We start from the raw sequence: 57,671 nt of genomic DNA on the forward strand, positions 1-57,671 counted from the left end.
CTTCATTATACATTGAAATCTATATTTGGACTTTAATGAATAGGAGATTTAGATAGCAATCGCTTGATAGAACGATCCGCTTCGCGCAAAATGATACCTCTGTCTATCGTTTTCATAATACCGTTCTCCATGACGATTCGACCGTCAACGATTGTTGTTTCTACATCTGCTCTTGTTGCAGAGTATACGATGCGGGAGATCGGATCAACATCGTAAGAAGGATACGTATGGAAGTTGTTGAGATTTAAAATAGCAATATCGGCTTTTTTACCCACCTCAATACTTCCGATTTCATCTGCCATACCAACAGCTTTCGCTCCACCTATCGTTGCCATTTTGAAGACAGTTCTAGCATTCATGGAAGTTGGGCCGTGAATTGGTTTTTGAATAAGTGCGGCAAGTCTCATCTCATTAAACATATCTAAATTGTTGTTGCATGGAGCACCATCAGCACCTAAGCTGACAGAAATACCTTGCTCAAGCAAATCAGGTGTTTCAGCGATTCCAGATGCGAGCTTTAAGTTGGAACCTGGACAATGACTGACGTGCACGCCTTTCTCACGAATGATACGCTTCTCTTCTGCATCAAGCCAAATACAATGAGCTAATATCAATCTGTTGTTTGCAAGTCCGAGGTGGTCCAGATAGACGACATTTCGCATGCCAGTCTCTGCTTGAACAATTTGAATTTCACCTTGATTTTCCGATGCATGGGTGTGAACTTTAACTTGATAGTGTTCGGATAGTTTCTGAACTTCACGAAGCAATGTTTCTGTACAGGAAATAACAAATCGAGGTGAAAATGCATACTGGATACGACCGTTGTCATGTCCGTGCCATTTCTCTAGCAGCTCGACGCTTTGTCTGATGGAGTCTGCTGTTTTTTCCTGCAATGCGAGCGGAACTTCTGAACCTTTATCCATCATTACTTTACCCGATAGCGCACGAATACCACTTTGTGCGATAGCTTGAAAGGCGAAATCTGTATGATGCACCGTCTCCATGTCGACTATCGTTGTTGTTCCGCTTTGAAGTAGCTCTCCAATTCCAAGCATAGCCGAGTAATAAATGGATTCCTCATCATGGGATGCTTCTAGCGGCCATATCCGTTTTTTCAACCAGTCAAGAAGCTCTAGGTCGTCACCTTTTCCCCGGAACAACGTTTGGCATAAGTGAATATGGGTTTGGACAAAGCCAGGTATGACTGTGCGATTTGTTGCATCAAGTACTTTCTCCCCAACTGTTGGCTCTAGGTCTGAACTAATTTCCGTTATTCGTCCGTTCACGACTCGAATATCACCCGTAATAATGTCCTCATTTGCATTCATTGTTACGATTTGCGCATTCTTGATAAGTAAATTTGACATTGTGCCTATCCCCTTTGTCTGATGAATATAAAAAAACTAGCTACGAAAAAAATATGCAGTGATAGCACATTTTTTTTCGTAGCTAGAAATTTACGGTTTCTAAGTAGAGACCTTTAACCCAATTGTTAAAGATATACGAAAGGCTGAATATTCAATTAATTGAATAATAACTTGTGTCAGTTAAGTTGTCAATAGATGTAACTCGGATCATAAAATTTAGCTAAAACAACGTTATTTATCTGCATTACATAAATGCGCGTTATATAAACTCACACAATATTTAGAGTGCTCTATATACTTTATGCTTTATCATATCAAAAGTTTCTTCTTAGACCTAAACAACCCGTATCAAAATGAATCGATACGGGTTGTTTAGATCGGTTAAATTGTTCTTTGATAAATACGCGTTAGCTAAAACGAAATGCTAGTGTAGGATCTATACCTCATCACGCAACGAATCAATGAGCTGCAATGCTTCTTCATGATGTGGTTCTAAAACGAGTACTTGCTTTAAATAATCGAGTAGCGCATCCTCAAGCTCAAGTTCATAGCAACAAATGGCCAGACTATATAGGATGTCGGATGTTTTCGCCCCCTCTTCTGTAGCGACAGATATCTCAAGAAACTGCTTAGCATCCACAAACAAATCTAACTCGAATAGCAGAAGACCAACTTGCTGTGCTAAAGTATGTTGCTGTTCTATTTGATAATACGAGTTCCACATCTTATGAATGCCAAGTTGAATATCCAACTTCTCTTCATCACTAACGTCTAGCGCATGACTAGAAATGGAGGTTATATTATGGATAAAAAATTCCGAGTCATACCCGCCTAATCGCCAGAATGCCAACAGTTGCCTAGGTTCCATCGTTTCGGAGTGTTGATCTACCCATTCTTTCAAACTAAAGAAATCATCTGGTCCAAAGCGATCGATAAACCGCTTATAAGCGAGTTTAGTATTTATGTAGCTAGAAGAGCTTTCCGACATAAACATACAGCCTACATTTAAGTTTTTATAATGATGTTGAGTGAAAAGTGCTTCTCCACCTTTTTGCTTGATCACAAACTCAATCGCATGATAATTTGCAGTTAATGAGATGCTACCATGATGTATAATCTCAGGCGGTTCAGCAAATTTCCAGTTATCCAGACGGTGATCGCCTTTATCAGCAGTAATTAATACGAAGCCTTCATGTGACAACTTGTTCAATCGCTCCAAACATGTAAGTCCTACCGATGGGAACAGAATATGAGAATCTTCAAGTTCTTGCACATATAAAGTTATCAATTCTGAATAAGGGTAGGTATCATCCTCATATTCGGGTGCTCTGCGGTATTCATAAGTTAAAGATAATTGCTTTAATGCTTCTGCCGGGTTTAGTAAACTCTGATTATTTGCATAGTCGATGACCACATCACATTCGAAAATATTACCGTCGCCAACATAGATCAAGTCTTGCGGAATGCTATCGAAAAAATAGTTAGCCACAATAAGTAACGGTTGCTTAAGATCGCCCTGCTGAATCGTTTCATTGGAAACGACCAATTTCAACTCAGAATCATTAACGGCATCAAATATTGCAAAATCAAGTATTCCTTGCTCGATAAATGGCTGTAAGCTAAGATGATTTTTCCATGCAACAATATTACTTTCAGCAAGATCGGTCATTACGTAACGGAAAGGTGGAAATGGAATCCCGGCATAATCTATGAGCTCGCATAACTTGTTCAATATATGAAAGGCAAGTCGTCCCGCTCCCGCTCCTAACTCTACGATTGTTACGGGTTCAGTATTTTGACCACTTCCTGATCGGTCTTGAAGAAATCCAAAAATCATTTCCGCATATGCTGTAGCGATCATCGGATTGCTCGTTATATATTGTGGTACTCCATCATTATTCCAGGCGTTCATGCCTTGTTCTTCATAATAAGCACGTTGTAAATCCCAAATTGGTGCTTCACTGAAGCGGAATCTCTGCTTACTCTGTTCTGACATATGTTCCAAACCTGCTTTCTAATAATCGGTAAGTGTAGGGTGGCCCTGTATTCGTTATGTAATTTTCATCACTTGAATCGTACCACATAAATGCGATGTACCCAAACATTGTTGCTTTTGCTTGCGGATAAAAAAGTTTCTCGTGGGCAACTTAATCATATAAGAATAAAGTTTAGCTTTTGGAGAGGAGGATTTTGATTGTTGCTTGTATACGCAATTGGTCTTTTACTTACAGGGCTGTTTATAATAAATGCAGTGTTTGCTTATCAAGGTAAACATATTGATCCTGCTTTCTGGTCAACTGTATGGTATCAATTTAAATTGCTCCCGCTCCTGTTTGCAGCCAATGTGATGATTGGATATGGGATTAAGTTCACTTACAAAACGATGGGATCACTAACATTTTCACTTGTGTTATCAAAAGGTATTGAATTGCTCGTTTGTGTACTTATCGGCTTCATTTTCCTTAAAGAAGTGCCAAACTGGAAGACAGCAGTTGGATTGATTATCGTTATGGCAGGGGTTTGGATCACAAAGTTAAAGTAGCAATAAAAAAACGCTTGATCTTTGAGTTATCAAAGTTCAAGCGCTTATTATCTTTGTAAATGCAAATTTGTTAAGTACGTACTGTTTTAAGTGCTCCACTCCATGCAAGTACTTGATCCAGTAATAAGTTTATATTATTGAGATGTAGTGCAGCAGGTTTGAATGTGCTGTAATTTTCGAAGTCTGTAAATAATGAAAACGTTGGATGTGTCTTCACATCAGCAACATGAAGCTCACCTAATATACCTCTCAAATGTTCAGCTGCTCGCGCCCCGCCAGTAGAGCCATAACTAATGATTCCTGCAGCTTTGTTATTCCACTCATCACGAGCTGAATCTAGTGCGTTCTTTAACACACCAGTAATACTGTGGTTGTACTCAGGTGTAACGAAAATAAAGCCATCAAGGGAGCTCAATGTCGACTTCCACTTGCCAATTTGATCATCGGTATCAGGGTCACCAAAGAAAGGTAGCTTGTAGTCTGCAATATCTACTATTTCGAAGCTAGCATTTTCACGTACATCAGCAATTTCTTTAAGCCAATCTCCCACCTGCGGACTTACGCGTCCCGGTCGTGTGCTTCCTAAAATAATACCAATCTTCAACATATAAATAGCCTCCTTAGTATAAACCCTAATTTAAGTTTATGATTACATTTTACAAGTATTCACATTTGGTGGCTAGTACCAATCTGTCTCCACATAGTCATCATATCAATCCAACCGCGATGCTCACTGATTTTACCGTCTTTAACACGATATTGACGATATAAAGTAACATCAATGGAATTTCCCGTGCCAGCTTTTCCAAAAAACATTCCTCTATGTGTTCCTTTCACTACCATTCGAACAATTACCTTTTCCTCTTGTGCTACCATTTCTTCAATCGTATAGCTTTTGTCAGGAAAAGCTTCTAAAATTTTTTCGGCAAAGTGTTTTAAGCCTTCTTTTGATTGATAAGAGTGTTCTTGATAATCAGACGAGAGGTAGTGGTCTGCACTGTCCAAGTTGTTTTGATTCCAAAATGCTTCGATAAACGCAGTCACTATTTCAATATTTTTCTGTTCAATCGTATTCATAGACACATCTCCTTATAATGTAGTTTTGCTAATTATTTTTTTGTTTGAAGTTGAGGCAAAAGAGTAGAAGTGTCAAACCAGCCCCGCTGTTCAACGATTGCACCTTCAACCAAATGAAATTCACGGAATTGAGTGATCACTACTGTATTACCTGTAGAAGGGTTTCCCGCAAATAAACCTTTATGAGTAGCTGTCGTTTGAATTATAGCTATTATTTTATTTCCCTGCGCTATCAATTCATCTACAATATGTTGATGATCAGGAAACGCCTCTTCGAACTGTTTGGAAAAGAACTGATCCGTTGTAATCAATTGATCCCGATTCGTTATAGCTTCGATAAATGTACTCACTGTTTCAGCATTATTCTGTACAACTGTTTTCATCTTTGAATTCTCCTTTGTTATATGGTTTTAAATAACCCTTCTTACTAGGATGACGGAGCGGGAACATGGAATGTGACCAATGAGCCAAAGTTATTTAATTAGAACGTATGTTCTGTGTCGGTAAAAACGGCATTTTTTCCTTCTCTAAATATGTAATGGAACGATTAATGTTCTATACTATTTTTCCAAAAACACATCAAAATGTGGAGTGTTTAACGTTCATTATCGGATTTCGCTACTGAAATTAGAAAATAGTTTGTAAATACGTTTACTGTGTCAATAAATGCCTTTTTGAACGACATGGAACATATGTTCTATTTTAGGCAAGAAAGAAGCAGAATCCACTTATTTAACGATTAAATAAATGGTTTCCGCTTCTCAGATGAACGTAATTTGATTCAATCATTTCCTAAAATGGCTATGTCAACTTGTTGTAAACGCGTTGGATCGGAGATCAGGTCGAACTCGGCGATTTTTCCGTTTGTTATGGTAAGAGCAAGTACAAATAATAAATGTCCTTGCGGGGCAACAATAATACCTACTGAACCATTGATTAACGCTGGACGTGCTAATTTTGCTCGACCGGCTACTTGCTTTGCGACAGCATTCGCACCTTGAATCAGTCCATTTGATCCCACAAGTGAGTCATTTCGATCATCTTTGAGCACAACATTAGGATCAAGTACAGCGAGTAAAGCATTGAAATCGCCAGCACGTGATGCAGCTAAAAAAGCATTAACAAGTTCTTGCTGACGAGCAAGCTCTACTTTTGGAACGCTATCTACTCCTTGCACCCGTTGACGAGCACGGCTCGCGAGTTTTCTAGTTGCGGCTTCGGAGCGGTCCACGATTGGAGCAATTTCTACAAAAGGGATCGCGAAAATGTCATGAAGCACAAACGCGATACGCTCTGCAGGGTTCAGATTGCCAAGCACAACAAGAAGTGCAAAACCGACAGAATCTGCGAGTAATGCTTCATGCTCGGGGTCTCCTCCATACTCGCTCTTCATAATCTGTTCAGGAACATGCTCTCCCATTTGCTCTTCACGCCGAGATTTGTGAGATCTTAGCATATCGAGACATATTCGAGCAGTAACAGTCGTCAGCCAACCTCCTATGTTTTCAACTTGACTTGTGTCGGAGCGATTGAAGCGAATCCAAGTTTCCTGTACAGCATCTTCCGCTTCTGTGAGTGATCCTAACATCCGATAGGCTACCCCTTGCAGATGATTCCGATAGGCTTCGAATTGTATGGTCACCTCTCTATGTTCAGTCATAAGTTAATTCCTTTCCTATATGCCTTTATTAATGATGACGTACGAAACGCCGGTGTTGTGACACAATTAAATTAATAAATACGACAGCCACTAAGTTAGGGGCTGTCGTATCGTTTCATAATAGAATTAATATTATTTCTTCGTTTTAGGACGTATTTCGTACACGGATAAAGAACCTGAAGTTTCATTTGCGACTAAGAGAAGTGGGGTTCCTGTTGGACTTTTGTCTGCCTCTACAATATGAAGGCCTTCCGGTCCAAGATCCTGTTCTGTATCGGCTACGGCAAAATTGCGATCATTTGTATAGGTTACATATTGTGCAGCTTTAGGATTCGTGACATTATAGGTCATTATCCCACCTACTCGCTCTAAGCTAACAAAGGCATATTGCTGACCGAACAACTTCGCAACTTTAACATCCTCCGGCTCAGGACCTTTACTTGTACTGCGCTTATCTTTGGAGTCTGACTTTTCATTATCTGAGTTGAAACCTGTAGGAAATTGTTTAGCAATAATTTGCTCAAAAGAATCTCCGCTATCAAAGACAGGACCATCATCGAAGTTTTCAACGTCCCAAATAGAGAACGATCGTGCCCCGAAAGTGTAAAGCGCATCATGTACTGCCGTTCCAGTTTCCCCGTTCAACACGTCAAATGGTGCAGTTGATACTTTTAATTTACCTAGTTTATCCTCGGTTAAACTTTCTTTGACGAGCAGATCTAATTGTTCTTGGGTATAGCCTTTATAATGATCGGCATTCAGTTTCAGCAGAGACATATCAAGTTTGCCGACTGTAGTCTCCTCGCTCCATTTGTTAGGAGTAGCATAATCTCTCGAGTCTCCTTCATTCGCTGAAACTAAGTACGTTTTACCGTTTGCGCTATAAAGTGTTATGCCATCAGGCATATAAGTGCCTAACAAAGGCCAATTTTTAATATTAACTCCGCCATCCTTGTCGGAGACATCTAATCCATTGCCAGGTAAAGAGTGATCTTTATAACCTAAACCATTCACATGTACAAATGATTTACGATTTAAATCTAATTTTGCAATCGCATTGTTTTCTTGGAGCACAACGTAAGCGAATTTACTACTTGCATCTACCGCTATATACTCAGGTTCGAAGTCTGTTGCCCAGTTGTTGCCGTTTGGCGTAGATGTACTCTTCTGATACTCGCCATTTTGGTGCGGGTATATACGAACGTTTTGATCGATTTGACTTTCTTTTACTGACTGGAATGTTACATCTGTTACGTGTTGTTGCTTAATTGTGCCTGCAGCACCAGATACTGTTATGATTGATACCGATCCGAGAGGATCTACTGCATAATCATCTGAAGGCTCTCCTTCATTTGCAACAACAAGCTTTTTCCCATCAGGTGTGAATGAAACCATATCAGGGTGGTATCCAACTTCAACTTTGTTAATATACTTGCCGTTTTTGTTAAAGAATGCGATATGTCCTTTTAACGGTTTTTTGTTAACGACAGCAACTGCCAGAAGGTCATGTTTTGGATGAATGGCAATAGAAGTAACGTCATCAAATGCGGGTTCACCTAACTGTTGGATGAGGATCTGCTGGTTTTTTGAAAGAGCGGTAACCTTTTTGGATGTATTTGTTAGTCGAGATAAATCTAATATATCAATTGACCGCTTGTCCCCATTTACGGCAAACACTCGTTTTGTTGCAGCATCGTAAACGGATATTTCCACACCATTTTTACCGATAGCCTCTTTTCCTGAGTTATAACGGGCAATCTTGTGTAAAGTTAATTCATTAGTAGCTGTGTAGCGGTTGTTCACAGAGACAGCATTAACGGATATCGTTCCTGCTAACATTGTTGTTGTAAGTAATAATACAATGAATGACTTCTTCCATTTTGACATAATCAATCTCCTCTTCATTATTATTAACCGACTTACATCTTCAGCTTAAAATACTTATGTAATGAGAGTATAAATGATAATTGAAAATATTGTAAACCAAAAATTAAAGCGCTTACACTCAAACGAAGTTTAAACTTCACATTTATATGAAAATAAGTGTTGTAAACCACAATAAACGCAAGCGATGTTTTCATAAAAAAACCTCCCAGCAAAAGTCTATCGTCCATGCTTTCATGAACAATGAACATTTACTACTGGAAGGAAAACGGCCACACTATTGTATATAATTGATGTCTGCTATTCCGCATAGAGGGTCAACAATTGTGCAGTCGTTAACTGCTCCTCTAAATCTTCTTTTTTAAGAAGACCCTTCTCTTCCCAACACGTTATACATTTTTCTTCTGTATCACATTTATGCGCCTCGGGACATGTATAACAATACTGAATCATATTTTTAGTAATGACATCAGGTCTAATAAGTTCTTTCATAGTAGATAACCTCCAACAACTTTTTTTGAAAAGCTATAATCTAATTTCAATCGATTTTATCTATGAAAATAAGTAATCTATATCCGTCAATATTTGATTGGCTAAAGGGAAAATAAGTTCTTCCTCCATTTGAAAATGCCCGCTTAGAATGAAGCAACCTTGAGTCAATTGATTGCAGCCCTCCTTCAGCTTTTCCTTAAGTCTGAGATCTGAACAATCCTTATCGATCTGCATAACAGCAATTAAAGTGCGACTCACTTGCAAAAAGGATTCAAAAAACTGTAGTGCCAGCTCGTGATCCTTTTCCAGAACCCAAAGTGATGGCAGAATAGTTGGTTCAGTTGACTTTCTAAAGTATCTTGAGAATACAGGAAACAATTCCTCATCTTCCCACTTCGAATGATGTTCCAGATCCAGGAGCATCGCTTCCGCATGTTGACGTAGATTTTTTAGCATTTGCAATGTACCATATCTGCCTGAACTGGAAGCAGTTCGTATACTGAGCTCGCACAAAATGCTGCATTTTGCTTTCAACTTTTCATGTTCTTCCTCAAGTCGTATAGCCAATTGCATAAAAGTGCTTGGCCTTGCAGCATTGATGGGGTCCAGTAGCGCTACTTTTGATTTGGTAACTAACATTACTTTCACCTCCACTAGTCATCGTCTATCTCTCTATAGTTAGAATTATAGAAGGTACTGGAGTGATACACTGTGAGAAAGGTCACTTTTAGATAACAAAAGAGATTCACGATCTAACGAGTGTCTAATAATAGTCACATTTGTTCTGGGACTGTACAAATGACAAAAGACCTGCCTATCCTTGGAGACAAGGAAAGCAAGCCTTTGATTAAAATGCTGGAAAAGGATCTCTTATGTCAGCGTATTTGCAAAACGAGAAATCGAAAAGGGAGATATATCAAAGTCTGTTTTCCCTTGAATAGTGAGGTCCGCTAATATCTCCCCTACGACGCTAGCAAACTTAAATCCATGTCCCGAGAAGCCCCCAGCAATTAGTACGTTGGAATAGTGCGGATGATGGTCAATGATGAAGTTTTCATCGGGTGTCATTTCGTATTTACATACAGCTCCTTTAAGAACTTTACCTGCTGCCCTTGGGAAAAATGATTCCATAGCCCCTCGAAGATCATCTTCGTCATGGGAAAAATAACCAAAAGGCTCAAATGGATGGTTCGGACTCCAAAGTTGTCCAGCATCATGTCTGCCAATTTTGACACCTGAGCCATTTAAACTAGGAAACCCATAGTAGCTCCTTTCTCCATCACCAATTGTAAATCCAGGGAACTGATTGTAATCAAATAGGGATTCATCCCCTTCGAACCAAGCTACAGCTTTGCGGAGTGGTCTAACTGGAAGGTTAATGAAATGTGAAACAGTACCAAACCAAGCACCCATACTCATGATGAGCTTTGCAGCTCTGAACGAACCTTTATTTGTAGTTACAGTCACAGATTCGTCAGCTGTTTCAATGTTCGTAATAGAAGTATTTGTAAGCAATTGAGCGCCACTAAGCAATGCTTGATCCCGATAGGCTTGGACAACCTTTTCGCTGAATAAAAAACCTGCGTTTGGTTCGTATAATCCAGTATAATGATCAGGGAGATGTATCCCTCTCCATCGATGTTTTATTTCATCAGCATTCAGTATTTCGACTTGTATTTGATGATTATTTGCATGAATGAGCTTTTTTTCAAGCACCTGTGAACCACTTTCCCCCATATTAAGTACTCCTGAGCGAATGAACAAAGATTGGTTGCTTAATTCCTCTAGCTCCTTCCATAAGTGGTCTGCTCGAATGGCCATTTTCGTGTAGGTTGGATGTCCAGCATACACATGTCGCATAAGACGAGTATCACCACTATGGCTCCCAGATGAATGAGGAGGATCAAAGGCATCGATCAGCAACGTTTTTACACCTTGTTTCGTTAAATAGTATCCAGCGCTTATTCCCATCGAACCTGCACCTGCAACAATAACGTCATAATTCACTTAATCTTCTCTCCCTCTTATCCGATTAGAACCTTTATTTACAATAGGAAATGTGAGATTTTTAGTAAGTTATTCTAGTTACATCACATATTAATTATGGACAACTTTAAAGTCAACCGTTTTGTAAGCTTTGTTATTTACGCAAAAAAAGAAGCTGATCACAGTCAGCTTCCCTTCTTAAATGTTATTTCAACGTACATGTAATTGAAATAGTAATTTTGTCTCTAGTTATTATCATACTTAGCCATATGGTCAATTCCGATTTTCACCAATATGCCTCCGCCAACCATAGTAATTGCCAAAATGATCATATAAACCATTGGATCATCACTCCTTTAAAGATTACGATATTGTCTTTCTTGTCTCAATTTTAAACAAATTCACTCAAGCTGGAACCATCCAATTCGAATTATATTTGACCATCCAATTTCACGGTCTCGACACATTTATTATGTATCATTGAAGGTGCTTCAATCTTTCATTTGTCCCTTCATTCCTCGAATATGGTTAGCAGCAACTCCAACAAGTAATGCCCAGACAGGAGCGGAGATGCCAAGCCATTGTATATTCATTACAGCAACGACGAATGTCAATATAGCAGGAACGTTCCAACTTTTGAGAGTAAAAGTGGATTTAACGCTGTTAATAAAAATACCGAGTAAAGAAAATGCTGTTATCAAGGCTACAAAATGTGAAGGCATCAATTTAATGAGGGCAATAACTTTCCACGCTAACAATCCAAAACAAATAACTAAGACGCTTGACACAATTGCAGCCCCATATCTATTTTCTTTGGGACCAGCCTCTTTGCTACTGCAAATTGCACTCATCATCCCTCCGACATTCGCCGCATGACCTCCAAAACATGCAACCATCATATTTGCCACACCAGAAGCAATCATCGTTTGGTTCACCGGAGGATCATATTCATTACTTTTAAGTGCAGCAAGTCCGACAGCCATATCATTGCTCATTACGAGTAGTGAAAGCGGGATTGCGATGGAGAAAAATGCTGACAACGAGAAATCAGGAATTATTGGTATTGGTAATATAACTGCTGAACTCACCATTTGTGGAAAGTCGTATTCAATAAATAAACCAGCGAGGCCCAGAATAAGTGCCCATATTGCGGGTGGCAAAATCTTAGTTATTTTTGGTACTAAGAAATACCCTGCTACTGCCATAAGTCCCGAAATTGGCATATTGACAATCGATGGTGCGATCTTAAGTACATAAGGAAGGAGTAATCCTGCCAGTAGGGCATCTATAATCGACTTTGGTACTACGTTTAAAGCTTTGGCAAATAATCCGGTATACCCCGCTATCAAGATAATAGCTCCAGACATTAAAAAGCCTCCAGCTAAATGGGCAAAAGAGAAGTTTGCTGCAATCGTTCCTATAAAAGCGACTCCAGTTACGGAGTGGGCTCCTGCGAATGGCATTTTATATCGAAGTGCCAAATATAAATTAAGTGCTCCTCCAATAATATAAATCGCTGCAAACCATGATATGAGCTGGACTTGGGATAACCCTGCCATTTCCGCTGCTTGTACAACTAATATTGCTCCACCTGTACAGGGGAGTAAGGCCGACATTAGCCCCGCTGTTATGTTTTTTATACTCATAGCTGTCCTTTCAGGGGTAAATCAACCCTAGTTTTCATATTATTATTCCTTTAATAGTATAGCAATTTTACAGTGAATAAACCCGCCAATTTTAAGGAATGAATGCCATCCAAAACTATGATATAATTGCATTAAATCTATATTTAATGCAACTTCAGTTGTAAGCGCAGAAATGGACGTGAGATGGTGACTAATGTGAAAGATCAATACGAAAAAGAGAAACAATTATTTACAATTTATATGAAAGATAGGGAATATTCCAAGGATACCCAAAATGCATATCTTCACGATCTCAAACATTTTTTGAACAATCTTTATGGCAAAGAAATTACTGAAGTAACAAATTTCGATGTGATGAATCATCTTACAAAAGTTCGTGAGTCAGGAGCGGGTGCAAGATACCGGAATCGATGCCAGTCCTCCATCCGACTGTTTTACAAAGTAATGATTAAATTTAATGTTGCTACTTCTAATCCAGCTATGGATATCGAAAAGGCGAAAGTAGATAAAAATAAAAAACCAACCTATTTGGAAAAAGATCTTTTAGATTCGTGTACTGCGCTTGTTACTGGGAAATATCAGATTCGTGATGTTACGATAGTTGCTTTGATGGCGTATGCTGGGCTTCGCGTAAGTGAAATTGTGAAGTTAAATGTGATGGATGTTACGGGAACGACGATTGGGGTTCGTGGAAAAGGTGATAAGTGGCGGTACATCCCTCTTCCTACTGAGATTATAGAGCTAATTGAGGTGTATCAAACGGAGAGGATTGAACCTCGTAATAAAAAGGATGAAAATGCGCTGTTCGTCTCGCAGTTTGGTCGTCGAATTAGTAAACGAATGGTTCAGAATGTAACAGAAACAACGTTTAAAGCACTCATCAAAGAGAACCCTCAACTTAAAGGGATGCAGCTTTCTTCCCATAAACTGCGCCATTCTTTTGCGACGGACCTTTTGCGAAATGGTGTAGATTTAAGGGCTGTGCAGGAGCTACTTGGTCATGAGGATATATCAACAACACAAATATATACGCATGTATTAGATGAAACGAAGCAACGTGCAATGAGCAAAGTACGGCCTTCATTGCCAAACTTACAGACGAGTCGAAAAGTACAATAGGTCTTTTGACCTCTTGTACTTTTTTTGTTTATAATTATGGGGGCTTGAGTTTGTTTCTATCAATTTATAGAAATTATTCATTTGTGTTTACATAATAAAAATTACGTATATAACAGCATGAGTTTGCGATAATTGTTTACATAACTATAATTACGTAACATTGACAATGAAGCATCCAATGTGACCTGAATTATTGTTTACATAATTTTAATTACGTAGTATTTAAAATAGAGGTAACTTATTTTGTAATTCTATTGCAGCTGACACCATCATTTAGTACTTAGTAGATTCCCTTTGCTATTGCATCTTTTCCTTAAAAAAACTGTAAATAACGCAGCAAGGCTGCCAAATTAAACTTGGCAGCCTTGTGATTTTACATAAAAACCTAAATATCTCGTTTCTCATATTCAAAAGGTTCTTCACACGAGTAAATATCATCGAAAAATCCCAAATATGGAAGATCATCTTCCAAGCATTTTATAGCATATAACAGCGCTTCTTCGGACATCAAATCTTCGCCGTTTCGAATATCCTGGATTTGACTTAAAACATATTCCATATGGATTGCTTTTATAAATAAAGGCAACATATTCAGCATTGAATCTTCGATCTTGGTTTCGGATCGATATCCCTCAAGGGCTGTTTTAAAATAATTATCCATAAACGCTTTTCGTTTACTGGCGTCTGGTTCAAATTGTATCCAGCCTACGCCATTCCACCAGAGCGTTGCTAGGTCAAACATATACCATCCGAAACATGAATTATCGAAATCATATACTGTTATTTGCCCGGTATCAAAGTTAATCATGTAATTTCCATCGTTGTAATCAGTATGAATCATACCAAATGATTCTAGGTCCCTATCTAATCCTTCTAAGGTTTCAAAGAGCTCGTGTAGCTTCTTCTTAAGAAGGGAGAAGGATTCAGGAATCAGATTATCAACAACATCAGCATTGAATTTATCAAAAACATTAAACCGACGCTGAACAGGCGTGTATTCTTTCGACAGTTGATGCAATTTCCCTAGAACTTTCCCACAATTATAATAATATTCGGTAATCGGTGCTCCGTCCCGGTACCTATAATTATTATCCACAAACATTTTTCCCACTGCCTTATTAAACAAGCATACAAAAAAGGAGTAATTATTATGAGTGATCTCTTCCAAAAGAGTCCCGTTCCTAGAAGCGACTACATCCGAGACACTTCCTCCGTGCTCGAATAAATATCTTACATACTCAACTTCTCCAAGAAAATCATCCCTAGTCCTGTCGGGTAAGAAAGCAATTCTAATTATTTTTGCACGAGCGCCATCTTTTTCACAGCTATAGATTAAATTCCGTCCTCCGATATGTGGATTTACTTGGCAGCCTCGTTGTTTTACATAATAAATTTAAATACTGCGTTCCTCATATTCAAAAGGTGCTTCACATGAATAAATGTCATGGAAAAAGCCCTTAAAGGGTATATCGTCTTCCAAACATTTTATGCAATAGGATATATATTCATCGCATTCTAGCTCTTCACCATTATCCTGCATCCACTTAAATTGATCTACGATATTTTCCATAAGAGTTGCTTTTATAAACAAGGGCAGCAATTCCAACGTCGAATCTTCGATCATAGTTTCAGATTTATAGCCTGATAGAACTGATTCAAAATACTGTTCCATAAACGTTTTCCGTTTATCGGCATCAGGTTCAAATCGAGTCCAGCCTACTCCATGTGTCCAAACATCTGCCAGATCATACATATACGATCCGAAACATGAATTATCGAAATCAAATACAGTAATTTGCCCAGTATCAAAATCTATCGAGTAATTCCCATCGTTGAAATCAAAATGGATCATACCGAAAGTGTCTTTATTCCTGTCTAAGCCTTCTAAGGATTTAATTAGCTCTACTAACTTCACCTTAAGCAATGATAAGGAGTCGGGAATCAGTTTATCGATATATTCAGCATTGAATTTATCAAAAAAACTATACCTAGGCTGGACCGGTTTATATTCTTTCGACAATTGATGCAATTTGCCTAGAACTTTCCCACAGTTGTAATAATACTCGGCAATTGGAGCTCCGTCCCGATACCGATAATTATTTTCTACAAACAATTTTCCTTTTGCCTTTTTAAACACGCAAACAAAAATGGTGTGATTATTATAAGTAATCTCTTCTAAAAGTTTCCCACTTTTGGAGTCAAGTACATTTGATACACTTCCACCGTGCTCGAATAAATACCTGACATACTCAACTTCTCCTAGAAAATCCTCTTTAGTCCTGTCAGGCATGAAAGAGATTCTAATTATTTTTGCATCGGCGCCATCTTTCTCACAGCTATAGACTAAATTTCGTCCTCCCTCATGTGGATTTACTTGAGAGATTTCATAGTCCTCTAATCCATACATTTCCGACACCAACGGTAGCAAATAAGTATCACTAATCGTTACAACCTCGTTATAATTAATACTATCAATCTCCTTTAGCTACTAAATTAGTAAAATATCTACTGACAACTTTACCAAAAAAGTCTAGCTTCATTCTAGGTAAACTTTAAATTTAATTAATAATTACCCGAAATACCCCTTGCTTTATCACTAGAGGAACAAATTGTCCAAACTAATGGTTTAAGTAAGGGGTAAAAAGATTAATATTTGATTAATTCCATTATGTGATTGGGCGAGATTTTTTTATTCTGTTTATTACATTTTGAATCATAAATGTGACTCCAAGTATGATGCCAATAAATAAGAACAAATAAGCAATTGGGATGAGGAAAAAGGGCTCTATGAGAGTACCATCGGGAGCAATTTCAGATCCAATGATACTAAAGGCGACAAAACAACCGATTCCAATCAAAAACGACAGAAGAACTACATATTTTTTCATAAAATCCTCCAAAATTAATTAGTTATTTTTGATGCTTCGCTTTTTTAGCTTACATCACCTCCTTTGATGGGTTTTATGATTGGCTTATCATATCATCATATTTATCGTTTTACAATAAATAATTATCGATTACCAGTAATTATATATTATAAATCATATAAAACTAATTTCTTTAATTGATTAGACATTGCTATTCATTTATGTTGAAAACGGGATTGGATTTAAAAGAAAATAGAAAATAGTTTACATAAACATATTTACGTATACCCTTCAGTTCTCTTCCTAAATATCCATCCTAGGTACAAAAAAATCCCCTTACATATGTAAGAGGACATTTGAATGATAAGTGATTATCTGCCTCGGCATCAAAACTATTAATTAGAGGGCACTGTAATCGTTAAAAAGGTGTACTCCATGGTTATTGGAATCTTCTTATCATCGACTATTCATGTACCACATTTCTTTTAAAATATTTTTTTAAAAGAAGGTTTCCATTCTGACAAATCCTCATAAACAAACGTTATATTTTCACATATTTTATCAGCAATTTCGTACATATGATTTATATCATTAGCTGTAAATAATATATATCCTTTGCGCCCAGTACCGTCTACAATCGTTGGTATAGTGTCGCCCTCTTTTACTAATAAATCAATTAATACGATCTCGGGTATGTTAGCTAACCCTTTGTACTTGATTTCTTTTAAGGAACCTGGTTTTGGAATCAAGCTTAAAGACATAGCCTGGCAATTCGAAGGTACGCTTCTAAATTCATCAATAGTCCCTGTTGCTAACGCATCATAATAGTATCCAAATTGAGATATCCCGGTAGTTAGTTCTACCATTTTCCAAATGTTACCGCCGCCTATTCTGACTTGGGACTCTATAATTATTGGCTTGTTTTGATTGTTTATCTTTACCTCTGTATGAGTAATTCCGTCTTCCAGTTGCATGTCTTCCAAAAATAACATGACTTTCTCAATAATTAATTGTTTCAGAGTTTCATCTAAAGGTGCCGGCATAATCGTATAGTTTATGATAAACGTATCTTCTTTAAATAGTTCAGCTGATAAAGCTAGTATAGAATGTTTTTTGTTATAAGAAACGGCTTCGACCGTATAAACGATGTCACCTTCAACGAATTCTTCCACTAAAATAGGTAGTTGAATTCCGTTATTATTTATAAATACCTCTATGTCATCTCCCCTGTCTAGCTTAGATACTCCTTTACCACCTGCGCCAATCTGGGGTTTTATTATAATACTATCTTTTTTGTTCAAAAATTGATCAATGTCGTTTATGTTTTTGCAAACAATTGAATCTATGGAATAGTCTTTGCCTGCTAGAATTTCACGCATCATGTCTTTATTGCGGGTTATCATATTAGCGTTGTAAGAAGATCCTTTTACATTAAAAATCTTTGCAATTATACAAGCCGTATCTAAGGCTACTTCGTTGAAAGATACAACCAAATCAAACGGTTTCTCTATGTACAGTTGTTCAGCATAGTGTACACACACGGGTATATTTGTTGTGTCTATTTCCTTTTTATAGAAACATTTTCCCAAAATAGATCCATCGAAATAGATGTGTTTAGCGTAAGACCCTATATACGAAACAGTATATCCCCTGTCTAAAGCATCTTGTATAGGTTTGGTCCATCCACCTATAAATAAAACGTGATCCATCTTAAACATCTCCTCTAATTTGAACGTACATATTCAATGTTGGTTCCTTTTAATACGCCTCGTCTTAACAACACGACTAAACACAATGTTGTACCGAAGCCCCCTATAAATAACGTCGTTTGAAGTCCAAATATCGAAACTAAAAATGCACTAGCAAAACTTCCTAATGCCCACGCTCCCCAGTTAAGCGTACGCTGTACAGCGTTTACTCTTCCTAGCATATGACTTGGTGAGACAAGTTGCCGTATCGTTGCAGCGTAAGGGGCAAATATACCTTCTCCCATACCATGTATGATACTTACAATCACAATACCGTAAACTGTTCCCAAATATCCCATTATGGGAATTAGGGACAGACCAATTACGGATACAGTAGCGCTATAGATGAGCATTTTTGTATGATTAATTTGCTGACTTCTTTTTAGAAGTATCGTATTGCCTATTAAAAACCCCAACGCTGCCGAACCAACAACAAAGCCTATTTTAAGCTCAGATAGCCCCATTACCTTATAAAGGAATATGACTAAAATGCTATACAGTATGTATTTAAAAAAGCCATAAACAGCTCCGCAGCTTACAATGGGTTCCAATACAGGGTGGTTTTTAAAATAGATCAATCCTTCATATATGTCTTTATAAATCGATTTTATATTTACGTTTTTTAAAGAACCCTCGGTATGCGGTTTGAACCTCGAAATAAGTACTATACACACAAAACAAGCAAAATACGTTACTGCGGCAATAGAGAAAGAGCCTGTTAAACCAACTATTGTAAAGACAATACCTGCTATCATAGGACCAATTATTGTAGCAAGAGATTCTGAAATAGCTAGCCCACTGTTTCCTTTTTTTAAGTTGTCTTTATCTGTTACAATTTCCGGTAAAAAAGATGGAATTGCAATGTTATAAAAAGTCGTAAATATTCCACTTAAAAACATGAGAAACACCAATAAAGGGAACGTTATATTGTTTGTTATAGCCAGTATAAATACCGATAAAAATAAAACACTTTGATAAATACTGCAAATTAGCAAAACCTTTTTCCTAAAAAGAATGTCTATCAAAGCTCCGGCTACTAATCCAAAAATTAGGTATGGTATGAATATAACCCCACGAAGTAAGGCAGCATTCGCCTCACTTGTTTTTAGCACCTCTAATGCAAAAAGAGGCAAAGCTACTACTAAAAACTGGGTACCTAACAAATTTATAGACTGTCCAAGCCAAAGTTTATAAAAATTATTGTAATTTTTATTTTTCACATTACACCTCTAAAAATTCATATTTATAAATTACCAATATTACAATTTAAGGAAGATCTGTAGCTCGCCATTTCTCATGTAATCACCTCCATGGAAAACTAGTATAAACCCAAAATTCATCATGTGTACGGATTTGGGAATATAAGAGCAAGATTACAAAGGTCAAATTTCTATAAATCGTAACTCATTATTTTTTTTTCTTTGTTGACGTGATTACTCTATTGAATTTTTAGTATTTATAGTATATTTTGAAATGGTTGAGCACGTAGCCTAAGCGAAGGCTCGAGAGAGTAAGGTCTATGTTCTAAAGTAACAAGGGAAACAATCCGGAAAGGAAGTTTTATCTATGAAACCTCAAATAACTGTAATTACGTTGTTAACGAATGACGTTCCTCGTATGACTCGATTTTATCGGGATGTGCTTGGATTCCCAACTATTGTCGACTCTGAAGAGTACGTAGAGTTTGAAAATAGTGGCGTTCGCCTATCTCTTTGCTCCAAACAATTAATGGCGGCCAATACGAATGACCATCCTTCTTATTCCGAAGCGCTTAAGGGACAAGCATTGGAATTATGCTTCCCGTGCGATTCGCCTGAAGAGGTCCAATTAGCTTATGAAAAAATCATTGCAAATGACGGGACTGCAATTAAAGAGCCTACGCTCATGCCATGGGGACATACAGCCGCTTTTTTTGCCGATCCCGAAGGGAACATCCACTCCATTTATGCAGAATAACAAGCGGTATTATTGAATCATTAAAAGATTATGACCCGTAATACAAGAAATTCGACTTTTAATAGGGTACAAATTGTCTAAGTTGCGTTGGTTTTACGTCAATTGGCAAGTTGTATTCTATATAAAGACAATGATGGAAATATCTATTTTAAAAATGAAGTAATCTAACAAAGCGTAATAAGTTTACATAATATAAACTACATAAACACTATTTTTAATACTCTTCTCTCATTAGTAAATCCCACGCTAAACACAAAAAAATCCCCCTACGTATGTAGGAGGATTTTTGGATCGTAAGTGCAGCCCTTATTTCATCTGCCGCGGCAAAACTCTAAGAGATATTTTACAATTTAGAGGGCGCTGTAGTCGTTGAAATAGTGTACGCCATCGTGAAGGGTATCTCCTGGTGCTGTTCTCCGGTTGGTATTGAACCAGAGCTTATCACCGTGGGCAATTCCTACTCCTTCTATTTCAAAAAGGTCAGGATATGCCGCGGATGTAATACGGAATGACAGATTACTGTCAGAAGTTATAGTACCCGAAGCTGTAGGGATATTACGATAAACTAGAACAATGCTGACGTTTTTATATGTCATGGGAACATATATTGTATTGTTATGATAACCAAAACCTTGGAACACATATGAAGTGATGTTAGGTATAGTACTGCCGTTAACCAGCGCATTAACAATATCTATGTTAAAGCTGTTCGTTACATTTATTGTACCGCTGTTTGCGGTAAGTGGCAGTGTTCCTCTAAAAAAGGTTCTTCCGGATTTGAAAAGAAAGTTAATGTTATTCGCGTCTTTACTCGTAATTTTTACACCAGACATTGCTTTGTCTACGCCATTGTATTTGATTGTATAATTACCAACTTTGTAATACGTATTGCTTACATACTTCAGTTTCACTAGACTCATACTGCCTGCGTTCATTGTAATGACGAACATATAAAGTTCACCGTTAATTGTGCTGAGCATCAAATCGTTAGCATGACCGAGGTATGTCGCGTATGTTGTTCCGTTATCACCATTTGTCATGAGTGAAGTTGTCCCATTGCTCATATTGGTACGGTAAATGACGGCTTTAGTATTATCATTGTTTACTTTTGCGGAATAAGTATAGGTAGATCCAACGGCAAATCCTTGTGCGGAGTAACCACTATTTGCATTATTTAGCGTTGCTACAGTAGTGTAGGTGTTATAATATGCTGCACTTGCTATACTAGGCAACATCATCGCTAGAGATAGGAAAAAGGCTGTAAATAAAGTTAAACGTTTTTTGGGAGTTAGAGTCGTCGTTTCGATCCTACTTGTAAACCTATTTTTCATACATAGATACCTCCATCATTTTATTATGCTACGTATGTAATTCTAGTTGTCAGGATAGACATTAGAGGATTGCTAAGTACACAAATTCACCTCAACTTTCGTCGTAAATTTTTTAATGCAGCATAAATCAGTGGCAAGAAAACGTTTCTTATTGCGAATAAGTTTGTGGCAACCCTTTAGTTAATTATCTTCAGGGGGCCATGTTTTCATGACATTAATATAACGTCACTCAATTTAAAAGTCCAGTAAAATTTGGGATTTACTAGGTGGCCATTTGTGCTAGTAAGTAGTTTCATAGTACCGATCTTTAAAGTTTGTTTACATAATAAAAATTATGAAATCTTAATTCCTCTATAATAAAGGTTGAATTGTCACTTATAAGTATCTTCATAATTCCAAAATAAAAAGAACCCTACTCCTGAAGGGTTCTTTTCTGGTGCTATAGTTGTTGACGCCATAGTTTTCTAATTTCTGATACAGTAGCCAAAGTCACTGCATCTTGCAAAATATCTCCCGGTTTATTGCCTTTTCCAAGAATATATCCCTCAAAAGTTGTTCCAGTATACTCAAAAATGTATTGGAATTGCTGAATAAGAGGAATCCCTTTTAAATGTGGTTTATCATCGCCAACACCGATCACCCAAGCTGATTTTGTGGCGAGTTTCGCAAGAAAATCAGTCTTATTCTCACGTAGCGATTGAGACCAACGGTCAATAAACGTCTTTGTTAAGCCAGATGCGCCATACCAATAGATTGGTGTAGTGAAAACAATAACATCCTGAGCTAATACACGTTCAATGACATGATGATAATCATCTTCTGGGTAAGGCTGTTTCTCAGAATGACGATAATCTTGGTGAGGTTCAATATTATAATCAGCCAGATGTATCTGATCAACTTCAAAGCCTTCTACCAATACATTCGCTAATTGTTCCGAATTACCATCTTTTCGTGAGCTTCCGTAGATTACCGCAATTCCCATTTTAAATGAACAACTCCTTGATTTCTAAAAATGTACATTGCATTCTCTAATAATATGCCGTTCAGATACATCCTATAGCAAGTACTTATCCTATTTCAATTTGTTGCTTCTTATATTTTACTTTTAAGCTGTTTAAGATTGTAATTGCTTTTTCCTTTGCTTCTTGTGGCGTATCGCCTGTCGTAATAATATACCCCAGTCGATCATCTGAGCTTTTTGCTACAGTAACTTTATCACCACTTGCTACGGTGAAATGTGATCGTACAACATTTGCATGCTCAGCAAGCACTTCTAGTCCTTCAATCTCTTCAAATATACCATCACGATCCGCTGTTACGTAAGCAATCGAAGCAGCGCGATGGTGTTTCTTTTCTATTCCTAAAGGATTATCTAAATAATAATTAACGGTAGCTTCGAAAATATCTACTCCAAATGCCTGCACTAATAAATCTGATGAAATGTTATCTCCACCCGGTCGTCCATTTACTTCAATGATACGTGCTCCCGTACTGGTGAGCTTAACTTCTACATGGCTCGGACCATTTGTAATGCCTATCGCCTTCAATGCTGCTACCGCGGTATTTATAATTTCGTCTTCACTATCTTTATGGGATGGTGTTGGCAATGTATGAACAATTTCTACGAAATAAGGCAGCGGCGACGTAATTTTTTCAGTCACTGTCGAAAATATCGGCTCTCCATCTTTCACAAACAGCTCTACACTAAATTCTGGTCCATCCAAATATTGTTCAATCAAATATTCATCACGTATTTTGAAGTCCATATAAGATACTTTGAACTCTACGATAATATCGATTGCTTTATGCAGCTCTGAAGCGTTGTTTATTAGATATACATTTTGGCTACTTGCCGCATTGGTCGGCTTTAAAACAACTGGATAGCCAATCTCATCGGCAGCTTCGAGCGCTTCATCAAACGTTTTAATTTTTTTGAACTTTGCACTAGGAACTCCATGTTCTGCATAAGCTTGACGAGCTAAATCTTTATTTCTAGATCTCAAAGCAGCTTCATAAGGTACCCCTCTTAGTCCAAGTCGCTCAGCTACCTTTGCGGTTAGATGTGAAGCGTAGTCTGTTGCAGGAATGAGTGCATCCAATTGATTTACATAAGGTGATTGAAGAATAGCTTGATAAATTGACTCTTCATCGCGTATATCAGCTACGATCAGATCATGATAGATGCCTTCGTAGCCGTACTTTTGTGGGTTATCTAGTGATGAAACGATAGAAATAACTTTATGTCCCTGCTCAAAAGCGACTCTAGCGAAGCTAACGCCGTAGAAACTTGGCTCTACAAAAGCGACTGTTTTGATCGTTGACATTGTTTAAACCTCCTTGATTGAGTTTTTAACCCGGCATTTATGCTTAAATAGGTATTGTTAGTAACACTATTTCGCCTAAAGTTGTGTCTATTTTCTTATGAGATGTCGCAAGCTCGCCCTTCGGGACGTGTACGTGTAACCCGAAAAATCGGGTTAATGCTCTCTTGACCCGCCATTCAGGGCATGTAACCCGAAAAAATCGGGTTAATGCTCTCTTGGTGGGCTTCCATATGGCTGCAAACTTACGCCTCCACTTCTACTCTCCTTTGCTGTGGAGCTCTACCGCTCATGACTAGAAAGAGAGCAAGCCCGACAAACATGAGTCCACTCATCCAGAGGAAGCCAACGCCTGGAGAGTAGCGATCGATGACTATACCTAGCCCCGTTGCGGAGAAAGTTTGTAAGAGTAAGGAGATTGCCATCCAGACCGAAGTTGCCCGTCCCATATACGATTTCGAGACTGTTTCCATAAGAGTAGTCGTCATTAAAATCCGAAGTGAAGAGTTTGTTAAACCAATCAAAACACTTCCGAAATACAATAAGAGAACCGCTGAGTTAAATGCAACCGCAAGTAAGTTCAATACGGCAATTACGAAAAACAACAGTATAGTCCCCTTCTGAGATAACTTCTTAGCTAATGGGGCTGCAATAAATCCAGATAACAGTCCACCAATTCCGTAGAACATATCAGATAGTCCGAAAACGACGGAATCTCCTTTTACCGTGTCACTAACATAACCAGGAAGAACAACGTTAAAAATCATCGTAGAAACAAGTGGAATGATCGAAACTACACCTAATAGAAATAAATAAGGCCGTTCCGCCAAATATTTGATACCATTTTTAAACGTTTCGACGAATTTTTCTCCTTGATTCTCTATAGGCAAAGGAGTGTGTTCCATTCGCTTTAAGAACAAACCGCCAGCAATGAAGGCCAAAGCATTCAGAAGCAATATAACTTCGAACCCAACAAATTTGTACAAAATGCCGGAGACTGCTCCAGCCATAAACATGCCGACTTGTAAGCTTATTTCGATGAGCGAGTTACCATGAATGAGATCCTTCTCTGGTAAAATCTCTTGAACTAAACTTCGTGAAGCTGCCATATACAACGTCCATCCCATACCGTTAAGGATTGCAAATGTATATAAATACTCAATCCGAAAGCCAGTCCATAAGAATGCAGCCATTATGAGAAGTAATGCTACTGCACGAACGCCATGGGCCCACAAAATAATCGTTTTGCGATTCCACTTATCAATGATTGTGCCCGCAAAAGCTGATATAAGAAATCCGGCAATTACATTTAATGAAAGCATGAGTCCAACTGCCGTTATCGATCCTTTCTGGTCCATAAGATACCAGTTGGCACCAATCGTACTCATCCCCACGCCAAAGCCAGACACAATATCGGATAAAAAGTAGTTACGAAAGTTTTTTGGCTTTAATACGCTAAACACCATGCACAGCACCTACAATATCTGTTATTTGATTTTTCAATGGATCTAAACCAAATCCTAAATAAGAAAGCACCTCTGCATGTGTTCCTCCAAAAATTGGCCATTGCTCACCACAATGATGAGCAAATATCTTTTTCTCAGGCAACAAGAGTGCTAGATAAGATGCTGTACTGCCGGTTGCTCGATGTTCTTCTACAACTAGAAATTGGTCTGACAAAGAGCTTAGTTGCTCAACATACGATTTCAAACTCCCAATATCAACATATACAAGGTGTACATGAACGATAGAATCATCCCATTGAATAATTTCCTTACATAACTCGGTCGCTTGCTCACCAACTGAAATGATACATAATCTAGCTCGATACTTCCGATTACCGCCTTCCAAAATAATGTCCCTACAACTGGAACTCTCATCTCGGTACATGCTTTCGAACGCATCATTTCGAGAAAGGCGAATATAGTAAGGTTCATCCGAAAGAGCTGCTTCTTGAATGACTCTCCTAGTTTCCTCTTCGCCATGTGGGCATGCGATCCTAATATTTTGAAACGATTGGATGATTGCAATATCTTCAAGAGCATGATGTGTAGTGCCGAACCAACCGCCAGAAACACCGCCGTAAGCTGCAACAACTTTCACATTTTTGCCCATGTAGCCCATTGTAAGCTTAATACTTTCGGCAGCTCGTAGCGCTGCAAAGGATGCAAACGTCGAGAAAAATGGAACGTATCCCGCTTCAGCAAGTCCCGCAGCAACATCAATACCAGCCAGTTCAGCAATACCTAAATTGAAAAATCGATCTGGATGCTGTAACTGAAAGGGATGATCTTTACCACCTAAATCTGCTTCGATACAAATGATTTGTTCATTTGTAGAAGCAAGCTTAGCTAACTCATCTTTGTACGAATCTCTTCCTGACTTTGTCATAGTAAGCTCACCTTCCATTTATGAGCAACCTTCGTTGGTATTTTCACATAATGTGCACCGGGATGGCCTTCAATTGCTGCTACACCCTTTCCTTTTACGGTAGATGCTAGAATAGCGAGTGGTGCGACCATATCAGGTTCGATTGCATCAACAATTTCTTCGAAGTTATGTCCATCAATTTCTCTCACTGAGAATCCAAACGATTCAAACCTTTGGCGTAGATTCCGGATCGGTGAGATGTCTTGAACATAACCATCATTTTGCCCGCCATTGATATCAATAATATAAATAAAGTTTGTAATGTTTTGTGCTTGAACAATTTGAGCTGTTTCCCAGCAGAGCCCCTCCTGTAATTCACCGTCACCGCCAATAACGACAGATACTCCTTTAGAACCCTTCAATTTTTGCGATAATGCCCAACCTGCGGCATACGGAATACCATGTCCTAAACTCCCCGTTGCAAAGGGTATCCCCGGTAACTTGTGATTGGGATGCCCTGTAAACAAAGAGCCAACTGCTCCATAGCTGTCAGCGGGGTTTTCCTCAATAATCCCATACACATGAAGTGCAGCGTATAAGCCAGCGGCGGCGTGTCCTTTACTAAGAATGACAACTGAGCTTGGGTCGTTACCATATTTCGCATAGGCACCAATAAGAAGATCAATAGCAGATAAGCTGCCACCAATATGACAACCTGTCGGAGTAGCTGCCATGTCGATGATTAACTTTCTCGCAGCTTTAGCTCTTTCAATTAGTACTGGGATGTTTGCGCTATCGTCATTTTGTTCTTGTCGCAACTGTTGTTGCAACTCTAGATGCATCTGTTGTGGTATCGTTTGTTCCATTTAATACCTCCGATCGTAACCGAAACCATTCAGTTACAGCTTCTTTCAAAATGGTTCTCGCAGATGCCACCTCATCATTATGCAAATACTCATCATTCGTATGATCCAAGCTTGCATCCCCAGGTCCATAGGCGACCATCGGTACATTAATCCAAGTTGTTGCGAGAGTGTTCATGTCGCTTGTGCCGCGTTTCTTAATATAGTGAATGGACTTTCCTTGTTTGGCGAAGCTCCGAACGAATGATTTGACGAGCTTGTCGGAACGTGAGTTAGCGTAACCTGCTGTTGTACGCAGTACTTCTATCGTTATACCTTCACCGAATGTTAGATCGATCCGATCTCTATAATCTCTGCCTGCTTCAGGTGAGACACGGAAATTCAACGTACCTACAACCGTTAATAATCCTCGTTCGTTGCGATGCTCAATATCAATTAGCGAAGATAGTGATTGAGGATCTATATCCCGTACTCGTGATCGAATATCTGCTACAACGTTATACAATTCATCAATCGCACTTATGCTGTCCTTAGCGGCGGTATGCTCCTGAGCACGATGAATCGTAATTTGAAGTTTAAATAATCCATAATAACCGAGTGTTAAACTCCCATCTCCGCTTGGTTCACCAATAATGACCGCCTCCGCGGAATAATGATCACGAATGAAAAAGGCACCTTTTGACGATGATATTTCCTCTTCGACTGCTCCAATGACAAGTAGCGATCCATTCTCTGGCACGTCAACTTCTTCTAACATGTGAATGAAATTAACGAAAGAACCTTTTGCGTCGACGACACCTCTACCTGTCACTCCTTCCGAATCGGTGCGAACTGGCCATACATGCGGCACAGTATCGATATGTCCGAGTAATAGCAACGTATTAGAGCCATTCCCTTTTCGGAATACAATATTGCCCGCTCCATCTATACTTCCAGAAACATCCGGATATTGAACCGATTCTAATAAATAATGTGCGAGCTCATGTTCATCTTGTGATACAGATGGGATACGAACCACTTTATTAAGCAGATCGACGGCGCCAAGATGCCCTTCTACATTCCAAAACCACGTCTTCCCACTCGTTTCGAGTGTGTGTGGACCAGAGATGTTCACATCACAGACGCCTTGCGTAATAGCAAGTTGTGCTGCCCGTACCTTTTGCTTCATGCGCCCCTTAACAGATCTTAGCTCATCTTTTGTGTACACATCTGGAATTGTAGAGGTTGGATCTTCGATATCTACTAATAAACCAGCAGTCCCAGTAACAAAGCGTAAATGATGCGCTTCAAGATCGATTGCAAGATGTGCTGCCAACACATCTGCATCGATATTAATATAATCATTTAGTTCAGGTTCCCATATTGGAGGTGTTAGGCACACAACGTCGAACGCTGACAACGCTTCTTTCAGAAAAGAGGTGTGGCTGCCTAAGAATTGCCCAAATAAGGAGTCCCTTACGATAATCATTTTACCATCTCTTATAGCCTTAATCGGCTTCGCTTTTTGACCATAGACGAGTCCTTGCTCACCACCAAGCTGTGCGAATACAGACAAACCATAATTTTTTAACTGGTCGCGAACGACCGAGAGAATGTTCTCATGATATGCCGCACGAATAATGGGCATCTCCTCTGGAGAGCAGTACCGAACATCATCACCAGACGGCAAAGTGAGGAATGGCATCGGGCGTGAGATCGCTTCATACTTCTGCTTAATCGCCTCTGCGCCACCAGCTACGAGCAATACTCTATTTCCTCGCTTAACGATTCGATCAATTTCCCCGAAAATATTAAGGTGATTAACTATCGTGCTACTCCCAAGTTTGATGACATACAAACTGCCTTTACTCATCAAGGCCACGCTCCTTCCCCGTCAAATTGTAATCCAGCATCCTCTGGGAAGTCGAAGTATAGATTGGCTGCTTGAAGGGCTTGACCAGCAGCCCCTTTTATTAAATTATCGATAGTCGCTATCGATACGACGTTACGTCCTTCTACATAAGCACCTATTTCAGCTACATTCGTCCCGACGACCGTTTTGATCATTGGTGAACTGTGTCCTGAACTGAAATAATGAAGAAACGGTTTGGAAGAGTAGCTACTAAAGAATGCTTTTTTCACATCGACGGCTGTTACCCCTTCTTTTAACAAGGAATAAGAAGTTGCCATAATGCCTCTTGGAAGATCGAGACTATATACCGAAAACTGTAAATCTACGGATCGATCCAAATGATAGTTAAGAGCATGCTCCACTTCTGGCTTATGTCGATGTCCATGAACTTTGTAGGCTCTAAAATTGTGGGATCGTTCTGCGTGATGTTCGGTCGTCGATTTCCCACCGCCGCTGGAACCTGTTTTCGCATCTGTAACAACCCGACCTTCAATAAGATCATGTGCAACTAACGGATAAAGGGTGTAGAGCGTCGCTACAGCCATACAGCCTGGCAGATTAACTACTTTCACAGCACGATTGATGCTGCTAAACTCAGGTATGAAATAATGCCATCCCCCTTCAAAGGGATGATGTAATGTCGCAGGATAATGTTGACTTAAGAGTTCAGGATCTGAGATACGATAATCTCCGCTTACATTGAAAATATAGTCCGTATGACTCGCTACTTGCTCGATGATTTTAGGAAGTGCACCCGTTGGTAAGCACGAAAATATAGCATCGTAATGCCCATCTAGATCGGCTATTTTCGTAAACTTCAAAGGGCTTGGCTTCTTTTTGTGAATGGAACCAACAAAATATTTATCTACAGGGTATCCAGCCTTCGATTCGGAGGACACAAAATCAACTTTAAACCCAGGATGTTTGCCAAGCAGCCGATACAATTCAGCGCCAGTGAACCCGCTGCCGCCTAATATCGCTACTCGTCTTTGGTTGCCAATCTCACTCATCCTAATCTAGCGTCTCTTTCATATGGTGCTTTTAAATCGCCGCCACGTTCTACGAGTTCACGAATAATATGCGGGTTCGCATCGATTTTTTTGAACGCTAATGCGTAGGCTTGTATACGCTCGAATTCTATAGGAGTTCTAAGTTCTCGGCATATCGTTAAGCTGTTCCGTAACATCTTAAGTGTTTCTGGAAATAAGGAAACATCGTAGCCGAAATCTGTACGGTCAGATAAAGTAAATGGATATCCGTTACCGAAGCCCTTCCGATTTTTGAATGGTAGATGGCCTGGAATCGGCACGTTTTGCCATTCTCTTGCGTACACACCTTCGGCATTAATAAGCTGTTGTACGGCATCTTTTATACGAAAGTCTTCTAAATCTTGTAGACCAAGTCGTTCGGGATGCAGCTTAACTCGGTACATATTGTAGCTGTGGTTATAGCCCTCCGGTACGAATGGCCCGCTGAACAACTTCGTTTCTGATAGAGCATTCGTTAAGTAGGCAGCATTGCGTGCACGAATTGCATCATAGTAAGGTAGACGATCTAGTTGGCTAAGCCCAAAGGCTGCTGCAATCCATGACATACGGTAATCAATACCGGATGATTCAAGGAATGAGATCGCACGATCATAGTCTTCCTTCTCTTTGAAGAAGGCGATACCGCCCTCTCCTCCAACTGGGAAGTTTTTGTCGGCCATTAAGCTTTGACCAGCTCCATCACCAATAGAACCAGCAAGCTTTCCATCAATAGAAGCAGAATGAGCGTGGGAAGCATCCTCAACAAGACGTAACGAATATTTGTCAGTTAAACGTCTAAGTGCGGCTAAATCAGCTGGCAAACCATGTACATGCACAGGCATAATTGCCTTTGTTTTGCTCGTTATCGCTTGTTCTGCTTTTACTGGATCTAAGCAATACGTAACCGGATCAATATCTACAAAGATCGGAATGGCTTTTGCAGCTACAACAGCTTGAGCTGTTGCAATAAACGTAAAGGCGGGAACGATAACTTCGTCCCCTGGCTGCACGCCTACACCTACTAATGCGAGATGTAGACTCGACGTACCGCTTGCAGTCGCAATCGCATAATTAGCTCCCACATACTTCCGATATGCTTCTTTAAATTCTTCTACAACGTCATTTCCATTCTGTTGAATAGAAACGAGCAATTGAATAACATCTTCTTTTGTTATAATAGGAAAATTAGTTCTTCTTACATCTTCGGGAATAACGGATGGGCCACCTATTAAAGCTAACGGATCTTGAATCCAGCTTTCTGATGGCAATCCAAGTGGTTTACGAATAAAGTCAGTTTTCATGCAGCAGAATTCCTCCTTAAAAGAGCAATCTTCACACATGCAGCAACGAGCGGGCTAAGTCTATAGTTAAATTGAACAGCTGGCTGCAGCTCAGGCTCACTTTCTTCCTGTGTCCACATCGTTTGTAAATCAAATGCTCCGAATATTTTTAGACGTTCAGCCTTTTTCCATATCGTTTCGTCGTTTGCTGCGATAGCAGCAACTGGTCCAAATCCTAGTCCCGAAAAGTCTAAGACGATTACAGAAGCGACACCTGTGTACTTCTGAATTAGCTGATCCAATTGACCAAGATTATCCCAGTCGATGCTAACTGAAACAAACGCTTGCTCGACTTTTGAGTCATTTACGAGAGAAATGCCAAGCCATTTAAGGAAGTTTCTTTGTTGCTCAGTAGAATTATCAAGGCGAGTCGTGGAAGAGTGTCCAATGTCTTGCCCCCAAAGCGCACCATGAATCGCTCCAGTGTAACTATTAAATAAAGAAACATAGTTTGTTTTCGTTAATTTGGCTATACTCTTTTCTAGCCCTTTTAGCTCGTGATCATTTTTTTCTATACTCATAATGACTCCTGAGTTCAATACTCTAGACAAAACAAATGATATAGAAAAATAGTGTTCCTTCTGAAGTACAACTTTGGGTAATGTTAATGTGTCACCCATATCATTAATTCCCTCCCTGTTTACTGTGAATTAACTACAACATTTACTCTATTTTTTTGATCTAATGTATCTTTTACATACACTGCAATATGTTCTGCTACATCGATACCATGGATTTTCCACGACTTCGCAAACTCTGGATTTTGATTGACTTCACAGACGACATATCGAAGCTGCTTATAATCAAAAAACAAGTCTGCACCATAAATTCCTTCGCCTAAAACATCTACCAAACTTCCACTTATCGTTTCGATCTCTTCATTAATTGGAATGGGTTCAATTTCGGCTCCCAGATGCGTATTCGTCTTCCAGTTATCTGCTGATACCCGGCGGAAAGCTACAATTGGTTTCTTACCAACAATGACGACACGGATGTCGTAATCGCCTTTTTCCACATATTCTTGTACGAGGACAGGAAACGATTGATGTGCAGGATCTACTGATTCTCTTGCCGCAATCCAGCCATCCAAACATTCCTTGCCTGTTATTCTGGCGATGCCTCTTCCCCATGAGGATGTGGCTGGTTTGATGACACAGATGTCACCGAATGCCCGCAAAGCTTCGAACAGCTTCGCGGGAGTAAAAGCAATTTTAAACTTAGGTTGAGGTACACCATTTTTTTCGAAAACGATAGCTTGATGAATTTTGTTTGTGCAAATGGCGATAGCTTTTGTACTATTCAACGTATTAAGTCCTGCTAGTTCTAACAGATGGGATCTACTTATCGCACTTTTTTGAGAAAGGCATCGAATAAGTGCTAGTCCAAATGACTCTGCATCGGTTACGCCAAGAGGCAAGTCCATGGAATCTAAATTTACTTGTACACGTACACCGAGTTTACCTAGATGTTCGATAATGCGTTGTTCTTCTTCCCTCAGCTTCGTCACACATAAAAGAATAGAGTTATTCCCATCCATATTGGCTACCTACTCTCCCCAAGTTTCTTCGATCTCGGGAGCTAGAGCTATTGAGATAAGACTAGATTCAACTTGAACCTCATGTTCTTGACCGCAAGAATCACATTCTACGATTTCACCTGTTGTTACTTGTGCTTCCACCTCAATGTCTGACCTGCATACTAGGCAACTTAAATCTGACATCAACTACACCTCCTAAAAATTTGGATAAAACCATATATTATAACGGCTTAACGCCTTTATAACTTACTTTGCGGTAACATCCCATTCATTAACGTTGTTAAATGTTCCGAGATTGAGTGGTTTACCGACAAGAACATCCTTTGATACGACTTGCAGACGTTTTTCGGAATAGACCGCTAACGTAGGTACTTCATCATGTAAAATTTGTTGCAATTGATTGTAAATGTCGCGGCGCTTAGCTTCATCGATTTCTTGCTCACCTTTTTTGATGAGTTCATCGACTTGTGGGTTTTTATATCGAATGACACTATCAGGATCATCACTCTTATAAGTTGTAAAATAGAGACTTGGCTCAATATAGTAATCTCTTGTAAAAATGGTAATATCGTGCTCGCCCTTCTCGACTTTATCGATCAGTGTAGGGAAATCGAACTTCTGAACATCTATTTTAATGCCGACAGCTTCAAGGTTTTGCACCAAAATGTCTGCGGCTTGTTCACGAACTTTATTACCTACAGGGATGATAAAAGTTAGTTTGCGACTTCCGTCCCAGCCTGCTTCTTTTAACAGCTCCTTAGCTTTTTCAGGATTGTATTCATATGGTTTAACGTCTTTGTTGAAATACGGATGAGAGCTTGGAACGCCACCGTCTATAATCTCGGCTTGACCTTTCAATAGCTGTTCGACGATAAGTTTACGATTCAATGCATGTGCAATGGCTTGACGGATACGTACATCGGATAGCTTCTCTGTATTAAAAAAGAGTTCAGCTGGCTCAGACGCTGGTGCAGACGTCACATTTACATTATCGAAACCTTTCACTTTGTCATAATCGGTAATGGGTACAAGTCCAACTGGCAACGAATTTAATTGAATTTCTCCTGTTTGCAGTTGAGCAACAAGATTAGCAGCAGGAAGTACTTTGATAAATATCGTGTCAATCTTAGGGACAGCTAAATAGTAATTTTCGTTTTTCGACACTTCTACGAATTGACCTTGCTCGTAGTTTGCATATTTGTATGCTCCAATTGTTACCGTCGGTTTTTGGAAGTAAGGGTTGGTAGAAAGCTGCTCCACATTTGCGTCTTTTAAAATATGCTCTGGCAAGAAGTTAACTCGAACTCCGAAACGTTCATTGAATATAAGTGGATCTATCGGTGCTTTTGTTTTGATTTCAAATGTAGTTGCATCAATAACGGTAAGTCCTTTGACTTCCGTTACACCTTCATCTAACTTTCCAAAATCATTAACGCCATCAATAAAGTTAAGTTGGAAAGACGTTTCTACTTTGGCATGGAGAGCAAGTTTTAACGTAAATGCTACATCTGCTGTCGTAAAAGGAGTTCCGTCGTTCCACTTCAAACCCGATTTCAGTTTAACCGTATAAGTTTGTTTATCTTTTGTTTCGATAGATTCCGCAAGTTTAGGTGAAAATTGTGCAACCTCGTTAACATCTAATAATGAATCATTTAGAAGACTGATCGGTAAGATTGAAGATGAACTTCCTTGATTATTGATCTGATTTAAAGTAACGGGAGCATTAACGATCCCGATGGTTATCGTTTTGGGGACTGTTGATTCACTTGTACTTGTTGCTGGTGAAGGAGATTCAGTAGCTGCTTTTGTTGCTTCAAGAGTTTTAGGTTCGTTCGTTTTGCTGCAAGCGGATAAAAATAATAGTAGTGCTGTTAATAGAATTACGATTTGAGCGTGTGTGTTTCTTCTCATAGAGTTCTCTCCCTTTGTTTATCTCGCTAATTAAGTTTTGTCATTCAATTCGTGCTATTATTTTGAATCCAATGCATCACGAAGCCCATCGCCTACAAAGTTAATCGCTAGAACAGTTATTAGGATGATGAAGCCAGCTGGCATCCACAACCACTGTTGTTCTGTAAGTACCGTTAACGATTGTGCGTCATGCAGCATATTTCCTAAACTCGCCTCTGGAGACTTCACTCCCATGCCTAGAAAGCTAAGACCTGCTTCGCTAAGTATCGTACTGGCGATGCCGAATGTAGCGTTAACGATGATAGGGCCAAGCGCATTAGGCAAAATATGACGAAACATAATTCTAGTGGTGCTATATCCAAGTGCTACACCTGCACGAACGTAATCCAATCCTTTAATGGAAAGAACACTTCCCCGAACAAGCATTGCAATTGTTGGCCATTTGAATAAAGCAAGGACGATCATTATCGTCGAAATGTTAGCTCCAAACATACTTATAATGACTAGAACAACCATCATATAAGGGAAGCTGAGAAAGATGTCAGTTAATCGCATAAGAATCATATCGATCCATTTGCCGTAATAAGCGGCAATCATTCCTACTAACGTACCGAAAGTCACATAAATGATTACTGTTGAAAATCCAATAAATAAGGAAACTCTCATTCCGTAAATCAAACGGCTTAGAACATCCCGGCCAACTTGATCCGTTCCTAACCAATGTGTAGCTGAGGGTGGTGCGCCGAATACGGCTGTCATTTCATTAGGTTGAAATGGAGCAAGCCAAGGAGCTAACAAACCTATGCTTAAGAGTAAAGTTGTCGTTACAAGTCCCAAAACAGCTAACTTATGTTTGAAAAATTTACGTCTAACTTGTTTTGCGAAGCTTTCAATGTCGTCCGTTTTTTCTTCCTCATCCCTCCCGCTATTTGAGGTGAGGTTGTTCCTCTTCCAAGGAAGCCTTGCTGTAGACATAGGCTATCCCCCTTATGAACTGTATTTAATACGTGGATCGGCAATGGCATAGAGAATGTCCATAAACAAATTTGTTGAAAGCACGACACATGCCGCAATTAAATTTAACCCCATTAATATTGGGTAATCTCTTGATAAAATAGCTTCCATCGTTAGCTGTCCTATTCCTGGCCATTGGAAAACTTGTTCAATGATAATGCTGCCACCTAGCAACAATGGGATTTCTGTACCGACAACTGTAATGATCGGAATTAATGCATTCCGCAGTGCATGTTTATTCGTGACTACAAATTCAGTAAGCCCCTTCGCCCGTGCGGTTCGTAAGTAGTCTTGCTGAAGGACATCTAACATGCTTGCACGTACATACCTTACCTTTTTCCCAGCGATAGTTATCCCAAGAACAGTGACAGGAAGAATTAAGTGTAAGAGTACGTCTTGAAATCCGCCATTACCGCCAAGTGTTGTCATCCCGCCTGTTGGAAGCCACTTAAGCCCTATTCCTACGATATAGATCAATCCAAGCCCTAAGAAAAATGCTGGTATTGAAGTGCCAAGGAAAGATAATGCAGTTAAGATATAATCTAGCTTTGAATTTTGTTTAATGGCACTAATTACCCCGACTGGAACAGCGATAAGTATGCCCACTAGTAAGGAGGTTGAAGCAAGTAATAGGGTTGGCCCAATACGTTCACCAATAAGTTGTGAAACAGGTGCAAAGGTGCTGAATGAGTAACCTAAATCACCGCTTAAAAATCCACTGAGCCACTTCACATATTGCACATAAATCGGGTCGTTTAGCCCGAGAAGCTCCTTCTTCAGTTCTAACATCTCTTTTGGAATGTTTGGGTTGATTAACATATCTACTGGATTTCCAGGAGCCATGTTCATAATGAGAAAGCTGAGAATCGTTATCCCGAAAAAGACAGGTATCGCTATAAGCAACCTTTTTACAATATATTGACCCAATGAGGTCCAACCCCTTTCTGAGTCGAGTTATCACATTAAGCAAGCGGAAAGTGACAAGCAACCGCATGTTGGTCTTTCGAAATGTCTGGTTCTTCCCTGCGACATCTTTCCTGCACATAAGGGCATCGTGTATGAAATCGACATCCTTGTGGCGGATTAGCAGGGCTCGGAACATCACCTTGAATGAGTAGCTTTTTTTTCGATCTTAGTGTGGGATCAGGTTGTGGGTAGGCATTCAATAGAAGTTGTGTGTAAGGATGTTTCGGCTTACGAAACAATTGATCTGTGGGGGCTATTTCTACGATTTTCCCTACATACATGACGGCAACTTTTGTACTAATTTGTTTCACTGCGCCAATGCCATGTGCGATGAACAAATACGTTAGTTTAAGCTCATCTTGTAAATCTTGAAGTAGATTAAGAATTTGTGCTTGTATCGAAACGTCAAGTGCGGATACCGGCTCATCGCAGACGATAAGTTTCGGTTTAAATGAAATGGCTCTTGCAATACCGATACGCTGTCGTTGACCACCTGAAAATTCATGTGGATATCGATCACGAGCTGTTCGAGATAAACCAACTAGATGTAGAAGATGATCAACCTCACGCTCTACTTCACTTGGGTTCACAAGTTTATGAATGATCAAAGGCTCAGCAAGAGCATCATATATTCGCATTTTAGGATTTAATGAAGCGTATGGGTCTTGAAAGATCATTTGCATTCTCGTGCGTACAGGCTTAAGTTGCCGCTGTGAGTAATGAGTAATGTCTTCATTTTGGAATAAAATGCGACCTGAGAACGAATCTTCTAGTCTGATTATGGAACGACCAATTGTAGATTTGCCGCAGCCCGATTCGCCAACTAAGCCGATCGTTTCGCCTTCATATAGACTCAAACTTACATCATCTACTGCTTTAATATAACTTTTGCTTTTAGAAAACAGCCCACTGCGTATCGGATAATATGTTTTTAAGGAATCAACTTCGAGTAATGGTTGTTTTATCTTTGTGGAGCGTTTATCCGCTAGATCAAGTACAGTCATACACTAACCTCCAGCGCATGGGTTATCTCCGCCGCTTGTTGGGTTAGCCAGCAACGAACACTACTGCCTTTTCCTGAGGAGAATAGATCCGGCTGAACTCGGCCACATCGTTCTGTCGCATATTGACAACGCGTGTGAAAGCGACAGCCCGTTGGCATCTGCTGGATAGAAGGTACAGTACCCGATATGGCAAGTAGCCGCTCCCTACTTTGTTGATCGATCCTTGGAATTGACTTCATTAAACCTTGCGTATAGGGATGCTGAGGAGCTCGAAACAGTTCAAATACATTTCCTGATTCGACGACTTGCCCAGCATACATAACAATTACATGATCAGCCATCTCGGCTACAACCCCGAGGTCATGGGTGACTAACAGAATAGCAGCTCCACTTTCCTCTTGAAGCTGTTTCATCAATTGCAATATTTGAGCTTGAATCGTAACATCCAGTGCAGTTGTTGGCTCATCGGCAATGAGCAGTTTTGGTTTACAAACGAGCGCCATCGCAATCATAACCCGTTGACGCATACCACCCGATAATGAATGAGGATACTCTTTTGCGATTGCTTCTGGCCTTGGAATACCAACTTTCTTTAACATCTCAACGGCTATCGTTTTTGCTTCTTTTCGTGATTTGTTCATATGAAGACGAATGGACTCTTCGATTTGCTCACCGATTGGTATTACTGGGTTCAGTGATGTCATAGGCTCTTGAAATATCATCGAAATATCGCTGCCACGTAGTTTGCGAAGCTGATCTTCCGTACTATTCGTAAGTGATCTGCCGTCGAAACGTATATCACCGTTAGCAACGGACCCATTCGCACCTAGCAACCCCATAATGGAAAGTGAAGTTACACTTTTACCGCAACCGGATTCCCCCACTATCGCAATGGTTTCCCCTGCTTTTAGTTCAAAGCTCACATCATCTACAGAAATGAGTTTTCCTTTTTCAGTGCGATAGGCTACTTGCAGAGAATCTACTTCCAGTAACTGTCCCATTTGTTATCACCTACTTTCTTCTGAGGGAAGTCGAGTCCGAGTAATGAATCCTTATAATTCCTATAAGGTTAATATGCTTTAACTAATTTCAGCATACATGACTCTTTACCGTTTGAATAATAGAATAATTCTATTTGTTAATAGATAAAATCTCAGAAGAAACCGTTATGATAATAAAATCCGCTGGTTCACTATCATCCGGGTGCGGTAGATATAGGACCAGCGGATTTAGGCGCAGTTTTCCCTTTAGCTATTTATTTTAACTACAGTATATTGATTGGCAGGAATAGGCAAACCTAGATTGCCACGGAGTGTATCTGATTCGTACTCAGTTCGATAAATGCCCCGTTCTTGTAAGATAGGTACAACAAGATCGACAAACTCATTAAGTGCACTTGGAAGTGGCGGGTGAATAATAAATCCATCAGCGGCTTCCTCCGCATGCCATTGTTCAATAAGGTCTGCAATATGCTCGGGTGTACCTATAAATTGGCTCCGCGGCGCGGCAGAATTCAAAGCAACTTGTCGCAATGTAAGGTTTTTCTCTTTAGCTGTTTTTTTGATTTTGTCAGTACTGCCACGGAAGCTATTGCTACCGATATCGCCTAGCTCTGGGAATGGTTCATCGAGCGGGTATTGGGTGAAGTCATGGTGGTCGAAGAAACGACCAAGATACTGAAGTGCTAATTCAATACTAATTAAGCTAGTTAACTCTTTATACTTATTGTCTGCCTCTTCTTGCGTACGTCCGATGATCGGACTAATGCCTGGCAATATTACAATGTCATCGCGTGAGCGCCCTAAAGCTGCTGTGCGGTTTTTGACATCCCTATAAAATTGTTTTGCTTCTTCAATATTTTCGTGCCCAGTAAATACAGCATCAGCACTTCTTGCTGCAAGATTTCTACCACTTTCAGATGAACCTGCTTGGAAAACGACTGGCTGGCCTTGTTTGGAGCGAGCGATGTTAAGAGGACCTTCAACTGAAAAGTATTTGCCCTTATGATTAATGCGATGTAATTTGTTCGGATCAAAGAAAACGCCGGTTTCTTTGTTACGGATGAAGGCATCATCTTCCCATGAATCCCAAAGACCTCGAACTACGTCAAGATGTTCTTCCGCAATCTTATAGCGCTCGTCATGAGATGGGTGCTCAGGTTTATTGTAGTTTTTGGCTGATCCTTCTAGAGGTGAAGTCACGACGTTCCAACCTGCACGCCCTCCGCTTATGTGATCGATAGAACCAAATTGTCTAGCAACTGTGAAAGGTTCACTATAGGAGCTGGACAAGGTGCCGACTAACCCGATATTTGTTGTTACTGCTGCTAGTGCAGACAAAATCGTAATCGGCTCAAAACGGTTCAAGAAATGTGGAATCGATTTCTCATTGATAAACAGACCGTCTGCGATAAAAACAAGATCAAACTTCCCCGCTTCTGCGATCAAAGCTTGTTGCTTATAAAATGGCAAACTCACACTCGCATCAACCGGAACTTCGGGGTGCCTCCAAGCGGTTACGTTACCTCCAACACCATGTATCAAAACACCAAACTTCACTTTTTTTCGTTTACTCATTTTGTTCCTCCTCCAAATTTTTGCGGAGCAAAAATTACTTCGTAAGCGTGTTCTTAGTTTTGTGTAACAAAACTTACTTCGTAAGCATGGGCTTGGTTTTGCGGAGCAAAACTTACCTCGCTTGCAACAATGACGATTTTCTTAAATGTAATCGGTAACTAATTACGACCGACTCTTCCTTTACAATATCCTTGTCAATTGCTCTCTCGAATCCAAGACGTTCGTAGAGCTTGATTGCGGACGACATTACATCGGATGTATGGAGATGGAGCGTATCGGCGCCCCAATCGAGTGACCAATTAGCACTTGCTCGAATTAACTCTGTAGCAACTCCAAGCCCACGAACACTCCTTTTTACTGCTAGAAGGCGCATAATCGGTGTATTAATGTTTAATTCTGGTGCACCATATGCTGCCTCTGATGAATCATAAAGAAATACACTGCCGACAATTTCGCCCTTAAGCTCAGCAATGATTCTAGCTTTGACCTTAGGGTTTGTGACTGAAGCTTCAATGTTTTCTTTGTACTGCTCCCACTTTTCTTTTGGATACAGAAACTCATATTGGGCATAGGCATCAAGAAGTACTGCCTTAACCCTCTCAAGGTCGGACTCTTCTGCATTACGGATAATGATTGCTCTACCCGCCATGATTAACACCTGCTTCCTTAAGAATTTTTTGTGGTTGTTCCAATGACACAGCTCGACTCCACAGAACCAATTACTCCGTTTTTAATTCTTGCTATTTGGGATAAATGAGTTTGCACATGTGAGATGAACGCATGAATAATATCCGATAGAGTTACAACATCGCCTTTTGCATTAATCGCTGTTTTCGCCCAGTCTTCTAGCTCCAATCTTCGAAAAAGTAAACTGTTGTAGTGCAATAAAGCTCCAAAGATGTGCAGTAGCTCGCTAGCTTTACCTTCATTCGACTTCTGGCTTGCTACCCACTCATCCTGCTTAAAGGATGGAAGCCTTACTTCTGACCCGGACAAAATTTCTTTAATTCGGAACGAAACGATAATGCTATGGTCTACTAAATGTGCTAATACTTCAGTAACGCTCCACTGTGTGGGTGTACCTTTCCATCGAAGATCCTCTTCCGTTAACCCTTCAATCGCTTGAGATAACTGCTGAGATGTATTTACATACAAATCGATATCTACTGGCACGTCACTCATTTCTACTTCACCGCCTCAATAATTTGTAGATCTTCTTTGTTCAATCGTTTCAAAGCATCTTGAGCGAGTGTAGTGAAAAATGAAGCAGCAAGCAGCAATGCACGCTCATCTACATCAAATGCGGGATGATGCCATTCCTTAGGACCCGATGTACCAAAAAACACAAATAATCCCGCTGTTTTCTTTAAGTAAAATGCAAAATCTTCCCCAGCAGGTGATGGTAATGGTTCAATGACGGTTAGCCCAACTGACTTAGCTGTTTGTGTGGCAACACTAGCCCATTCGTCATCATTAATGACAGGATGTGGTCCTTCGATCCATCTCACTGTCGCATTCGATTCGAAGGCATCTGCTACGCTATGGACAATTTTTTCGAACCTTTGGCGAACTCTTGCTCGAACCCTCTCATCGAATGTGCGTAATGTGCCGTCGAATAATGCTTTATCCGGTATGACATTCCAAGCAGTTCCACTATTTAACCGAGTCACACTTACAACAGCACTTTCTAACGCACTCACATTACGGCTAACGATAGACTGGAGAGCTGTTACGATGTGTGCAGAAATGACTATCGGATCGATTCCTGCTTCGGGAACAGCAGCATGACTGCCTCGTCCTTCCACCTCTACGATGAAGCCGTCTGCTGCAGCCATAATTGCTCCACCTTTAATACCAACCGTGCCAACAGGTAAATCTGGTTTGTTGTGCATACCGAAAATCGCTTCTACATTTTCAAGTGCTCCACTTGCAATAATTTGCTCTGCTCCCTTGGCCTTTTCTTCAGCAGGTTGAAAAATAAATCGAACAGTACCGCGTAACTCTTGCTCCTTCTCTTTCAATAGAAAAGCAGTGCCTAATATAGCTGCAGTGTGAAAATCATGGCCGCAAGCGTGCATCTTACCTGGGAAGCGGGATGCAAAAGGTAATCCCGTTTCTTCATGTATAGGAAGCGCGTCAATATCAGCACGAATCGCAATGACTGGTCCTTCATGGAATCCACCTACCTCCGCAATTACTCCCGTACGAAGTGGATAGTTTGCAATTCGAATGTTGGCGTCTGTTAGCCATTTACGAATGGAAGCTGTCGTTTCAACTTCCTCATGGGACAACTCAGGATACTCATGAAGATGTCTTCGAATTGCAATTAGTTGTTGCTCGAACGTTTTATCCAATACTAAACTCATAGTTGCTCCTCTCATGGTGCGATCCATGCACAGCAGTCTTTAGACAGCTAGCTCTTCGAAAGCTTCCTTTAGAAGAGTAAACGAACGCACCCGTTTATCGAAATCACTTACTACAGTCGTGAAGATGAACTCATCAACGCCGTATTTCTCTTTATATTCCAAAATCCGCTTACGAGCGGTTTCCTTCGTTCCTTTCGTAATATCAGCATCACGAACTTCTGCTGTATACGTCTCCCCAGCTTGCCTAGCGAATTCCTCCGCCTGCTCAACTGTGCTTACATTCACTGTTTTTCCACTTGCAAGCGTAACTCGAACGCTCTTTAGATCACCCGCTAATTCGATTGCTTCTTCTTCGGTATCCGCAGCGATAACAGATAGGGCTAAAATGGTTTTGGGCTGTGCTCCGCTCTCATTGTTGAATGTTTCCCGATAAACGGTGAATGCTTGTTCCGCAGCTACGGGATCATTATTAATAAATAGAGCGAATACATAAGGAACGCCTCTTTCAGCTGCAAGTTTCGCGCTTGCTACACTCGTTCCTAATAAAAATATTGGAGCAGGCTCTTCAGGAATAGGCGTTGCCTTTAATCCAGCAAGCGGGTGTTCTTCTCCAGCTGGTTCCCTTAGGTATAGCGATAATTCGGTCAATTTCTCTTCCAACTTCGCTACATCTACCGGTTGCAGCGCTTTGGTTGAACGTGGCAACCCACCAGGTGCACGGCCGATTCCAAGCTCTACCCTTCCAGGAGCTAACGATGCTAATACGTTAAAATTTTCGGCAACTTTGTAAGGAGAATAATGTTGAAGCATGATGCCTCCCGAACCAATCCGAATTTTTTCCGTACGAGCAAGAAGATATGAAATGAGCACTTCAGGCGATGAACCAGCTAGATGGCCGGAATCATGATGTTCAGACACCCAAAATCGTTCATAACCAAGTGTTTCAGCTAGCTGAGCTAATTTAACTGTGTTACTAAGTGCAATTGCAGATGTTTGACCAGGGAAAATAATGCTTTGGTCCAAAATGCCGAATTTGAGTGTCATCGTTATCCGCTCCTATTGATTAGATGGAATAAACGCCATCTGGCGTAAATCGTTTAAGGAATTGTTTCGTTCTTTCTTCCTTTGGAGAAGTAAAGATATCGTTCGGCTTACCGCTCTCTACAATTACTCCTTCGTCCATGAAGATGACATGACCCGCAACGTCTTGAGCGAAGCTCATTTCATGTGTTACGATGATCATCGTAATTCCTTCCTTGGCGATCTTACGAATAACAGCGAGAACTTCTCCTACTAGCTCAGGATCAAGTGACGAAGTAGGTTCATCGAATAAGATGACCTGTGGGTTAAGTGCAAGCGCCCTAGCGATACCGACACGTTGCTGCTGCCCACCAGACAATTGGCTTGGATAGGCATCTAACTTGTTGCCAAGCCCTACCTTCTCAAGCAATTCAATACTTCGTAATCGAGCTTGTTCTTTCGGAACCTTTTGAACGATGACGAGACCTTCCATCACATTCTCAAGCGCTGTTTTATGGCGGAAGAGATTATAGTGCTGAAACACCATCGCCGTTTTTTTGCGGAGATTGATAACCTCTGCTTTTTTGGCACGTTTGAAGTTAACACTTAGTCCATCAATCGTAATTTCACCTTCGTTTGGTTTCTCCAAATAATTGATGCAACGAAGCAATGTCGTCTTGCCAGATCCACTAGGTCCTAATATCGCAACGACCTCCCCTTTTTCAACGGTAAGGTCTATCCCTTTTAACACTTCATTTCGCCCATACGATTTTTTTACTTGCGACAGCTTGATCATGTCACGCCACCTCGGTTATAAATATTGATTCGTTTTTCAATGACTGCCGTTATTCTTTCAATCAAAATAGTTAAACCCCAATAGATGATTGCTGCTGCAATGTAAGCCTCAAGAAACTTCCAATTAGAAGAGGCGACAATTTGTGATTTTGCATTAATATCGACAACAGAAACAGTAAATACGAGCGAAGATCCGTGCAGCATACTGATCGTACTATTCGATAGATTTGGTACAATGATTGCAAAAGCTTGCGGAAACACGATTCTGCGAAGTGCTTGAGTCGTTGTCATACCTATGGAGTAAGCCGCTTCCAGTTGACCTTTGTTAACTGCAAGTAGCCCTGCCCGCACAACTTCAGATAAATAAGCACCCGCTGTAATCGAAAACGAAATATAGGCAAAGGAAATCATCGGAATGGCCACCGAATTAAACGACCAGCCAAAGTGAGCGGATAAGCTGTCAACGATGAAAATAAGCCCAAAGTAAATGAGGAGCAAATGAGTGAGCATCGGCGTACCACGAATGAATGTAACGTAAGCTGTAGCGATTTGACGTAGTACAGGAACTTTGTAAATTCTAATGAGTGCAACTATCGTTCCAATTGTTAAGCCGCATAACATGGATACAGCAGTAATATACAGCGTAGTAGGTATAGCAGAAAGAAGTTCTTTCAGCGCAGTCCAGATGAATGACGGATCAAGTTTCATTGTTTAGCCTCCTTTCTGCGAATGCCTGTTGCTGTCCCAAACTTACGAATAAAAGTCTGACTAACAAGTACTTTTTGCTTTATAATCTCAGATGTAGATTCATGCCTCGTCAGTCTCTTTTCAAGTCGGACGAAGATCTTCGCTAGGAAGAAACTAATGATGAAATAAATGATTGCAAGAGATAAATATACTTCGATGAATCGATGTGATAACGCACCTATCGTCTTCGCCTTCCCGGTTATTTCCATAACGCCTAATGTGAATGCAAGGGAAGTATCTTTTAAATTTGCAATAACAACATTTGCGAAAATGGGGATTGAAATAGCGAGTGCTTGTGGAAGCACGATTCGGCTAAATGCTTGAAAACCATTCATTCCAATTGCATAAGCAGCTTCTACTTGACCTCTGTCTACAGCTGACACTGCTCCTCGAATCAATTCCGCGATGTATGCTCCGCTGTGCAGGGAATAGGTTAATATAACGAATAACAATGCCGGTGCTTTGGATGTATCGATACTTATAAGTGTTAATAGTTCCGGTACGCCGTAGTAAAAAAGAAAGAGTTGAATGAGAATCGGAGTGCCTCTAAAAAAGGACACATACAGTTGAGAGAGTTGCCCAAGGAGTGGAACACGATATAGTCTAGGCAGTGCGACAACAAACCCAATAATCACACCTAGTATGATTGAACTGCCCAGTATGAGTAGAGTTATTTTTAAAGAAGGAAGCAGCTTGATTATATAATCAAATACATAGGCAATTTCAAATTGTGTTTGACCCATCCTTTGTTCTCACTCCTTTGGCAGAATCTCGGTTTTACGAGACACGTTTTTTATTTGGAAAAGTCTTTTTTCAACCATTGCTCACTTAGCTTTTTGAGTGTTCCGTCCGCTTTTAGTTCTTTAATCGTTGCATCAACATCGTCAGAAAGTTTCTGTGACTCCGGATCATCTTTACGAAATACATACAAGATGTTACCTTCATCGAGCGGATCACCAACCGTTTTTAACTTTCCTTGTGGATCTGTAATCGCTAGTAGGAAGTCTGCGCTTAGTGTTGCATACACACGTCCAGATGAAACTTGAAGTACTTCATCATTTGCATCGTTTTGTTGATATACAATTTCAATTGCATTGTTGTTGGCTTTATTATAATTTTCGAGAATTTGAGCTTGTGCGCTTGTTGGACCAACCAGCACTTTTTTTCCTTTCAAGTCATCCAATGATTTGATCGGATCATTGTTATCTGCAGCTACAACAATTTTGTTTCTCCAATAAGCGTATGGTTCTTTGTTAAACAAAAACTTCTGTTCTCTTTCTGGGTTTTTCTCAAATAGATGTGCAGCTAAATCAATTTTTTTCGTTTCAAGACTTAAAAGAATGTTTGAGAAATCTGACGTTTGGAATTCGAATTCATATTGCGTTAGCCGTTTGTCGATCTCTCTAATAAGTTCAACATCATAACCTGTCAAATGACCTTTATCATCCAAATAGGCGATTTGAGTGAAATCATTCCCTGTTCCTACGATGATCTTTTTTGCATCTGTTTTAGTTCCTTCGCCCCCAGATGGCTTGTTATTGGTCTTCGTATTGCCATTGCTTCCGCATGCTGAGATGACAACTGCCACAATAAGTACAAATGCGATTAACGGAAATTTCTTCATTTTTGTTCACTCCTGTTTTATGTTTTTTAATCTTATAATTCCTACATGATAAGTAAGGATTATAGTCGTGATAACTTTAGCACTTGGCTTCTCAAGCGGTCAATGGACTGGTTAATAGAGAGTTTCTATATAACTATCTCTTATTTCTATACGACTGCCTTACGTGTAGTTAAGTCCTTTCCAATCTCTAGAATGGAGTCTACAAATAAGAGATGTTTACCGTGGCAAGAAACAATATTTGTTTTTAAAGCTATTCCGGCTGTTTCAGATAAGTGGATAGGAATGAGCTTTCCTGATTGAATTTCTTCTTTCACACTTAAGTGTGGCAGAAAGCTAATTCCGACCTTTTTAATGACCAACTTTTTGGCTGTTTCCGAGTTATCAGTAAGAAATTGAATGTTAGGTGGTCGATCTAGGTTCCCGAATATGCGATGAACACGTAGCCAGTCAAGTGCACCACATTCAAAGAAAACGAGCGGATGTGCCGCGATATCTTCAATTGTTATTCTATCTAACTTAAGAAATGGATGGTCTTCGTACACATAGAGTTGAATGGGATCTTCGTAAAAAGAAGTGGATTGAAGGTTAGGGTGACTAACATTTCGTACAAAACCTACATCAACCTCCTTATTGACCACTTTATTTATGATGTCGTCCGTCGTACCTGTTATAAGTTTAAAGTGAGTATGTGGAAACTTCTGTTTTAAGCGCGGAAGTAAGTCTGGAAGTGTGTAGTTCGAGACGGATACTGTAGCTCCGATTCGCAGTTCTTCTGGTAGAGATTTTTTCTGATTAATGTGAAGCTTTCCTTTCTGGTAAGTCATGAGCAATTGTTGTGCATATGGCAGAAATCGTTTGCCCTCTTCTGTAATTTGGACGCCTTTCCCTAAACGATCAAATAACTTGCAATTTAGCTCTCGCTCCAATGATTGAATTCTTGCTGTAACGGTAGGCTGGGACAAATACAACACTTCTGCAGCTTTATTGAAGCTTCCATAATGGATAATATATACGAATGCTTCGATGTTTTCTAAATTAATGGTACACCCCTCCTGTCTTTCTAAAAAACAAAAAGGAGACCTCCACATTCAAATAACTTTTGAATGGGAAGTCTCCGGTTATCCGGTAGACATTATGATAAGATACTTTATGTTATTCCAACAATTCCTACTAATTTACTTGTATTTATTGACCCATGTTATCATCCTACTACAAAAGTTGTCAATGGGTTATTTGCCTATATGCCAAGGTCTTGTATGATTTGTGGAAGCGGGAGTAAATTAATTCGTTTGAGCAACGTTTCTTTTTCGCTTAATTTGGACAGGTTGATAAATCGCTTTTGATCCTTAACGTTGACCTGCTGCACTTCGTTGTAATCAACTAAATATTTGCTACCATCAACCGAAATGTTAAATGATGTAGTTAAAGATTTATCTATCTTGTTAAGATAAGTTAAGTGATAAGTACGATCATTAGCTATCACTTTTTCAGTGTGAAAAGCTTGACCGTAATTATGATGGTTCTCTAGATTATTGTCGGCTGGAAGAGGAGTAATATGCAATCGGATGCCAGTACCTTGCTCATTCGTATATACTAATTCAACTGCTACGATGTCTTTTATTTCCGCTTTTTTTAACGTATAAATTTTATCCAATATGGGATCTTTTATAAACTGATCAGAAAAATTTTGTATGATAACGGTGGCTGTGTCAAAAGAATAGTCTTCTACATTCGGAGTTACTTTCATTCCGTTAATCTTATTTTCTAATTCGTCAGAACTATTGAATGTATCATCTGTTTTATGAACAGTGTAAGGTTGTCCAGTGTCTGCTGCATTGTAGGTTACATATTGTCCAAGTTCGAGTTGATCTGTTCTTTTCTCGGAATCCTCTAAAAAAATGAAGAACTCATCCATAGAAGGTTCAAAGGCCCATTTGTTTTCAGGCAGTGATTCGTTTATTGTGAAATGATTTGGCAGATAAGAAGCATCCGTTACAAGTTGAAGGAGTGCATTTACGATTTGGTCCAAATGATCGTAATCGATTTTTTGTATTTCTTCTGAGCTTTGAGGTATTGAATCCATTACATCTGTAATCGTTACTCCCAACAAATGATGTTTCAAAAATGAGGAGTGATCACCAGTTAGTGTACTCATATTATCAATAACAGACAGTTTGTAATCTTTAAATACATTCCGGATAGAATCAGCAAGTAGTGTGGCAGGGGAATTTGCAGTTATGACCGTTTGGCCGCGCATCTTCCCACCAATAGTGTCTAAATTTATTGTATAAATGTGCTCGTATGCACTTTTTATCTCTTTGGCAAAGTCTTCGCTACCTTGGTGACCCGTCTCAGAGCCATTAAATGCTGCGAAAATAATATCTGCAGGAATAGAATTAATAACTGAGCGTTGATGAAGTTTTTTTGCGAGTTCTAACATGACACTAACGCCAGTAGCATTGTTTAATGCTCCGTTGCTGAATGCTACCTTTTTATCCCAGCCAGCCGCGTCGAAATGAGCTGCGATAACGATAGCTTGCCGCTTCGTTTCTGCTGTTGCAGAAATAGTACCAATAACATTTGACGCTTCAATCCGTTCCTCTTTCCTGTCTATTTGAAGTTTAAGTTCTTTAATCGCTGGTGAATTTTCCGATAAAGAGGTGTACATTTCGTCGCTAATTTGCAAAATGGGCATTTCAACTTGGTTTAGAAGCCACGTTGGTATATCTCTAGCGAGTTTTGATGTAATAAACAATGCTATAGGTTTTTCAAATGCTAGCTGAACAAGTGGTTCAGCGTTATCTAAAAGAAGTATTTTGTTCCATCGATCAGGGTCATCGATGTGTGGTGTAATTTCGGCGATATCTTCGAATTGTGCGTTTGGAGTGATGACGAGGAAGTCAGTACGATTATGGAATGAAATGATTGATTTATCGGTATTAATTGCTTCTACAGAAATCTTTTCTTTTGTTGGATCGAAAAAGGTGTGCGAATAAGGAGTGGCATAACTCTCCCCAATATAAGGAGTCAAGCCAATAGTGTCGAACTGTTTTTCTAACCACGCTTGCGCTTGGGCATTTCCTTTTGTTCCGGTAAGTCTGCTTTCGAATTTAGGGTTAGTTAACTTCTTTATGTTCACTTCATGAGGATGAAGATTCTGCTCAGTGTCTTTCACGCAGCCGAAAGAAGTTAGTGATACTAAGCAGATAACTGCAACTAGCATTAAACGTTTCTTAAACACATTAATCCCCCGTTTACTATCGTTTATCTACTAACTCCTAATAATCCTATAGTTGCATGATTATTTCCCCGCAATGATTACACTTATTACGATAGGATGTAGAGGTGTAATATACCTTTGCAGATATGGTTTATTTACAGCTATTGCAGTTGTTTTTACTCATCAAGTTGATTGCCACCCCATTCAACAGAAATGTTCCGATTAAAATGTTGTTCACATTAATAACAACGATCATTTATTACGTTTAGTTACCAATTAAATGAAAAAAAATCACCTAGCTTATATCCCTCACGGAACATAAACTAAGTGATTCTATTTGATTCTATTATACAAAGAAACTAAGTCGTTACGATCCAAACCGTTGCTTGTGGTGTTCCTGGTGTTTCACCTTGTGTCCACCATTGTGCTAAATATTTTACTCCGTTATGAGTAACTTTGTTGCCAGCTACATAAACGGCAGTTGCACTCCATGCTGGATATGTTGTTGATGTTGTAGCAGTTGTTGCAGTTAGAACATTGCTTGAAGCAGAAACGTTACCAGCAGCATCAATAGCTCTCACAGAGAAAGTATACGCAGTATTTGATGTCAATCCCGTTGCAGTATATTGAAGCGTAGATCCAGAAACAGTTGTAACTAGTGTAGTACCACGGTAGATACGGTAGCCTGTTACACCAATATTATCTGTGGAAGCGCTCCACATTAAAGGGATTGTAGTTGCAGTAGGTACTCCCATTACGTGTAACGTTGTTGGAGCAGATGGGGCAACAACATCTGGTCCTGATGAATTAAGAGTTGTAAAAGTTGCAGTATTGCTTGAACCTGATATGTTGCCAGCTTGGTCGAGTGCTTTTACCGAAATAGAATATGAAGTATTTGCAGTTAAACCTGTTAAGCTAATATTCGTTGCACCTGTTGTTGTTCCAATTTGTGTTGTTCCGTTAAAAATTCTGTAGCCAGAAACACCAACATTGTCAGTGGAAGCATTCCAAGAAATTGAAGCACTTGAAGCTGTAATGCTAGATGCAGCAACGCTTGATGGAGCAGTTGGAGCAGTGTTATCTACTGTGCCACCAAAATTAACATCGATGACATTGTAGAAAGCATTTAGTGTGTTCGAAACTTCCCAAACTGCAAGTATAACTTGGTATCCTGTGCGGCTAGGCACGTTACAAGTGTCTGAATACGTATTGCCAGGTGTGCCAGAGTATGAAACGCTGCAGAAAGGTGTCAAATCGAATTGAGCACGAGTAAGCGGCCCATTCGGGTTCCAATTTTGTTTCGTAATGTAGTATTTCCAGCTTGCAGTTGCGTGAGGAACTTTAATGTTCCAGCTGAACGTGTTTGTTCCTGCACTAATGTTAACTTTGGACCAACGTGTTGACGTTTGCTCATCAAGTGGAGCAAATGCGCCATTCGCGCTTGCAATTTTACCATCTACTGGTCCTGCTGCTGGGAAACCTTTAAGTGCTTCTAAGCTATATGGTTCATAGATAATTGCTCCACAGTTTTGGTTGACACCACTAGCACAAAGAGCTGCGCGGCTAGATGGATCACTAATATAACCATGCGCTGCCGCTTTTTGAGCAAATACGCTAAATAATGAAAATACAATTGCTAGTATAATACCGGTAGATATAAGCATTTTTGTACGGCTAGAATTGGATTGTTGAACTGTCGACATTATTAACTCCTCCATTTTATAGGTCGATTTAAGGTGTAATTGGTATTGTTGTTCTTTTGTCTACTAGTAACTTAGTTTTCTATTAATTAGTTTTTCAGATCATTCAAGTAGGTTATTGTTTCCTCCCTTCTTCTTGTAGGGTAATGTGAAAGTACGATCGATTTCGATAACATCCACATTTCATGTAAGCCCTTTCAGTAAGCGATTGCAAAAAACGATCTAGTAAAAATATCTGCATTAATATCTTATCCATAAATAGGAAAGTGAGCAATAAACATCCGGGCACTGTTTTGACTAAATATGCTCATACTTTAGGAGGAATTTTAAAAATAGAAAATTAAGTAAATTGTCATAGTACTAGCTGAAGTACATACCAAAGTACCACTTCTACTCTTTTTTGCATTTTCAAATACATTCTATTAGTAATATCGTTTTCAATAGTAATGTATGGAGTAAAGTATTAAATATGTTACCATTCCACCATTATTCTTATTACATAGTCTCAAAAAAGACAAGCTCCTCCCACTAAAATTAGGAATGCTTGTCAGTGTTTAAACGGATGATAAATGATAATACACTTTCCACGAAAAGCAGAGAGATATTATTTATTTAGCATACTATCTCTCTTAAAGGTATATTACTGATCAGGAAATTTAAATGATTGTTCCAACTCAGTAGATAGATTCGATAGGTCGATTGTATGATTAAACTCGTCTCCTAGAAACTTGATTTTGGAATCAAACAAAGAGATATTTTGATCTGCAAAATAGTTGGCTAATTTTTTTGTTTCAGTATCGTTCGAGGAAAATTTATCAACAAATAGTTCAACATAGGTCTCACGCTTAACTTGAGGATCTTTACCACTCCATTCATACCAGATATCATTTATTTTCCGTTGAGTCTCAAAGATGCTATCCAATGCAGTTTTATATTTATTGTCAGATTTTTTTATAGATTGATTCCAGCTTCCATTTAAATCTTGGTTATATATGTCCATCCATTTCATTACAGAAGCTCGATCATCCTTTAAATAACTCAACATTATTACATGATTCCTCATATCGTCCATCTCAATCTCTTTATTATTCTCATCAAGAAGAACAGTGCCTCCATTGCCATATATATCGCTTCTACTCAAATAACTACTATATTCCAAAGCATCAATTTGTTCTTGATTGATTTTTTTAATGATATCGTTACTGATTATCTCAGTTTTGTCCTGTACATTATACAATCGATACTTAGATCCACCAAATCCATATAAATTATAAGATACATACAATTCTAACGTTCCATTCAACGTATGATTTCCGGTAGCAAAAACAGTAATTCTCGCTCCTTGGTTATTGAATGGTTCAATCAAACCGATTTCTTCTGCTTTTATATAACCTTGACGCTTAATTAAATAGTCACTTCCAAATATGTCTAAATCATTTGATAGTGAATGATTTGAATGGTGTTTTTTATCAGATAAATCGCGAGGGACATAATAGTTAACAAGATAATAACCATTACCTGATTCGGTCAATTCCACATTTGCTCCAAAGCTTATACGGTCAATAATTTCGGATAAATCCTTATTACTATAGATTGGAGAATACGTATTGCGTACATAACCGATTTTTCGTAAGGGATGCGCATGTGAGTTCCATAAACTCTCTTGTTCAGACAACATAGGTAAGATTACAGTTGGGGTAAGCGATTCATTCAGCGGAGTATTTATCTGCTCCAATTGTTCATGTGGATTGAAAGATCCTAGGGAAAAAATTATGGAATGATCTTGTCCTAAAGTAGTTCCATCTGTAGACATAAGTTCCTTGGGTAAATAAAGTGAGCTAAACAACATCGGGTTCACATAAGGTTTGCTTTTATCAAAGCCATTGTAACCAATTTCAATAGACGTACCAGAAATCCTATATTGATCAAAATTAGTACCAATGGGTAGTGAAGTAATGGTGGATAACACAGGTACAGGTGAACCTGATTGTATATAATATAAATTCATTTCATTTTTATTAGAAAGTTCTTTGTTGAATTTAATCGTTATTTTATAGTTATCCTCTGATTTTTCTGGAAGGTAAGTATATTTCACTCCTGCAATCTCATTTACAATTCCATTGCAATAATATGGAAGAATAACCTCTTGAATGGTCAGCTTACTATTTGAAGTAGTGGTGCACCCCGAGATTAATAATAAGAATACAATAAGTGCTATAAACGTATTTAACTTCTTTATGCATGATATGTTCACTGATTTTCCTCCGATAGTATATGTTAATTGTTGTATTACTCATGTTACACAAAGCGCCACATTAAGGCGACGCTTTGTATAACAACTGATGCCATCAGTGTTTAACAATTATTCCTGGCAACTTGATTTAGCAACTTTGATATTCCATATATATGAATACCATTTCATGCAATCACACTAAAAGATTAGTTTCCTATCAACAGCACTATGTTCACATTTATTGCATCACAAGTTCAAAACTTTTATTCGCTGGTGGAGGTGTACTTAATCTATCATGGTAAGGTCTGTAGGCTTTATACAACGTACCGTCCCATCTATTTTCCTGTGCTTCGATATAAAACTTGATAGTAGTCCCTGCAGAAAAACCGCTAAAAGTATAAGAGAAATTATTTCCGCTTTTCACCATACTTGCACTAGAAAATGCTCCTGCCGACGCTGCGTTTTTGTAGAATATCTTAACTCTGCTAGCAGGAACATCATGAGCAGTTCCATTATCAAGGGATACAGCATTGAATGTAACTGTATTTCCTGATTTCCCTGTGTAATTAATAAAACTTGTGTTGGTTCCCCAGGTGCCTTTTTGCCAATAGAAAACAGCAGGAGCATATCTGTAGGATCCTATTCCTGAGTTAGTTGGTGTTCTGAATTCTAAATGTAAATGTATAGCCGTACTACCAGCTCCTAATCCAGTTGCTCCGCTTTTTCCAACTTTAGCAGTTTGGGGAGTTGTGTAAGTTGTTGTTGTAGTGAGACTTCTAGAGGCCAAATGTGCATAAACACTTTGGAAATAGTATGATTTACCAGAACTACTGTCGAGGTGTTCATGTTGAATGACTACGTATTCACCAAATCCATTACCAATATCGGGACTGCTAATAATTACTTTTCCATTTTTGTATACAGAAAATACATCTCTTCCTGTAGTGCTATTAATTTTCGAATGTAGATCTACTCCAGCATGAACTCTCTGAATTCCATTTTCTTTTCGGGGTTGATTAAATTGTGAGTTAATAGCTACAAGATCCTCTGAACCTGAACCAATGTTGCCTACTCTTAAAGGAGAAGCAGCACTAATTGAAGTTTCATTAAGTGGATAAAAGCCACTAACAACTTGATTTGTCTCACTCAATTCTTGTGCTGCATTTGCTGGAAATTGGAATAGCATGCTTAAACTAATGATACTACCAATAATAAGTGATTTTTTCATATAACGATGTCCTCCCATACTGAATTAGAATATTTTTAATAAAATAAATGAACAAAAGTGATTCTTTTAAGAAAGTGTTCTACTAGTAATATGTCAATAAATATAGTGTCGATAATTAAGACAAGAACTAACTGGATGTTTCTTTGATTGGTATTTTTACAAGATTTTTGGGGTGTTGGGACATAGACAGTGGGCTTTAGAGACTTAAAATCTCAGACAGAGGACACAAGGTTATTTTTAATAAACCACCCCCAAAATTGAATAAAATTGGATATTTATTAAATAGATGATAGTGTATATATAACAAGTGTGTCTATATGACACAAGTACCATATTTCCATATTTTAATATATTATATATAAATAGGAATTCGTGTTTTGAATCATAATCATAGAGAATTAGAACTATAAATCCTCACATCTTCTACTGGCTTAGTCACTTAATACCCATTCGCAATAGACTAGCTGATGAAATTAATTAATCGTAACGTGTCAGCATAAAAGAAAAAAAAGAACTCTCAATGTTTTGAGAGTTCTTTTTTTAGTGAAAATGAATGTAAATTTGATAGGATATTTCTTAATCTATGTATGCAGTACTAAAAGGAAGGCAATTAATTTTCCGATTTCTTAATTTTATTTTTAAATCCAATACCGATTAGAACAGCACCGACGCTTATCAACCCAATATTCCCATATGTGAATGGGATCGTTGACATAAGTTCTTCCAAAATAAATCTATCTTGAAAGATTCCAAATACTCCGAACACTAAGATGATAACGCCTACTATACCTATGATCGTCTTCATACAAAACATCTCCCCGATTTGTTATATGTAATAAATATATCCGACATGATTTAATATAGCTCGATTATATCACGTCACCATATCGTGTGAAATTGTTATATCGAAACAGCGGCAGACTTTGACTTATAAAAAGTCTTAGTCTACCGCTGCTTTTATTGATGATACATGATAAGAAATCAAATATTAGAAGCAAAATGGTTAGTTTTGTTGCTATAATTTACACTACTTGTTACTTACTTCGCTCAAGCGTAAAGTAAAAGATCACACCCTGCTTGGTATTCGTGACACCATAATTGCTTCCATGCAACTCTAAGATATGTTTTGTAATGGCGAGTCCAAGCCCAGTTCCACCCATTAACTTGTTTCTTGATCGATCCCCTCGGTAGAAACGATCCCAAATCCAAAGTAATTGATCTTCTGGAATGGATTCTCCACTATTTTCAATTTCCAGCTGAACTTGGGGATGTTTACTACTATTTTGTTCGGGTTCTAACTCACTGAGTCTAATTATAATGCTACTATCAACAATTGCATGACGTATGGCGTTCATTACAATATTTAGGATAACTTGTTCAATTCGAATCCGATCTGCAAAAACGAAATGAACATCATCATTTTGAAAAATGATACGTATCTGCTTTTCTTCTAGGTGATTTGTTAATTTCTCGATGATTTCATTTATGAGTATTTGCACATCAATAATTTCTGGAGTGATACGAATTGAATAAGATTCGAACTTAGATAACTCAAGCATATCTTGCACTAATGTGTCCATTTTGGTCGTTTCATCCAAAATAAGTTCAATATATCGTGCTCGTTTATGTGCAGCAACATCATCTTGCAGTCCTTCCGCAAAACCTTTTATAATGCTCAGCGGAGTCTTTAGCTCATGTGAGGCGTTTGCTATAAACTCTTTCTGAAGTTGTTCGATTTCTTGCTTACGCGCCATATCTTTAATTAATTGTCCATTCGCTAAGTTCAATTCATCCAACGTATTTTGCAAGTTTGAAGATAAGCTGTTTAAGCTCCGAGCAAGACTTCCTAATTCGTCTCGACGTTCAACCTTTAGTTTCTTAGAAAAATCCAATTTCGCCATTAGCGAAGCTACACGATTCATTTCGAGAACCGGTTGCGCTACCGTTTTGGAGAAAAACAATGATAATAATACGATAAGGAGGGCACCCCCGATACCGATGTAACTGTAAAACAATTTAATGGAGTTATATAACTCTTTAACTTCTTGTAGAGAAGATACCGTGAATACAAGTGAATCTAATTTTCCTTCGAGAATAACCGGCTGAATAATAATTACGTTACGAAGCCCGCTCCAAGTCTCTGTCCATTCAATCTCAACAACTTTCCCTCGTCGTAATTCCGTCAAAAAGGTAGGTGATAACGGAAACCAATAATCAACCGCATCGGACAATATACCTTCAC

General features: G+C 39.1%; 52 protein-coding genes and 1 riboswitch (1 of these 53 running past the window's edge). Of the genes, 3 read left to right on the top strand and 49 right to left on the bottom strand.

Annotated elements, in window-relative coordinates:
- Positions 1-32: 32 nt before the first annotated feature.
- Positions 33-1,367 (bottom strand): 5'-deoxyadenosine deaminase, encoded by a 1,335-nt coding sequence (locus I6N90_RS07105; protein ID WP_197934856.1) that lies wholly within the window; start codon positions 1,365-1,367, stop codon positions 33-35.
- Between the two features lie 59 nt (positions 1,368-1,426).
- Positions 1,427-1,526, bottom strand: a riboswitch (purine riboswitch).
- A gap of 277 nt (positions 1,527-1,803) precedes the next feature.
- Positions 1,804-3,363 (bottom strand): SAM-dependent methyltransferase, encoded by a 1,560-nt coding sequence (locus tag I6N90_RS07110; RefSeq protein WP_197934857.1) that lies wholly within the window; start codon positions 3,361-3,363, stop codon positions 1,804-1,806.
- Between the two features lie 198 nt (positions 3,364-3,561).
- Between I6N90_RS07110 and I6N90_RS07115 the strand changes: the two genes are divergently transcribed.
- Positions 3,562-3,909, top strand: coding sequence for a hypothetical protein (locus I6N90_RS07115; protein ID WP_197934858.1), 348 nt, complete (start codon positions 3,562-3,564; stop codon positions 3,907-3,909).
- 70 nt (positions 3,910-3,979) lie between these two features.
- Here I6N90_RS07115 and I6N90_RS07120 read toward each other — a convergent pair whose 3' ends face one another.
- The 9 genes from I6N90_RS07120 to I6N90_RS07160 form a co-directional block, all read right to left on the bottom strand.
- Positions 3,980-4,516, bottom strand: a complete 537-nt coding sequence (locus I6N90_RS07120; protein ID WP_197934859.1) for an NADPH-dependent FMN reductase — start codon at positions 4,514-4,516, stop codon at positions 3,980-3,982.
- 59 nt (positions 4,517-4,575) lie between these two features.
- A complete protein-coding gene (locus I6N90_RS07125) occupies positions 4,576-4,986 on the bottom strand; it encodes an ester cyclase (RefSeq protein ID WP_197934860.1) in 411 nt (136 codons plus the stop codon).
- Positions 4,987-5,018: 32 nt separating this feature from the next.
- Positions 5,019-5,369, bottom strand: a complete 351-nt coding sequence (locus I6N90_RS07130; protein ID WP_197934861.1) for an ester cyclase — start codon at positions 5,367-5,369, stop codon at positions 5,019-5,021.
- A gap of 398 nt (positions 5,370-5,767) precedes the next feature.
- Complete coding sequence (locus I6N90_RS07135) at positions 5,768-6,646, bottom strand: sigma-70 family RNA polymerase sigma factor (protein WP_197934862.1); 879 nt, start codon at positions 6,644-6,646, stop codon at positions 5,768-5,770.
- Positions 6,647-6,778: 132 nt separating this feature from the next.
- On the bottom strand, positions 6,779-8,533 hold the full coding sequence (locus I6N90_RS07140; protein ID WP_197934863.1) for a choice-of-anchor I family protein: 1,755 nt from the start codon (positions 8,531-8,533) through the stop codon (positions 6,779-6,781).
- A gap of 297 nt (positions 8,534-8,830) precedes the next feature.
- Positions 8,831-9,022 carry a hypothetical protein gene (locus I6N90_RS07145; protein ID WP_197934864.1) on the bottom strand — a complete coding sequence of 64 codons (192 nt, stop codon included), beginning with the start codon at positions 9,020-9,022 and terminating at the stop codon, positions 8,831-8,833.
- A 60-nt stretch (positions 9,023-9,082) separates the two neighbouring features.
- Entirely contained in the window at positions 9,083-9,661 is a 579-nt protein-coding gene (locus I6N90_RS07150) for a hemerythrin domain-containing protein (protein ID WP_197934865.1), read from the bottom strand.
- Between the two features lie 231 nt (positions 9,662-9,892).
- Complete coding sequence (gene solA / locus I6N90_RS07155) at positions 9,893-11,029, bottom strand: N-methyl-L-tryptophan oxidase (RefSeq protein ID WP_332262422.1); 1,137 nt, start codon at positions 11,027-11,029, stop codon at positions 9,893-9,895.
- A gap of 470 nt (positions 11,030-11,499) precedes the next feature.
- The gene (locus I6N90_RS07160; RefSeq protein WP_197934866.1) at positions 11,500-12,654 is read right to left on the bottom strand and encodes a benzoate/H(+) symporter BenE family transporter; all 1,155 of its coding nucleotides are present in this window, start codon (positions 12,652-12,654) and stop codon (positions 11,500-11,502) included.
- Positions 12,655-12,837: 183 nt separating this feature from the next.
- Between I6N90_RS07160 and I6N90_RS07165 the strand changes: the two genes are divergently transcribed.
- Positions 12,838-13,773 carry a tyrosine-type recombinase/integrase gene (locus I6N90_RS07165; RefSeq protein ID WP_197934867.1) on the top strand — a complete coding sequence of 312 codons (936 nt, stop codon included), beginning with the start codon at positions 12,838-12,840 and terminating at the stop codon, positions 13,771-13,773.
- 385 nt (positions 13,774-14,158) lie between these two features.
- Here the strand turns inward: I6N90_RS07165 and I6N90_RS07170 are convergent, their stop codons facing one another.
- The 5 genes from I6N90_RS07170 to I6N90_RS07190 form a co-directional block, all read right to left on the bottom strand.
- Positions 14,159-15,166: a phosphotransferase enzyme family protein gene (locus I6N90_RS07170; RefSeq protein WP_197935754.1), complete on the bottom strand. Its 1,008-nt coding sequence runs from the start codon at positions 15,164-15,166 to the stop codon at positions 14,159-14,161.
- Positions 15,167-16,180, bottom strand: coding sequence for a phosphotransferase enzyme family protein (locus I6N90_RS07175; RefSeq protein WP_197935756.1), 1,014 nt, complete (start codon positions 16,178-16,180; stop codon positions 15,167-15,169). It lies immediately after the preceding gene.
- A 259-nt stretch (positions 16,181-16,439) separates the two neighbouring features.
- Positions 16,440-16,661 carry a DUF3955 domain-containing protein gene (locus I6N90_RS07180; protein ID WP_197934868.1) on the bottom strand — a complete coding sequence of 74 codons (222 nt, stop codon included), beginning with the start codon at positions 16,659-16,661 and terminating at the stop codon, positions 16,440-16,442.
- A 464-nt stretch (positions 16,662-17,125) separates the two neighbouring features.
- The gene (locus I6N90_RS07185; protein WP_232242740.1) at positions 17,126-18,349 is read right to left on the bottom strand and encodes an ATP-grasp domain-containing protein; all 1,224 of its coding nucleotides are present in this window, start codon (positions 18,347-18,349) and stop codon (positions 17,126-17,128) included.
- A 14-nt stretch (positions 18,350-18,363) separates the two neighbouring features.
- On the bottom strand, positions 18,364-19,608 hold the full coding sequence (locus I6N90_RS07190) for an MFS transporter (RefSeq protein ID WP_197934870.1): 1,245 nt from the start codon (positions 19,606-19,608) through the stop codon (positions 18,364-18,366).
- Between the two features lie 346 nt (positions 19,609-19,954).
- On the opposite strand from I6N90_RS07190, the gene I6N90_RS07195 reads away from it, so the two are divergent.
- Positions 19,955-20,344, top strand: a complete 390-nt coding sequence (locus tag I6N90_RS07195) for a VOC family protein (RefSeq protein ID WP_197934871.1) — start codon at positions 19,955-19,957, stop codon at positions 20,342-20,344.
- Between the two features lie 350 nt (positions 20,345-20,694).
- Here I6N90_RS07195 and I6N90_RS07200 read toward each other — a convergent pair whose 3' ends face one another.
- The 33 genes from I6N90_RS07200 to I6N90_RS07360 form a co-directional block, all read right to left on the bottom strand.
- Positions 20,695-21,675 carry a hypothetical protein gene (locus I6N90_RS07200; protein WP_197934872.1) on the bottom strand — a complete coding sequence of 327 codons (981 nt, stop codon included), beginning with the start codon at positions 21,673-21,675 and terminating at the stop codon, positions 20,695-20,697.
- A gap of 439 nt (positions 21,676-22,114) precedes the next feature.
- Positions 22,115-22,657, bottom strand: a complete 543-nt coding sequence (locus I6N90_RS07205; RefSeq protein WP_197934873.1) for a flavodoxin family protein — start codon at positions 22,655-22,657, stop codon at positions 22,115-22,117.
- Between the two features lie 85 nt (positions 22,658-22,742).
- Positions 22,743-23,999 (bottom strand): ATP-grasp domain-containing protein, encoded by a 1,257-nt coding sequence (locus I6N90_RS07210; RefSeq protein ID WP_197934874.1) that lies wholly within the window; start codon positions 23,997-23,999, stop codon positions 22,743-22,745.
- 242 nt (positions 24,000-24,241) lie between these two features.
- On the bottom strand, positions 24,242-25,462 hold the full coding sequence (locus I6N90_RS07215) for an MFS transporter (RefSeq protein WP_197934875.1): 1,221 nt from the start codon (positions 25,460-25,462) through the stop codon (positions 24,242-24,244).
- Positions 25,452-26,387 (bottom strand): transketolase, encoded by a 936-nt coding sequence (locus I6N90_RS07220; protein ID WP_197934876.1) that lies wholly within the window; start codon positions 26,385-26,387, stop codon positions 25,452-25,454. The genes I6N90_RS07215 and I6N90_RS07220 overlap by 11 nt, the downstream gene beginning before the upstream one ends.
- Positions 26,384-27,232, bottom strand: coding sequence for a transketolase (locus I6N90_RS07225; protein WP_232242742.1), 849 nt, complete (start codon positions 27,230-27,232; stop codon positions 26,384-26,386). The genes I6N90_RS07220 and I6N90_RS07225 overlap by 4 nt, the downstream gene beginning before the upstream one ends.
- Complete coding sequence (locus tag I6N90_RS07230) at positions 27,165-29,081, bottom strand: M20/M25/M40 family metallo-hydrolase (RefSeq protein WP_197934877.1); 1,917 nt, start codon at positions 29,079-29,081, stop codon at positions 27,165-27,167. The genes I6N90_RS07225 and I6N90_RS07230 overlap by 68 nt, the downstream gene beginning before the upstream one ends.
- Positions 29,081-30,130, bottom strand: coding sequence for an N-acetyl-gamma-glutamyl-phosphate reductase (argC, locus tag I6N90_RS07235; RefSeq protein WP_197934878.1), 1,050 nt, complete (start codon positions 30,128-30,130; stop codon positions 29,081-29,083). The genes I6N90_RS07230 and argC overlap by 1 nt, the downstream gene beginning before the upstream one ends.
- Positions 30,127-31,449: a DegT/DnrJ/EryC1/StrS aminotransferase family protein gene (locus I6N90_RS07240; protein ID WP_197934879.1), complete on the bottom strand. Its 1,323-nt coding sequence runs from the start codon at positions 31,447-31,449 to the stop codon at positions 30,127-30,129. The genes argC and I6N90_RS07240 overlap by 4 nt, the downstream gene beginning before the upstream one ends.
- Positions 31,446-32,108, bottom strand: coding sequence for a degT/DnrJ/EryC1/StrS aminotransferase (locus I6N90_RS07245; protein ID WP_197934880.1), 663 nt, complete (start codon positions 32,106-32,108; stop codon positions 31,446-31,448). Before I6N90_RS07245 ends, I6N90_RS07240 begins: the two co-directional genes overlap by 4 nt.
- A gap of 20 nt (positions 32,109-32,128) precedes the next feature.
- A complete protein-coding gene (locus tag I6N90_RS07250) occupies positions 32,129-33,025 on the bottom strand; it encodes a RimK family alpha-L-glutamate ligase (RefSeq protein ID WP_197934881.1) in 897 nt (298 codons plus the stop codon).
- Between the two features lie 9 nt (positions 33,026-33,034).
- Entirely contained in the window at positions 33,035-33,208 is a 174-nt protein-coding gene (locus tag I6N90_RS07255; protein ID WP_197934882.1) for a lysine biosynthesis protein LysW, read from the bottom strand.
- A gap of 63 nt (positions 33,209-33,271) precedes the next feature.
- On the bottom strand, positions 33,272-34,936 hold the full coding sequence (locus I6N90_RS07260) for an ABC transporter substrate-binding protein (protein ID WP_197934883.1): 1,665 nt from the start codon (positions 34,934-34,936) through the stop codon (positions 33,272-33,274).
- Between the two features lie 57 nt (positions 34,937-34,993).
- Positions 34,994-35,911, bottom strand: coding sequence for an oligopeptide ABC transporter permease (gene opp4C, locus I6N90_RS07265; RefSeq protein WP_197934884.1), 918 nt, complete (start codon positions 35,909-35,911; stop codon positions 34,994-34,996).
- Positions 35,912-35,923: 12 nt separating this feature from the next.
- Positions 35,924-36,877: an ABC transporter permease gene (locus I6N90_RS07270; RefSeq protein ID WP_197934885.1), complete on the bottom strand. Its 954-nt coding sequence runs from the start codon at positions 36,875-36,877 to the stop codon at positions 35,924-35,926.
- Positions 36,878-36,912: 35 nt separating this feature from the next.
- Positions 36,913-37,920, bottom strand: a complete 1,008-nt coding sequence (locus I6N90_RS07275) for an ABC transporter ATP-binding protein (protein ID WP_197934886.1) — start codon at positions 37,918-37,920, stop codon at positions 36,913-36,915.
- The gene (locus I6N90_RS07280) at positions 37,917-38,921 is read right to left on the bottom strand and encodes an ABC transporter ATP-binding protein (RefSeq protein WP_197934887.1); all 1,005 of its coding nucleotides are present in this window, start codon (positions 38,919-38,921) and stop codon (positions 37,917-37,919) included. Before I6N90_RS07280 ends, I6N90_RS07275 begins: the two co-directional genes overlap by 4 nt.
- 246 nt (positions 38,922-39,167) lie before the next feature.
- Positions 39,168-40,496: an LLM class flavin-dependent oxidoreductase gene (locus I6N90_RS07285; protein WP_197934888.1), complete on the bottom strand. Its 1,329-nt coding sequence runs from the start codon at positions 40,494-40,496 to the stop codon at positions 39,168-39,170.
- A 112-nt stretch (positions 40,497-40,608) separates the two neighbouring features.
- A complete protein-coding gene (locus I6N90_RS07290; RefSeq protein WP_232242743.1) occupies positions 40,609-41,145 on the bottom strand; it encodes a GNAT family N-acetyltransferase in 537 nt (178 codons plus the stop codon).
- Positions 41,146-41,162: 17 nt separating this feature from the next.
- A complete protein-coding gene (locus I6N90_RS07295) occupies positions 41,163-41,678 on the bottom strand; it encodes a DinB family protein (RefSeq protein WP_197934889.1) in 516 nt (171 codons plus the stop codon).
- 2 nt (positions 41,679-41,680) lie between these two features.
- On the bottom strand, positions 41,681-42,877 hold the full coding sequence (locus tag I6N90_RS07300; protein ID WP_197935762.1) for an amidohydrolase: 1,197 nt from the start codon (positions 42,875-42,877) through the stop codon (positions 41,681-41,683).
- A gap of 24 nt (positions 42,878-42,901) precedes the next feature.
- Entirely contained in the window at positions 42,902-43,906 is a 1,005-nt protein-coding gene (locus I6N90_RS07305; protein ID WP_197934890.1) for an LLM class flavin-dependent oxidoreductase, read from the bottom strand.
- A gap of 19 nt (positions 43,907-43,925) precedes the next feature.
- Complete coding sequence (locus I6N90_RS07310; protein WP_197934891.1) at positions 43,926-44,678, bottom strand: amino acid ABC transporter ATP-binding protein; 753 nt, start codon at positions 44,676-44,678, stop codon at positions 43,926-43,928.
- Entirely contained in the window at positions 44,675-45,385 is a 711-nt protein-coding gene (locus I6N90_RS07315; protein ID WP_197934892.1) for an amino acid ABC transporter permease, read from the bottom strand. Before I6N90_RS07315 ends, I6N90_RS07310 begins: the two co-directional genes overlap by 4 nt.
- Positions 45,382-46,167, bottom strand: a complete 786-nt coding sequence (locus tag I6N90_RS07320; protein ID WP_197934893.1) for an amino acid ABC transporter permease — start codon at positions 46,165-46,167, stop codon at positions 45,382-45,384. Before I6N90_RS07320 ends, I6N90_RS07315 begins: the two co-directional genes overlap by 4 nt.
- 50 nt (positions 46,168-46,217) lie before the next feature.
- Positions 46,218-47,048: a transporter substrate-binding domain-containing protein gene (locus tag I6N90_RS07325; RefSeq protein ID WP_197934894.1), complete on the bottom strand. Its 831-nt coding sequence runs from the start codon at positions 47,046-47,048 to the stop codon at positions 46,218-46,220.
- Positions 47,049-47,194: 146 nt separating this feature from the next.
- Positions 47,195-48,088 (bottom strand): LysR family transcriptional regulator, encoded by an 894-nt coding sequence (locus I6N90_RS07330; RefSeq protein WP_197935764.1) that lies wholly within the window; start codon positions 48,086-48,088, stop codon positions 47,195-47,197.
- Between the two features lie 197 nt (positions 48,089-48,285).
- Positions 48,286-50,289, bottom strand: coding sequence for a M28 family metallopeptidase (locus tag I6N90_RS07335; RefSeq protein ID WP_197934895.1), 2,004 nt, complete (start codon positions 50,287-50,289; stop codon positions 48,286-48,288).
- Between the two features lie 338 nt (positions 50,290-50,627).
- The gene (locus I6N90_RS07340; RefSeq protein WP_197934896.1) at positions 50,628-51,971 is read right to left on the bottom strand and encodes a lytic polysaccharide monooxygenase; all 1,344 of its coding nucleotides are present in this window, start codon (positions 51,969-51,971) and stop codon (positions 50,628-50,630) included.
- Positions 51,972-52,608: 637 nt separating this feature from the next.
- Positions 52,609-54,222, bottom strand: coding sequence for a hypothetical protein (locus I6N90_RS07345; RefSeq protein WP_197934897.1), 1,614 nt, complete (start codon positions 54,220-54,222; stop codon positions 52,609-52,611).
- Positions 54,223-54,439: 217 nt separating this feature from the next.
- Complete coding sequence (locus I6N90_RS07350; protein WP_197934898.1) at positions 54,440-55,429, bottom strand: M23 family metallopeptidase; 990 nt, start codon at positions 55,427-55,429, stop codon at positions 54,440-54,442.
- A 610-nt stretch (positions 55,430-56,039) separates the two neighbouring features.
- On the bottom strand, positions 56,040-56,234 hold the full coding sequence (locus I6N90_RS07355; RefSeq protein WP_197934899.1) for a hypothetical protein: 195 nt from the start codon (positions 56,232-56,234) through the stop codon (positions 56,040-56,042).
- Positions 56,235-56,463: 229 nt separating this feature from the next.
- On the bottom strand, positions 56,464-57,671 hold the 3' portion of the coding sequence (locus tag I6N90_RS07360) for a sensor histidine kinase (protein ID WP_197934900.1). It continues 580 nt past the right edge of the window; 1,208 of the gene's 1,788 nt are visible here — the last part of the coding sequence; its start codon lies beyond the right edge, outside the window; its stop codon occupies positions 56,464-56,466.

Origin of the sequence: Paenibacillus sp. GSMTC-2017, from assembly GCF_016019935.1 — a bacterium.
In the GTDB taxonomy this organism is placed as follows: Bacteria; Bacillota; Bacilli; order Paenibacillales; family Paenibacillaceae; genus Pristimantibacillus.

Bases quoted from the DNA above. Each gene is read 5' to 3' on its own strand.
- I6N90_RS07105 (WP_197934856.1), bottom strand. From the start codon at position 1,367: ATGTCAAATTTACTTATCAAGAATGCGCAAATCGTAACAATGAATGCA.
- I6N90_RS07110 (WP_197934857.1), bottom strand. From the start codon at position 3,363: ATGTCAGAACAGAGTAAGCAGAGATTCCGCTTCAGTGAAGCACCAATT.
- I6N90_RS07120 (WP_197934859.1), bottom strand. From the start codon at position 4,516: ATGTTGAAGATTGGTATTATTTTAGGAAGCACACGACCGGGACGCGTA.
- I6N90_RS07125 (WP_197934860.1), bottom strand. From the start codon at position 4,986: ATGAATACGATTGAACAGAAAAATATTGAAATAGTGACTGCGTTTATC.
- I6N90_RS07130 (WP_197934861.1), bottom strand. From the start codon at position 5,369: ATGAAAACAGTTGTACAGAATAATGCTGAAACAGTGAGTACATTTATC.
- I6N90_RS07135 (WP_197934862.1), bottom strand. From the start codon at position 6,646: ATGACTGAACATAGAGAGGTGACCATACAATTCGAAGCCTATCGGAAT.
- I6N90_RS07140 (WP_197934863.1), bottom strand. From the start codon at position 8,533: ATGTCAAAATGGAAGAAGTCATTCATTGTATTATTACTTACAACAACA.
- I6N90_RS07145 (WP_197934864.1), bottom strand. From the start codon at position 9,022: ATGAAAGAACTTATTAGACCTGATGTCATTACTAAAAATATGATTCAG.
- I6N90_RS07150 (WP_197934865.1), bottom strand. From the start codon at position 9,661: ATGTTAGTTACCAAATCAAAAGTAGCGCTACTGGACCCCATCAATGCT.
- I6N90_RS07160 (WP_197934866.1), bottom strand. From the start codon at position 12,654: ATGAGTATAAAAAACATAACAGCGGGGCTAATGTCGGCCTTACTCCCC.
- I6N90_RS07165 (WP_197934867.1), top strand. From the start codon at position 12,838: ATGGTGACTAATGTGAAAGATCAATACGAAAAAGAGAAACAATTATTT.
- I6N90_RS07175 (WP_197935756.1), bottom strand. From the start codon at position 16,180: ATGTATGGATTAGAGGACTATGAAATCTCTCAAGTAAATCCACATGAG.
- I6N90_RS07180 (WP_197934868.1), bottom strand. From the start codon at position 16,661: ATGAAAAAATATGTAGTTCTTCTGTCGTTTTTGATTGGAATCGGTTGT.
- I6N90_RS07185 (WP_232242740.1), bottom strand. From the start codon at position 18,349: ATGGATCACGTTTTATTTATAGGTGGATGGACCAAACCTATACAAGAT.
- I6N90_RS07195 (WP_197934871.1), top strand. From the start codon at position 19,955: ATGAAACCTCAAATAACTGTAATTACGTTGTTAACGAATGACGTTCCT.
- I6N90_RS07200 (WP_197934872.1), bottom strand. From the start codon at position 21,675: ATGAAAAATAGGTTTACAAGTAGGATCGAAACGACGACTCTAACTCCC.
- I6N90_RS07205 (WP_197934873.1), bottom strand. From the start codon at position 22,657: ATGGGAATTGCGGTAATCTACGGAAGCTCACGAAAAGATGGTAATTCG.
- I6N90_RS07210 (WP_197934874.1), bottom strand. From the start codon at position 23,999: ATGTCAACGATCAAAACAGTCGCTTTTGTAGAGCCAAGTTTCTACGGC.
- I6N90_RS07215 (WP_197934875.1), bottom strand. From the start codon at position 25,462: ATGGTGTTTAGCGTATTAAAGCCAAAAAACTTTCGTAACTACTTTTTA.
- I6N90_RS07220 (WP_197934876.1), bottom strand. From the start codon at position 26,387: ATGACAAAGTCAGGAAGAGATTCGTACAAAGATGAGTTAGCTAAGCTT.
- I6N90_RS07225 (WP_232242742.1), bottom strand. From the start codon at position 27,232: ATGGAACAAACGATACCACAACAGATGCATCTAGAGTTGCAACAACAG.
- I6N90_RS07230 (WP_197934877.1), bottom strand. From the start codon at position 29,081: ATGAGTAAAGGCAGTTTGTATGTCATCAAACTTGGGAGTAGCACGATA.
- argC (WP_197934878.1), bottom strand. From the start codon at position 30,130: ATGAGTGAGATTGGCAACCAAAGACGAGTAGCGATATTAGGCGGCAGC.
- I6N90_RS07240 (WP_197934879.1), bottom strand. From the start codon at position 31,449: ATGAAAACTGACTTTATTCGTAAACCACTTGGATTGCCATCAGAAAGC.
- I6N90_RS07245 (WP_197934880.1), bottom strand. From the start codon at position 32,108: ATGGGTGACACATTAACATTACCCAAAGTTGTACTTCAGAAGGAACAC.
- I6N90_RS07250 (WP_197934881.1), bottom strand. From the start codon at position 33,025: ATGGATGGGAATAACTCTATTCTTTTATGTGTGACGAAGCTGAGGGAA.
- I6N90_RS07255 (WP_197934882.1), bottom strand. From the start codon at position 33,208: ATGTCAGATTTAAGTTGCCTAGTATGCAGGTCAGACATTGAGGTGGAA.
- I6N90_RS07260 (WP_197934883.1), bottom strand. From the start codon at position 34,936: ATGAGAAGAAACACACACGCTCAAATCGTAATTCTATTAACAGCACTA.
- opp4C (WP_197934884.1), bottom strand. From the start codon at position 35,911: ATGTCTACAGCAAGGCTTCCTTGGAAGAGGAACAACCTCACCTCAAAT.
- I6N90_RS07275 (WP_197934886.1), bottom strand. From the start codon at position 37,920: ATGACTGTACTTGATCTAGCGGATAAACGCTCCACAAAGATAAAACAA.
- I6N90_RS07280 (WP_197934887.1), bottom strand. From the start codon at position 38,921: ATGGGACAGTTACTGGAAGTAGATTCTCTGCAAGTAGCCTATCGCACT.
- I6N90_RS07285 (WP_197934888.1), bottom strand. From the start codon at position 40,496: ATGAGTAAACGAAAAAAAGTGAAGTTTGGTGTTTTGATACATGGTGTT.
- I6N90_RS07290 (WP_232242743.1), bottom strand. From the start codon at position 41,145: ATGGCGGGTAGAGCAATCATTATCCGTAATGCAGAAGAGTCCGACCTT.
- I6N90_RS07295 (WP_197934889.1), bottom strand. From the start codon at position 41,678: ATGAGTGACGTGCCAGTAGATATCGATTTGTATGTAAATACATCTCAG.
- I6N90_RS07300 (WP_197935762.1), bottom strand. From the start codon at position 42,877: ATGAGAGGAGCAACTATGAGTTTAGTATTGGATAAAACGTTCGAGCAA.
- I6N90_RS07305 (WP_197934890.1), bottom strand. From the start codon at position 43,906: ATGACACTCAAATTCGGCATTTTGGACCAAAGCATTATTTTCCCTGGT.
- I6N90_RS07310 (WP_197934891.1), bottom strand. From the start codon at position 44,678: ATGATCAAGCTGTCGCAAGTAAAAAAATCGTATGGGCGAAATGAAGTG.
- I6N90_RS07315 (WP_197934892.1), bottom strand. From the start codon at position 45,385: ATGAAACTTGATCCGTCATTCATCTGGACTGCGCTGAAAGAACTTCTT.
- I6N90_RS07320 (WP_197934893.1), bottom strand. From the start codon at position 46,167: ATGGGTCAAACACAATTTGAAATTGCCTATGTATTTGATTATATAATC.
- I6N90_RS07325 (WP_197934894.1), bottom strand. From the start codon at position 47,048: ATGAAGAAATTTCCGTTAATCGCATTTGTACTTATTGTGGCAGTTGTC.
- I6N90_RS07340 (WP_197934896.1), bottom strand. From the start codon at position 51,971: ATGTCGACAGTTCAACAATCCAATTCTAGCCGTACAAAAATGCTTATA.
- I6N90_RS07350 (WP_197934898.1), bottom strand. From the start codon at position 55,429: ATGAAAAAATCACTTATTATTGGTAGTATCATTAGTTTAAGCATGCTA.
- I6N90_RS07355 (WP_197934899.1), bottom strand. From the start codon at position 56,234: ATGAAGACGATCATAGGTATAGTAGGCGTTATCATCTTAGTGTTCGGA.